The sequence below is a fragment of the Xanthomonas sp. NCPPB 3570 genome (genome assembly GCF_056725115.1).
Window position 1 is genome coordinate 3,242,435 of sequence record NZ_CM161513.1, and the last position, 57,109, is coordinate 3,299,543.

The window sequence follows — 57,109 nt, forward strand, 5'->3', positions numbered from 1 at the left end:
GAAGCGTCCGTCCTCCATCGACGGAAAGCAGACGCTGGACTGAAACACGACACCCGTGAACGAAGCCGAGCGTGCCGCCGCGACGTGGGGCCCTCAACCGCCCCGGGCGCCGACGCGCGCGCTTGCCGGACGGCTCAGCGCACCTCGGCGATCTCGACCCCGTCCAGGCCCTGCGCCAGGGTGCGCGCGTCGCCGCCCTGGGCCAGCTTGATGCGCAGGCGCACCTCGTTCTGCGAATCGGCGTGGCGCAGCGCATCCTCGTAGCTGATCTCGCCGGCCTGGTACAGCTCGAACAGGCTCTGGTCGAAGGTCTTCATGCCCAGGTTGGTGGACTCCTTCATCACGTCCTTGAGCTTGTGGATCTCGCCCTCGCGGATGTAGTCCTGCACCAGCGGCGTGCCGAGCATGATCTCCATGGCCACGCGGCGGCCCTTGCCGTCCGGGGTCGGGATCAGCTGCTGCGCGACCACGCCACGCAGGTTCAGCGACAGATCCATCAGCAGCTGGCTGCGGCGGTCTTCGGGGAAGAAGTTGATCACGCGGTCCATCGCCTGGTTGGCGTTGTTGGCGTGCAGGGTGCACAGCACCAGGTGACCGGTCTCGGCGAAGGAGATGGCGTGGTCCATGCCCTCGCGGGTGCGCACCTCGCCGATCATGATCACGTCCGGCGCCTGGCGCAGGGTGTTCTTCAGCGCGTTCTCCCAGCTGTCGGTGTCAATGCCGACCTCGCGCTGGGTGATGATGCAGCCCTCGTGCTTGTGCACGAATTCGATCGGGTCCTCGATGGTGATGATGTGCCCGGTGGAGTTCTGGTTGCGGTAGCCGATCATCGCCGCCAGCGAGGTCGACTTGCCGGTGCCGGTGGCGCCGACGAAGATGATGATGCCACGCTTGGTCATCGCCAGGGTCTTGATGACCGGCGGCAGGTTCAGTTCGTCCACGCTGGGAATGCGCGTCTCGATCCGGCGCAGCACCATGCCGACCTGGTTGCGCTGGTAGAAGCAACTGACGCGGAAGCGCCCGACCCCGGCCACGCCGATGGCGAAGTTGCACTCGTGGGTCTTCTCGAATTCCTCGCGCTGCGACGGCGTCATCACGTTCAGCACCAGGTCGCGGCTCTGCTGCGGCGTCAGCGGCGTCTGCGTGATCGGCGTGATCTTGCCATGCACCTTGATCGCCGGCGGCATGCCCGAGGTGATGAACAGGTCCGACGCCTTCTGGTGCGCCATCAGTTTCAGGAAGGAGGTGAAGTCGATGGTGCTCATGGTCGGCTCCTTCGGAGCTGAGAATCGGGAATGGAGAATCGGGAATCGCAACAGCGGGCATCCGGAAGCGGGAAGGATGGGACCGTTGCTCTTCCCATTCCCGATTCCCTATTCCCGATTCCCGGCCTCACTCGAACAACCGCTTGTCCTTGGCGTATTCGCGGGCCTGGTTGCGGGTGATCAGGCTGCGCTTGACCAGGTCCTGCAGGTGCTGGTCCAGGGTCTGCATGCCGTTCTGCTGGCCGGTCTGGATCGCCGAGTACATCTGCGCCACCTTGTCCTCGCGGATCAGGTTGCGGATGGCGGGGGTGCCGACCATGATCTCCCAGGCCGCGGTGCGGCCGCCGCCGACCTTCTTCAGCAGCGCCTGCGAAATCACCGCGCGCAGCGATTCGGACAGCATCGAGCGCACCATCGGCTTCTCGCCGGCGGGGAACACGTCGATGATGCGGTCGATGGTCTTGGCCGCCGAACTGGTGTGCAGGGTGCCGAACACCAGGTGGCCGGTCTCCGCGGCGGTCAGCGCCAGGCGGATGGTTTCCAGGTCGCGCAATTCGCCGACCAGGATGATGTCCGGGTCTTCGCGCAGCGCCGAGCGCAGCGCCTCGTTGAAGCCGTGGGTGTCGCGGTGCACCTCGCGCTGGTTGATCAGGCACTTCTGCGAGGTGTGCACGAATTCGATCGGATCCTCGACGGTGAGGATGTGGCCGTATTCGTTCTTGTTGATGTAGTCGATCATGCCGGCGAGCGTGGTCGACTTGCCCGAGCCGGTCGGCCCGGTGACCAGGATCAGGCCCTGCGGCTGGTCGATCAGCTGGCGGAAGATCGGCGGGCAGCCGAGGTCTTCCAGGGTCAGCACTTCCGAGGGAATGGTGCGGAACACCGCGCCGGCGCCGCGGTTCTGGTTGAACGCGTTGACGCGGAAGCGCGCCAGGCTGGGAATTTCGAAGGAGAAGTCGACCTCGAGGAATTCCTCGTAGTCGCGGCGCTGCTTGTCCGACATGATGTCGTAGACAAGCGCGTGCACCTGCTTGTGGTCCAGCGCCGGAATGTTGATGCGGCGGACGTCGCCATCGACCCGGATCATCGGCGGCAGGCCCGCGGACAGGTGCAGGTCGGACGCCTTGTTCTTGACCGAGAACGCCAATAGTTCAGCGATATCCATACGCTGCTTTTCCCCTTGGGCTGCGACTGGAAGGATGATTCCCCGGCCGGCAGTATAGCGCCCTTCCCTTTGCCGGAACGCCGCCTGTGCCCCTCTCGCCGCTGCAACAGATCCGCCTGGACATGGACCGCGCCGCCGACGCCGCAGGGCGCCCGCACGCGCACTTGCTGGCAGTGTCCAAGACCCAGCCGGCCGAGGCCGTGGCGGCACTGGCCGCACAGGGGCAGCGCGCGTTCGGCGAGAACTACGTGCAGGAAGCGGCGGCCAAGATCGCCGCGCTGGCCGAGGCCGGACTGGAGTGGCATCTGATCGGCCACCTGCAGTCGAACAAGGCCGAACAGGCGGCGACGCTGTTCGACTGGGTGCAGACGGTGGACCGGCCCAAGCTGATCGCCGCCCTGGCCAAGGGTCGTGCGGCTGCGCCGGCGCGCGCGCCGCTGAACGTGTTGATCCAGGTCAACATCGACGACGAGGCCAGCAAGCATGGCTGCCAGCCCGACGCCGTGGACACCCTGGCCGCGGCCATCGCCGCACAGCCGGCGCTGGCCTTGCGCGGGTTGATGGCCATTCCCGCGCCGTGGCCGGAGGCCGAGCGCCGCATCGACGCATTCGCGCGCATGCATGCGTTGTTCGTGCGACTGCGCGCCGCGCATCCGCAGGTCGACACCTTGTCCATGGGCATGAGCGGCGACTTCGCCGACGCCATCGCCGCCGGCGCCACCATGGTGCGGGTCGGCACGGCCCTGTTCGGCGCGCGCGGCCCGCGCGTTTCCGGCTGAACCGGCTGCTGCCGTGCCGCATTACCGCATCGCCCGTGACATCGTGATGATTTGTCTACGACACCTTCAAAAACGATTCACCAACATCGGAATTCTGTCGTAGCCGATCTACTTGAAAACCATAGATTTTCAGGATGAATGAAAGGTTCGCGCCGACAGCGCTTCCTGAACGATGCGACACGGTTGCGAACCGTTAATTCAGTCACGTTTCAGACGCAGGCGCTTCGCTTCACATGGCGGCCGACCGCGGGTCCTCCGCAGTCCATCGCCGAATGCGCTCGGCTCGAACGAGGTCACAGATGCAAGCATCCACCCGATTGCTGTTCGCTTCCTGCTTCATCGGTCTGCTGCACGTCCCCGCGGCCATGGCCGCGCCGACGGCGACGCCGGCCTGGACCAACGAAGAAGCGATGATGTCGCCGGCGGAAGTCCAGGCGCGCACCGCCTGGCGCGAAACCATGGCGCATCAACCGACGCCGGCGGAAGGCTGCTTCCATGCCAGCTACCCCGACACGCAGTGGCAAACGGACGTGTGCAAGACCCTGACCCGCCACCTGCATCCGGTGCCGCACAAGATCCGCTTCGGCGCCACCGAAACCACCGGCAACGGCTACGACTACGCGCTGCGCTCCAGCACCCTGATCAGCAAGGCCGTGGGCAGCTTCCCGCAGGTCACCGGCGTGACGTCGGAGAAAGGCGTCGGCGTGGCGGCCTTCGGCGGCGGCGGCATCCTCGGCCCGAACGAGTATTCGCTGCAGATCAACTCCAACTACGACGCCACCACCAGCGTCTGCGGCGGCCGCTCCGGCTGCACCGTGTGGCAGCAGTTCGTCTACGCCACCGACTACGAGACCCAGGGCCAGGCCGCGGTGTTCATGCAGTACTGGCTGATCGGCTACGGCAGCAGCTGCCCGAGCGGCTGGATGAGCGGCGGCGGCTCGGACTGCTACCGCAACAGCAACGCGGTCAGCGCGCCGGACGTGCCGGCCACGCAGTTGGCCAACCTCAAGCTGACCGGTTCGGCCACCGCCAACGGCAACGACACCATCACCTTCACCAACAACGGCACCGCCTACAGCGTCAGCGCCAAGGACAGCGTGGTCAAGCTGGCCACGGTGTGGAAGGACGCCGAGTTCAACGTGGTCGGCAACGCCGGCGGTTCCAGCGCCAACTTCAACTCCGGCTCGTCGATCACGGTGAAGGTGGCCGCCACCAACGGCTCCACCGCCGCCCCGACCTGCGCGGCCAACGCCGGCAGCACCGGCGAAACCAACAACCTCAACCTGGGCAGCTGCTCGACGGCCGGCGGCAGCACGCCGTCGATCACCTTCACCGAGTCCAACTGAGTCCGTCGCGCCGGTCCGCATGGCGGCCGGCGCGTTCTTCCGCAGCGTGATCCGGGCCGCGCCGCACCGCAGCAACGCGGCGCGGCGCAGCCGCTACCATGGCGCTCCCTCTTCGCGACGGTGCGCACATGGCTTCCGCTTCCCCCGATTCCCACGCGGCCGATATCGCCTTCATCGGCGGCGGCAACATGGCGCGCAGCCTGATCGCCGGGCTGGTTCGGCAAGGCACCGATCCGCACCGCATCCGCGTGGCCGAGCCGGTGGCGGCGCTGCGTGAGGCGCTGGTCGCCGAGTACGGCGTCCACGCGGTCGCCTCCGCGGCCGAGGCCGCCGACGGCGCGGCGCTGTGGATGTTCGCGGTCAAGCCGCAGGTGCTGCGCGGGGTCTGCAGCGAGCTGGCCGCGTTGGCGCAGGCGCAGCGGCCGCTGCTGGTGTCCATCGCCGCCGGCATCACTACCGCGCAACTGGACCGTTGGCTCGGTGGCGGCCACGCCCTGGTTCGCGCGATGCCCAACACCCCAGCCCTGCTCGGCGCCGGCGTCACCGGCCTGTTCGCCAGCGTCGGCGTCGATGCCGGCCAGCGCGCCCACGCCGAGCGCGTGCTGGCCGCCGCTGGCGTCACCGTGTGGGTCGAGGACGAGGCGCTGATCGATGCGGTCACCGCGGTCTCCGGCAGCGGCCCCGCCTACGTGTTCCTGCTCGCCGAGGCGATGGAAGCGGCGGGCATCGCCCAGGGCCTGCCCGCCGACACCGCGCGCACCCTGACCCTGCAGACTGTGCTCGGCGCGGCGCGCATGCTCACCGAGTCCGGCGAGGCGCCGAGCGAACTGCGCCGCCGCGTGACCTCGCCCAACGGCACCACCCAGGCCGCGATCGAGACCTTCCAGCACGGCGGCTTCGAGGCGCTGACCGCGGCCGCGATCGCCGCGGCGGCCGCCCGCGGCCGTGCCCTGTCCGCCGCCAACGACGACTGATCCGGAGAACGCCGATGCGTGTCCTGCCCGCTGCGCTGCTGTGCCTGGCCCTGGCCGCCTGCTCGGACCAGGACACCCCACGTCCAGCGACACTGCTCGCAGCCACACCGGCGCAGGCCGATTTCGGCGCGCTGCGCGTGCACTACAACGCCTTGCCCACATTGGCGATGAGCGAAGACGTCGCGCGCCGCTACGGCATCGCCCGCGAAGCCGACAGCGCCCTGGTGATGATCGCACTGCGCACCCTGCACGGTGGCGAGGAAGCGCCGGCGGTGGGCACGGTGGAGGCGGTGGCGACCGACCTCAGCGGCCAGCGCCAGCCGGTGGCGCTGCGCGCGGTCCGCACCGACGCCTACACCGACTACGTCGGCACCGTGCGCAGCAGCGCCCACGACCAGTTGCGCTTCGTGGTGCAGGTGCGCAGCGCCGACGGCAGCGGCACGGTGCGGTTCACCCGTAATTTCTAGCGCGTGCAGCGTTCTGCGCGCGCCGTCCCACGTGCGCCGTCCCATCTGTAGGAGCGGCTTCAGCCGCGACCGGGCATTACCGGGAAGGCCCGGTCGAGGCTGAAGCCGCTCCTAGGACACCCCGACATACGGACACCGAACAAGGTGATCATCGGATACGCATTGTGGGAGGGACTTCAGTCCCGACTGCATGCAGCGTCAGGTGCGTCATAATCTTCGCTCGTCGCCGCTGAAGGGCACGGTGAAGCGGCACGGCTCCAGTATTCTCGACAAGTTCGGTACCCGTGACCCACATTCGCGCCATGCTCAAGGCGATCACCCTCCCATCATCCGAACGCACACAAGCGGCAATGCCGCGACATCCACCGGCATCGCGTCGGGACTGAAGTCCCTCCCACAGCGTCTGGGTTCAAGTCGCGTGTCGTAGGGGCGGCTCTTGTCCCCTGTTTGGGATCAGCCGCGACGGGGCGTAACCGGTAACGCCCGTCGCGGCTGAAGCCGCTCCTACGGAGGCCAGACCAGGCCACCTAACCAACACCACACGCGGTGACTGCGTGCAGCCGTGCCGATCACTCCTCCGCCCAGCGCTGCGGGCCGTCGCCGTGCGCGGCCAGGGTGTCGGCCGGGTTGCTCAGCCGGCAGCGGCGCAGCGACAGGCAGCCGCAACCGATGCAGTCGGTGAGCTGGTGGCGCAGGCGGGTCAGCTGCAGGATGCGTGCGTCCAGTTCCTCGCGCCACACCGCCGACATCCGTGCCCACTCGGCGCGGGTCGGGGTGCGCGCGTCGGGCAACTGCGCGAAGGCGGCCTTGACGCTGTCCAGCGGCACGCCGACGCGTTGCGCCACGCGGATCACCGCCAGCCGCCGCAGCACGTCGCGCGTATAGCGGCGCTGGTTTCCGGCGGTGCGCATGCTGCGGATCAGGCCCTTGCTCTCGTAGAAATGCAGCGCCGACACGGCCACCCCGCTGCGCGCGGCCACCTGCCCCACGCTCAGTTCCTCCTGCATCGCTTGACCTCGAGTCCGGTTGAGGTTGCATGCTGCATGGCCTGCAGGCGCCCACGCAAGTCGCCACCGGCAGCCGTCCAACCGCTTTTCCAGGTATCCCGATGCAAGACCACGCCACCGCCGCCGCTGCCTCGCCCGCCCCTGTCGCTGCCGGCTCCGTGCTGGCGCCGGCCTATCGCGCCACCACCATCGGCATGGTCGCGCTGGTGTCGCTGATCGCCTTCGAGGCGCTGGCGGTGGCCGCGGCGATGCCGACCGTGGCGCGCGAACTGGACGGCCTGCGGCTGTACGCGCTGGCCTTCGGCGGCACTCTGGCCACCAGCGTGATCGGCATGACCGTGGCCGGGCGCTGGAGCGACCTGCACGGGCCGGCGGCGCCGCTGTGGGCCGGCCTGGCCTGCTTCGTGTGCGGCCTGCTGCTGGCCGGCTTCGCTCCGTCGATGGACGTCCTGCTGGCCGGCCGGCTGGTGCAGGGCCTGGGCGCCGGCGCGATCTCGGTGGTGCTGTACGTGCTGGTCGCGCGGCTGTATCCGCAGGCGATCCGCCCGCGCATGTTCGCCGCGTTCTCCGCCGGCTGGGTGGTGCCGTCGCTGATCGGCCCCAGCATCAGCGGGCTGATCGTCGAACACGTCGGCTGGCGCTGGGTGTTCCTGGCGGTGCCGCTGCTGGCGCTGCCGGCGGCGACGCTGCTGTGGCCGGCACTGCGGCGCCTGCCGCCCGCCGCCAGCGCGGACGGCGCCAGCGGCGCGGCGCGGCTGTGGTCGCTGGGCGCGGCGGCCGGCGTCTGCCTGCTGTACCTGGGCGGTCAGCAACGCGGGCTGTGGGCGGCACTGCTGTTGCCATCGGCATTGGCGCTGCTGGTGCTGTGCACCTGGCGGCTGCTGCCTGCGGGCACGCTACGCGCCGCGCGCGGCCTGCCCAGCGTGATCGCGCTGCGCGGCATCGCCGGGTCGGCGTTCTTCGGCTGCGAGGCGTTCCTGCCGCTGCTGCTGTCGCGCGAACGCGGGCTGTCGCCGGTGTGGGCGGGCGTGGCGCTGAGCGCCGGCGCGTTGGGCTGGTTCGCCGGCTCCTGGTATCAGGGCCACTACGGCCGCGACGCAACCCGGCTGCGGCGGCTGCGCCTGGGCTGCACGCTGATGGCGCTGGGCATCGCGACCACCACGCTGGCACTGCTGCCGGCGGTGCCCGCCGCGCTGGCGATCGGCGGCTGGACCGCCACCGGCCTGGGCATGGGACTGATCTATCCGACCCTGGCGGTGCTGACCCTGACCCTGTCGCCGCCAACGCGGCAAGGCCGCAACAGTTCGGCGCTGCAGTTGAGCGAGGCGATCGCGGTGGCGACCACGCTGGCGGTCGGCGGTTCGCTGTTCGCCACACTGCTGGCGTACTCGGCCGCGGCGGCCTATCTGTCGACCTTCGCCGTCGCCGCGCTCATGGCCCTGCTCGGCCTGGGCATCGCCGGCCGTACCCAGCCCACGCCTGGCTGACGGAATCGCCGCGTGCGGCGCCTGCCGCGGCGTGGCGGCGTGCGCACCAAGGAGGACCGCGGAAGCGGCGATCCGTCCATGGCCGCACGATGACGCGGCCATGGATGCGCGTTGCGCCCGTTCGGATGGTGGCCTGGCAGCCCCGCCCTAGCGCGCGCCCACGCCCCTGGCCCAGGCCTGGATGATGTCGGCGATGGCGCGCACGCCGTCGGTGAGCGCGGCCGGCCCCGGCTGCAGGATCAGCGGCGACTTGATCTCGAACAGTTGCCCGTCGCGCACCGCCGGAATCGCCGGCCAGCCCGGCCGCGCGGCGACACGCTCGGGGCGGAAGCGCTTGCCGCACCAGGAGCCGAGGATGATGTCCGGCGCGCGCCGCACCACCTCGTCGCCATTGGCCAGGATCCGCGCCTTGGCCAACGGCTGCACCGACAGTTCCGGGAACACGTCCTCGCCGCCGGCGATGCCCACCAGCTCGGCCACCCAGCGGATGCCGGTGATGATGGGCTCGTCCCATTCCTCCAGGTACACGCGCGGCCGCCGCGGCAAGGTGGCGGCCTGTGCGGCGATGGCGTCGAGGCCGCGCTGCAGCGCGTCGGCGTAGGCATTGGCGCGCGGCCCGGCGCCGACCAGCGCGCCGAGCCGGCGCACGTAGTCGAGAATGCCGTCGACGCTGCGATGGTTGGCGATCCACACCTCCACGCCGTGCCGCACCAATTCGGCGGCGATGTCGGCCTGGATGTCGGAGAAGCCGATCGCCAGGTCCGGCTGCAGCTTGAGGATCTCGCCGATCTTGGCGCTGGTGAAGGCGCTGACCTTGGGCTTGTCGCGGCGCGCCTGCGGCGGACGCACGGTGAAGCCGCTGATGCCGACGATGCGCTGCTGCTCGCCGAGCGCGTACAGCGTTTCGGTCGGCTCTTCGGTCAGGCAGACGATGCGCTGCGGGCCCATGCTCAGCGCGCCCCGTGCGGGCACGCGCTGACCGCGGCGGCGGCGCCGCGGCAGGCCGGGCCGGCCCCCCTCACGGGAACAGCATCCGCTTGCTCCAGTGACCGGCGGCGTCGGCTTCGTAGCGCCAGCGCTCGTGCAGGCGGTACTTGGCGCCGTACCAGAACTCGACACTGCGCGGCACCACGCGGAACCCGCCCCAGCCGTCCGGGCGCGGCACCTCGCGGCCCTCGAAGGTGGCCTCGGCCTTGGCCACGCGTTCCTCGAATTCCTCGCGCGAGGCCAGCGTACGCGACTGCGCCGAGGCCCAGGCGCCGATCTGGCTCATGCGCGGGCGCGAGGCGAAATAGGCGTCGGCCTCGGCCGCGGCGACCAGTTGCACCTCGCCATCGATGCGTACCTGCACCCCGTCCTCGCGCATGCGCCGCCACAGGAACAGCAGCGAGGCCTGTGGATTGGCCTGCAGCTCGCGGCCCTTCTGGCTGTCCAGGTGGGTGTAGAACACGAAACCGCGCGCATCGTAGGCCTTCAGCAGCACCACCCGCGACGACGGGCGCGCCTCCAGCGTGGCCGAGGACACGACCATGGCGTTGTATTCGGCCTCGTCGCTGGTGCGCGCCTCGGCGAACAGGTCGGCGAACGTGGACAGGGCTTCGGCGTAGAGATCGGGCATGGCGACAGGCACTCGGCGGACGATGCGCCATTGTCGCGCCATGCACCGCGCGACGCACGCTTCGCCGCGCGAGGCCCCGCGCACGCGCCTGCGCGGCGCGCGGGGCGGCGTCGGTGTCTGCTAGCATCGGCGGATGAATCCCGCCCCCAACCTGGTGCTGGTCGGCCCGATGGGCGCCGGCAAGAGCGTCATCGGTCGCCGCCTGGCCGAGCGCTTCGGCCTGGTCTTCGTCGACAGCGACCAGACCATCGTCGAGCGCACCGGCGCCAGCATCGCCTCGCTGTTCGAGCACGCCGGCGAAGCCGGTTTCCGCGAGCACGAGCGCGCGGTGCTGGAAAGCATCCTGAGCACGCCCGGCCACCTGATCTCCACCGGCGGCGGCGCCGTGCTCAATGCCGACAGCCGCCGCGAGATGCGCGAGCACGGCTTCGTGGTGTACCTGCGGGTCGGCGTGGCCGCGCAACTGCAGCGTCTGCACCGCGACCGCAGCCGCCCGCTGCTGCAGCGTGGCGACCGCGAGCAGGTGCTGCGCGACCTGCACGCGGTGCGCGAACCGCTGTACCGCGAGGTCGCCGACCTGATCCTGGACACCGACCACCTCACCCCGGCCGAGGCCACCGCGCAACTGGTCGTGCGCCTGGCCGCGTCGTGGAAACTTCCGGAACCCACTGCATGACCGCAACATCGCGCACGGTCGAGGTCGCTGGCGACCCGGCCTACACCATCCGCATCGGCCCCGGCCTGCTCGACGACGGCGCCGCCCTTGCCGCGCAGGTGCGCGGCCGCCACGTGCTGCTGCTCAGCGACAGCCAGGTGGCGCCGCTGTATGCCGCGCAGGTCCGCAGCGCGCTGCTGGCGGCGCGCCCCGAATTGCAGATCGGCGCGTTCGTGATTCCCGCCGGCGAGGCCTCCAAGACCCTGGACAACTTCGCCGCGGCGATCGCCGCGCTGGCCGCGCTCGGCGCCACCCGCGACGCCTGCGTGCTGGCGCTGGGCGGCGGCGTGGTCGGCGACCTGGCCGGGTTCGCCGCCGCCTGCTGGATGCGCGGCGTGGATTGCGTGCAACTGCCGACCACGCTGCTGGCGATGGTCGACTCCTCGGTCGGCGGCAAGACCGCGGTGGACATCCCGCAGGGCAAGAACCTGGTCGGCGCCTTCCATCCGCCGCGCGCGGTACTGGCCGACACCGCCACGCTGCGCAGCCTGCCGCCGCGCGAACTGCGCGCCGGGCTGGCCGAGGTGATCAAGTACGGCGCCATCCGCGACCCGCTGTTCTTCGAATGGCTGCACGCCGAACGCCGCGCGCTGCTGGCCGGCGAGGCGGCCGCGCTGGCGCAGGCGATCGCGCGCAGCTGCGAACACAAGGCCGAGATCGTCGCCCGCGACCCACTGGAGAAGGGCGAGCGCGCCCTGCTCAATCTCGGCCACACCTTCGGCCACGCCATCGAGACCGAACAGGGCTACGGCGCCCCGGACAACGCCAACCTCAACCACGGCGAAGCGGTGGCGGTGGGCATGGTGCTGGCCGCGGAACTGTCGGCCCGGCTGGGCATGGCCAGCGCGCAGGACACGGAGAAACTGCGCGCGCTGCTGCAGGACTTCGGCCTGCCCACCGCGCTGCCGGCCGGGCTGGCGCCGGAGGCGCTGCTGGCGCGTATGCGCCTGGACAAGAAGAACCTGGCCGGGCGTCTGCGGCTGGTGCTGTGGCGCGGCATCGGCCACGCCGAGATCGTGCCCGACGTGGACGAGGCCGAAGTGCTGGCGGTGCTGGCCGCCGGCTGAGCGAGCAGGCCGCCGGGCGCGTGTCCGCGCGCGCCCGGGTACCCGCGACTGCCCCCGCTCAGCGTGCCTGCCGCCACGCGCGCGGGCTCTGCCCGACCTGCGCCTTGAACACACGCGACACCGCGGCCTCGCTGCCGTAACCCACCTCGTCGGCAAGCTGCTTCAGCGGCCGTCCCTCGCGCAGGCCGCGCTGCACGAGGGCGATGCGCCAGTCCTGCAGGTACTGGCCCGGGGTGCAGCCGAGGGTTTCGCGAAAACTGCGCGCGAACGCGCTGCGCGACATGCCGGCACGCGCGGCCAGGCTCTCCAGCGTCCACGGCTGCGCCGGGGCGTCGTGGATGCCGGTCAGCGCCAGCCGCAGCCGCGCATCGGCCATGCCGGCGAGCATGCCGCCGTCGGTGAGCCCCTGCTCCATCAGTTCGCGGATCACGTGCACCAGCACCACCTCGAACAAGCGATTCAACACCGCCTGGCGCCCGCAATGCTGCGCGAACGCTTCCTCGAACAGCAGGTGCAGCAGCGTCTCACCCTGGCGCAGCGCGTCCAGCGGCAGGCAGATGCAGGGCGGCAAGGCGCGCACCAGCGGATTGGCCGCACCGCCGCCGAAGCGCAGGTGCGCGCAGGCGAAATCCGCGCCGCGTTGCGCATCGGTCTCGAAATGATGCGGCAGTGGCTGCGGATACAGCAGCAGGCTGGGCCGGTCGATCCGCAGCACGCTGCCATCGCCGTTGTACACGACCACGTGGCCCTGGCGCAGCAGGTGCAGTTGCCCGCGATCGCCGTCGTCGAGCCGGTGCAGCCCGCACAGCGTGCCGGCGTGGAAGACCTCGGCGCTGACCGAGAAGTGGGTCAGCAAGGCGGCCAGGCGGTCGGCCATTATGGACTCCGGGCAAAGTTTTCTGGACGATTCGCCACCTATCGTATCGCCTTGACGCGCAAAGTCACTCCTGTCGCCGGCACACCGCCCGGCATGCCCCAGGAGACCGCCATGAAGACCCTGCTTCCCTTGCTCGCCACCTCGCTGCTGGCCGGTGCGATCGGCACCGCCACCGCCGCGACGCCGGCCGACCAGCCCGCGCCGCTGCGCCCGGTCTCGACGTTCCTCGCCGCGCTCAACGGCAGCGGCGGCAAGCCGATCGAGCAGCTCACCCCGGCGCAGGCGCGGCAGGTACTGCGCGATGCCCAGGCCAATACGCCGTTGCCGCCGGCCGAGGTCAGCCGCACCACCATCCAGGCCGACGGCAAGCCGCTGAACCTGGTGATCGTGCGGCCGCCACACACGGCCGGCCAGGTGTTGCCGGCCTTCATGTTCTTCCACGGCGGCGGCTGGGTGCTGGGCGACTTCCCGACCCACGAACGCCTGATCCGCGACCTGGTCAACGCCTCCGGCGCGGTGGCCGTCTATGTGGACTACACGCCGTCGCCGGAAGCGCAGTATCCGGTCGCCATCCACCAGGCCTACGCCGCCACCCGCTGGGTCGCCGAGCACGGCGCGCAGATCGGCGTGGACGGCAAGCGCCTGGCGCTAGCGGGCAACAGCGTCGGCGGCAACATGGTCGCGGCGGTGGCGCTGCAGGCCAAGGCGGCCGGAACACCGGCGCTGCGCTACGACCTGATGCTGTGGCCGGTGACCGATGCCCGCTTCGACGATGGCTCGTACCAGCAGTTCCAGAGCGGCTACTTCCTCGCCCGCAACATGATGACCTGGTTCTGGGACAACTACACCACCGACCCCAAGGCCCGCGCCGAGATCACCGCCTCGCCGCTGCGCGCCACCCCGGCGCAGCTGGCCGGCCTGCCGCCGACGCTGATCCAGACCGCCGAACTGGACGTGCTGCGCGACGAGGGCGAAGCCTTCGGCCGCAAGCTGGACCAGGCCGGCGTGACGGTCACCGTGACCCGCTACAACGGGCTGATCCACGATTTCGGCCTGCTCAATGCCCTGCGCGACGTGCCCGCGGTGCGAACCGCCATCCAGCAGGCGGGCGACGGCCTGCGCGAGCACCTGAAGTAAGCGCACGTTGGGCTGCACGCCTGCAGCGCTCCCGGCTGCAGCGTGCCGCCCACTCGCACCCAACGCACTCAGGGCTGGGCGCGCTCCAGCGAGGCATCCCCGCCCAGGGTGCGATACAGCGTCACCCGATTGGTGGCCGCGGTCAGTTCCATCGCGACCAGACTGCGCTGCGCGGCGTAGTAGCTGCGCTGCGCATCCAGGTTGGACAGCGCGCTCTCCACGCCCTCGCGGTAGCGCTGCGCGCTGGCGTCGTAGGTGTTGGCGGCATCGGCGAGGAGCGCGCGCTGCGCCTGCACCTGCGCATCGATGGTGCCGCGCCGGGCCAGGGCATCGGCCACTTCGCCGAAGGCGGTCTGCACGGTCTTTTCGTAGCCGGCCACCGCGGCATCGCGCTGCGCCTCGGTGTAGCGCACATTGGCGCGCGCCGCGCCGCCATCGAACACCGTGTAGGCGACGCCGGCGCCCACCGACGCGGTGCGCGCATCGTGGGTGAACAGCTGCGACAGCGCGGTGCTGGTCAGGCCCAGCAGGCCGCTCAGGCTGATGCTGGGAAACAACGCGGCGCGCGCCGCACCGATCTGGGCGTTGACCGCGCGCAATTCGTATTCGGCCTGCACCACGTCGGGCCGCCGCAACAGCACGCTGGTGTCCAGGCCGGCCGGCGGATCGCCGATGCTGGCCGCGACCTCCTCGATCGAACCCGGTAACAGCGCCGGATCGACCGGAGCGCCCACCAGCAGTTGCAAGGCATTGGCGTCCTGCGCCAGCGCCGTGGTCTGCGCGGCCAGGTCGGCCTGTGCGGCATGCAGCACCTGGTTGGCTTGGTCCAGGTCCGAATGCGGCACGATGCCGCCGTCCACCCGCTGTGCGGTCAGCGCCACGCTGGTGCCGGCGCTGCGCGCGGTGTCCTGCGCGAGCGTCAGCAGGCTGCGGTCGCTGGCGTAGGTCAGCCAGGTCGTGGCGATGTCGCCGACCAGGGTCAGGCGCGTGGCCCGTGCCGCGGCTTCCTGTTCCAGGTAGCGCTGCTGCGCGGCCGTGCTCAGCGCATGCAGACGGCCGAACAGATCGAGTTCGAAGGCGGTGACGCCCATAACCAGGTCGTAGTTACTGGCATAACCGGCAGCCGGCGCGGCCGCTGCGTTGCCGCCCTGGGTCGCGTCGTTGGCCGGCGCCGCACCCTTGCCGCGATAGGAGCGCGTATAGGTCGCGCTGGTCCCCACCTCCGGCAGCAGGGCCGCGCGTTGGATCCGGTACTGCGCCCGCGCCTGGGCGATGTCGGCGAGGGCGATCCGCAGGTCGCGGTTGTGGTCCAGCGCCTGCGCGACGAGCGCCTGCAGCCGCGGGTCGGCGAACACCTGCCGGTAGCTCAGCGACGGCAGCGTGGCCTCGTGCTGCGCCAGGTAGGCATCGCCCACCGGCCACGACGGTGGGATCGGTGCGGTGGGACGCACGTAGGCCGGCGTCAGGCTGCACGCCGACAGCAGGCACGCGGCGCCAAGCGCGAGCGCGCGCATCAGGCCGGCTCCGGCAGCGTCGGCGCCGACGGCGGCGCGGCGCCGTTGCGACGTGCGCGGCGGCGCGCCAGCCACTCGGCCATCGCGATGTGGAAGGCCGGCGTCAGGTACAGGGTCAGCGCCTGCGAGAACAGCAGGCCGCCGACCACGGCGATGCCGAGCGGGCGCCGCGCCTCGGCGCCGGCGCCGAACCCCAGCGCGATCGGCAACGATCCCAGCACCGCTGCGAGGGTGGTCATCATGATCGGGCGGAAGCGCACCGTGGCCGCTTCCAGCATCGCCGCACGCGGCTGCTGCCAGCGTTCCTCGCCCGAGCGCTCCAGGTCCAGCGCGTAGTCCACCATCATGATGCCGTTCTTCTTGACCAGCCCGACCAGCAGGATCAGGCCGACGAAGCTGAAGAGATTGAGCTCCTGGCGGAACAGCACCAGCATGAGGATGGCGCCGAACCCGGCCAGCGGCAGCGAGGTCAGGATGGTGATCGGGTGCAGCGCGTTCTCGTACAGAATCGCCAGCACGCCATAGATCAGCAACACGGTGATCAGCAGCAGCATCGGCAGCGTCTTCATCGAATTCTCGAAGGCCTGCGCCGAGCCGGCGAACTGGCCGCTGATGGCGCGGGCGTCGTCCTTGCCCAGGGTCTGCGCCATCAGGTTGCCGATGCCGGCGGCGGCCTCGCCCAGCGACACGCCTGGCGCCAGGTTCATCGACAGCGTCACCGCCGGCAGGCCGGCGTAATGGTTGATCGCCACCGGCCCCACGCCCATGCGCACGTCGGCCACTGCGCGCAGCGGCACCATCGGGCCGCCGGCGGCGGTCAGCACCGCACTGGTGCCGGAACTGCTGTTGGAGGTCTGCGTTCCGATCGCGGTGATGCCTGGGTTCTGGTTGCCGTTGAACGACAACGCATCCAGGCCGTTGAGGTCGGCCTGCGCCGCGGGATCGACCTGCAGCAGCACCTCGTACTGGTCTGTGTCGCCGTAGATGGTGCTGATCTTGCGGCCGCCGTAGGCGCTGGCCAGCGTGTCCTGCAGGCCGGCGGCGGTGACGCCCAGCGCGGCGGCCTGCTCGCGGTGCAGCACCACCTCGATCTCCGGGTTCTTGAGCTGCAGGTCGCTCTGCGGATCCTGCACGTCGCGCAGTTGCCGGATGCGTTGCAGGATGGTGTCGGACTGGGCGTACAGCGCCTTCTGGTCGGTGGACTGCAGCACGTACTGCAGCGACCCGTTCGAGGCCGTCGGCCCCATGTCGATCGCCGGCGGATTGCGCATGTTGAGGGTGATGCCCTGGATCGCGGCGACCTGCTTGCGCACGTCCTGGATCACCTCCTCGGCGCTGCCGCTGCGCTCGGACAGCGGCTTGAGCCCGATCAGCAGGCGCCCGCTGTTGCTGAGCGAATTGTCCGAACCGATCACCGATTCGACATTGGCCACGTTGGGATTGCGCTGGATGATCTTCACCACCGCCGCCTGCTTGGCGACGAAGTCGGCGAAGGCGGTGCCCTCCGGCACGCGGGTGTCGCCGTCGATCTTTCCCGAATCCACCTGCGGGATGAAGCCCTTCTCGACCACGGCGTAGACGCCGGCGGTGCCGACCAGGGTGGTCACGCCGATGACGCACATCAGGCCGATGCGCTCGGTCGCCCAGGCCAGCGAGCGCGCGTAGCCGCGTTCGCTGGCGTCGACCAGCCGGTCGAAGCGCTCGAATACCCAGCCCGTGCTCTTCTTCGGGTCCAGCCAGCGGCTGGCGAGCATCGGCGTGAGGGTCAGCGAGACGATGCCGGACAGGATCACCGCGATCGCGATCACCATGCCGAACTCGGAGAACAGCCGCCCGACCAATCCGCCCATGAACACGATCGGCAGGAACACCGCCGACAGCGACACCGTCATCGACAGCACGGTGAAGCCGATCTCGCGCGAGGCGGCGATGGCCGCATCCATCCGGCTGGCGCCCTGCTCGGCGTGGCGGACGATGTTCTCGATGACCACGATGGCATCGTCGACGACGAAGCCGACCGACAGGGTCAGCGCCAGCATCGAGATGTTGTCCAGACTGAAGTGCAGCAGGCGCATCACCGCGAAGGTGCCGATCAGCGAGGTCGGCAGCACCAGCGCCACGATCAGGGTCGCCATCCAGCTGCGCAGGAACAGCAGGATCACCACGATCACCAGTACCAGCGAGCCGACCAGGGTCCACTCCACGTCCTCCACCGAGGCGCCGATGTAGTCGCCGCGGTCGTAGAGCACGTCGAGCTGGGCGTCGCCGGGCAACTGCGCGCGGATCCCCGGCAGCGCCGCCTGGATGCCCTGGGTCACCGACAGCGTGTTGGCGCCGGGCTGGCGGTGGATGTTGATCTCGATCGCGCGCTGGCCGTTCAGCGAGGCGGCGGTCTGCAGGTTCTCGACGCTGTCCTCGGCGTGGCCGACGTCGCGCAGGCGCACCGGCGCACCGTCCGCATAGCTCAGCACCATGGCGTCGAAATCGGCCGCGCGCTTGAGCTGCCCGTCGGCGCGCACGGTGTAGGACCGCGCACGCCCCATCAGCGTGCCGGCCGGCGCGTTGCTGTTGCCCGCCTGCACCGCCGACACCACCTGGTCGAAGCCCAGGTGGCGGGCGGCGAGCAGGTGCGGGTTGACGAACAGGCGCACCGCGTACTTCTGCGCGCCGTTGACGTCGATCTGGCCGGCGCCCGGCACCGAGGCCAGGCGCAGCGCCACGCGGTCCTTGGCGAACTGGTTGAGCAGCGGCAGCGCGATGGTCCTGGAGCGCAAGATCAGGTGCATGATCGGCGCGGCGCTGGGGTCCTCCTTCTGGATCTGCGCCGGGTTGATCTCGCGCGGCAGCAGCCCGGCCGCCTGCGACACCGCGTTCTGTACGTCCTGCGCGGCGGCATCGACATTGCGGCTCAACGCGAATTGCAACACGATGCGGGTGCTGCCGACGCTGCTGGTCGAGCTCATCGTGTCCAGCCCGGGCAGACCGCTGAACTGGCGCTCCAGCGGCGTCGCCACCGCCGCGGCCATGGTCTCGGGATTGGCGCCGGGCAGCGACATGTTGACGGTGATGGTCGGGAAGCTGACATCGGGCAGCTCGCTCACCGGCAGCGCGAAGTAGGCCATGCCGCCGGCCAACACCAGCCCGATCATCAGCACCGAGGTCATCACCGCGCGGCGGATGAACAGCGCCGACAGGTTCACGCAGGCCGTCCGGTCGCCGCCGCGTTTGGCGTGGCGTGCGGGTTGCCGGATTGCACGGCGCTGCCGTCGCGCAGTTCGTTGGGCACGGTGAGGATGACGCGGTCGCCCGCGCGCAGGCCCTTGGCGATCACCGCCTGCCCGTCGATCATCCGCGCCACGCTCAGCGGCCGCGCCACGGCGCGACCACCGACCACGCAGTACACGTACGGCCCCTGCTGTCCCTGCTGCAGGGCGCTCTCGGGCACCGACAGCGCCTGCGGGTCCTCCGCCAGAATCACCCGCACGGTCACGAACTGCCCCGGCCACAGCGTGGCGCCGGCGTTGGCGAAGCGCGCGCGCAGTTCCAGGGTGCCGCTGCTGGTGTCGAAGGCGTTGTCGAGAAACGCCACCTCGCCGCGATCGAGCAGCGTGCCGCTCACCGCATCCAGCGCCAGCACCGGCAGCCCCAGGCCCTGCTGCCCCAGCGGCGCGGCGCGCACGGCATCGACCTGCACATGCGCCAGCGCGAAACGCACCTCGATCGGGGTGCTGACGTTGAGCGTGACCAGCGCGGTGCTGGAACCGCTGGACACCAGATTGCCCGGCTTGACCGCGATGGCGCCGGCGCGGCCGTCGATGGGCGCGCGAACCTGGGTGTAGGCCAGCGACAGCTGCGTCTGCTCGACCTGCGCCTGGTCGGCGGCGACGGTGCCGCGCAGCGAGCGCAGCGTGTCGGCCGCCGTGGTGTAGGTCTTGGGATCGACCGCGCCGGTCCTGGACAGCTTGGCGTAGCGCGCCTCGGTATCGGCCGCATCCGCCGCCAGCGCCTGGTCGCGGGCCAGGGTGGCGCGTGCCTGCGCCAACGCCGCGCGCAGCGGGCGCGGGTCGATGGTGAACAGCAGTTGCCCGGCGTGGACCTGCTCGCCGTCATGGATCAGCACCGACTGCAGCACCCCGTCGGCCTGCGCGCGCACCTCCACGGTCTGCGGCGACAGCAGCGTGCCGGAGGTCTCGATGATGTCCGGCACCCGGTGCGGCGCGACGGTCATGGTCTGCACGCGCAAGGGTTCGGGCGCCGGCGCGGGTTGCTGGCGATGTGCGCGCCAAATCCACACGCCGAGGATCAGCAGGCTGACTGCGACGAGTCCGGCCAGCAGTGCGACCCGGCCCAGGCCGCGCGCAGCGTATGCCGTCACATATCCCGGCGCACGCCGGCGTGTTGTGCGCGGCGCCGCACTGTCATCGTGGATGGCAAGGTGGCGCGCGGGGTGATCGCGTCCCGCGCCGACATTTGGGTGCTGCCCAGGGAACCGCCCATCGCTCTGGCTTCGCATGCCGGCCGCGTCCGCACTCATGGTGAATGGCGATGCCGTGACACCAGGATCTCTGTGCGCACGCAGCGGCATAGCCTGTCCCAATGACGCCAGATCGACAGTGATGGCTCCGTGATAGAACGCACATGATTAGGTGCGGTTTGTGCCGCGCCGTGCACACTTCATCGACGGACCCATGTCTCTGCCCACCGCGTGGGCGAGGACCGTGGCGCAGGCCGGCCAGGGGTGTGCCCGAACGCTCACGGACTGCCGTCGCGCTCAACCACCAGTACCCGCGCTGCGCCCTGCGGGTGCGCCACGTGCTCGGTGCCCTCCGGCGCATGGAACACGTCGCCGGCCTGCAGCAGCGCCGCCTGATCGACGCCGTGCACGCGCCAGCGCATCCGCACCTGCCCGTCCAGCACCACGAATACCTCAGCCCCGTCGTTGACGTGCCAAACGTACGGTTGGTCGGTCCAGTGGATGCGCACGCCGATCCCGTCCAGCAGCGCCACCGGCAGCGCCTCCCAGGCGCGGCTGCCGGTGAACTCGCGCGCACGCAGCACCCGCGGCACGCCGCTCATGCCAGGCCCCGCGCGCGGCGGTTGGACTGCAGCACGCTGTCGCGCGGCAGCGACTGCCCCGCCTGCACCGCGGCGATCCATTGCGCGGTGTCGGCGACCGCGGCGAAGTTGCTGTGGAACACCACCCCGAACACCCGGTGGATCTCCTCGGCGCTGGCCTGGCCGGCGGCGTTGGCGTACGGCAGCGCGCCGCTGGCGTCGCCCAGCACTTCCACCGCCAGCCCGCGGTGGAAGGCCTCGTACACGGTGGAGGCGTTGCAGTTGTGGGTCATGTAGCCGGCCACGGTCAGCGTGTCGATCGCGTGCTGCTGCAGCCAGTCGGCCAGCTCGGTATCGGCGAACACGCTCGGCCGGCTCTTGCGCAGCAGCCGCGCATGCGGCCGCGCGGCGACCTGCGGGTGCAGCGCCCAACCGGCGCTGCCATCGGCGAACACCGGTGACTGCGCCGGCGCGGTGTGCTGCACCACCAGCACCGGCACGCCGTGCGCCTGTGCGGCATCCATCGCCTGCAGGATGTTGGGCAGCGACTGCGCCACCGGCGGATGGGCGATGGGCAGCGCGCCATCGAAATACTCGTTCTGGACATCGATGACCAGCAGGGCGCGGCGGGGAGAAGACATGCGGTGGCTCCGAGGCGAAGGGGCAGCCAGTGTCGGCGGCCGCCCCCGCGCCGACGAGTGGCCCGAAACACCGTTTTCGCTAAAATCGGGCCATGTCGCCGCATCGCATCGCCGTGGTCGCCTTCGACCGCATCAGCCCCTTCCACCTGGCGGTGCCCTGCCAGGTGTTCGAGGCGCGGCCGGACACCGACCTGCCGGCGTTCGAGCTGCGGGTCTGTGCGGCCGACCCGGGTCCGCTGCGCACCGACGCCGGCTTCGCCATCCAGGTGCAGCACGGCCTGGAGGCGCTGGACGACGCCGACACGGTGATCGTGCCGTCCTGGCGCGATGCCGCCGAGCCGGCGCCGGCGGCGCTGTGCCAGGCGTTGCGCCGCGCCCACGCCGCCGGCGCGCAGGTTGTCGGGCTGTGCCTGGGCACCTTCGTACTGGCCGATGCCGGCCTGCTCGACGGCCGCCCCGCCACCACCCACTGGGCGGCGCTGGCGCGCTTCGCGCAGCGCCATCCGCAGGTGCGGCTGCAGCCGGACGTACTGTACGTGGACGACGGCGACGTGCTGACCTCGGCCGGCACCGTGGCCGGCATCGATTGCTGCCTGCACCTGGTGCGGCGCCGCCACGGCGCCGACGTCGCCAACCGCATCGCCCGGCGCCTGGTGGTGGCGCCGCACCGCCAGGGCGGGCAGGCGCAGTACATCGAACAACCGCTGCCGGCCAGCCGCCGCGACGCCCAGCTGGGCCCGACCCTGGACTGGATGCTGCAGCGCCTGGACCAGCCGCAACGGCTGGATGCGCTGGCCGCGCACGCGCGGATGAGCCGGCGCAGCTTCACCCGACAGTTCCGCCAGGTGACCGGGACCACCGTAGTGCAGTGGCTGGCGCACCAGCGGCTGGTGCGCGCCCAGCAGTTGCTCGAGCGCACCGACCTGCCGCTGGAGCGCATCGCGGCCGACTGCGGCTTCGGCAGCGCCGGCGCGCTGCGCCTGCAGTTCACGCGCGACCTGGGGTTGCCGCCGTCGGCGTATCGCCGCGGCTTCCGTGCCGGCTGAGCGGCCGCAGCGTTCCGCCGACCGGGCCACGTCGCCTGCACCGGCACCCGCTACAATCGGCGCATGCGCGTCTTCCTCCAGCAACGCCCCGACGGCAACGAGCCGCCACGCTACCTGCAGCTGACCCTGCAGCCGGACCTGCTCGGCGGCTGGGAACTGTTGCGCGAGAGCGGCCAGATCGGCGGCCGTGCGCAGCTGCGGCGCGAGCTCTACCTGCAGCAGGAAGACGCCAACGCCGCCTTCGAGAAAGCCCGCGACGCCCAGCTCAAGCGCGGCTTCCAGGTCATGTTCACCCGTGGCGCCGACGCGCCGCGCTAAGGAATCCCCATGCTCAAGAACGACCGCCTGCTGCGCGCGCTGCGCCGCGAGCCCGTGGACCAGACCCCCGTGTGGCTGATGCGCCAGGCCGGGCGCTACCTGCCCGAGTACCGCGCCACCCGCGCCCGCGCCGGCAGCTTCCTGGCCATGGCCAAGACCCCGGAACTGGCCTGCGAGGTGACCCTGCAGCCGCTGGCGCGGTTCCCGCTGGACGCGGCGATCCTGTTTTCGGACATCCTCACCATTCCCGATGCGATGGGCCTGGAGCTGTACTTCGTCGAAGGCGAAGGCCCCAAGTTCCGCCACCCCGTGCGCGATGCCGCGGCGATCGCCAGGCTCGGCGTGCCGGACATGGAGACCGAGCTGCGCTACGTGATGGACGCGGTGCGGGTGATCCGCCGCGAACTCGACGACAGCGTGCCGCTGATCGGCTTCTCCGGCAGCCCCTGGACCCTGGCCTGCTACATGGTCGAGGGCGGCGGCAGCGACAACTACGCGCGGATCAAGGCGCTGGCGCTGAACGACCCCGCGGCGCTGCACGCACTGCTGTCGGTCAACACCGACGCGGTGATTGCCTACCTGGCGGCGCAGCGCGCGGCCGGCGCGCAGGCGCTGCAGGTGTTCGACACCTGGGGCGGCGTGCTGAGCCCGGCCATGTACCGCGAATTCTCCCTGCCCTACCTGCAGCGCATCGCCCGCGAACTGGCGCGCGGCGATGGCGCCGAACGCACCCCGCTGATCCTGTTCGGCAAGGGCAACGCGCCCTACCTGGAGGAGCTGGCCGGCTCCGGTGCCGAAGGCGTGGGCGTGGACTGGACCATCGACCTGGCCGACGCCGCGCGCCGCACCGGCGGCCGCGTCGCCCTGCAGGGCAACCTGGACCCGGCGATGCTGTACGGCGCGCCGCAGGCGATCGACCGCGAAGTGCAGCGCGTGCTGCGCAGCTACGCCGACGGCAACGGCGGTTCGCTGGACGGTCATGTGTTCAACCTGGGTCACGGCCTGTCGCCGGACATGCAGCCGGAGCATGTCGGTGCGTTGGTGGAGGCGGTGCAGCGGCATAGTCGGCGTGGTTAAACGCCGGGATTCGGGATTCGGGATTCGGGATTCGGGATTGCAGTCTCGCGCACGGTCGGCGATCTGACCGTGCGCTCGATCTTTTGCGCTTCGTAGGAGCGGCTTCAGCCGCGACAGAATGTTGCGGCAATGCCCGTCGCGGCTGAAGCCGCTCCTACAAAAACACGCGCATGCCGCCGTCTGCGGAGGCCTGCACGGCGCCTCTCGCTGAGCGTGGGCTGCATCGCCCACACGCACTGCACACGACTGCACGACACGGCGACGCGATCTGCGCGATGCTATTGCTCCCCCCGCGTCACCCTGCGTGCCGATGTCCGCGCCCTCCTCCGATCCGATCGCCGTTCCCAACGCGCGCAGTTTCCGTCCGCTGCTGTGGCTGGTCTCGCTGGCCATCTTCATGCAGATGCTCGATGCCACCATCGTCAACACCGCGTTGCCGGCGATGGCGCGCAGCCTGGGCGAGAGCCCGCTGCAGATGCAGTCGGTGGTCTTCAGCTACGCGCTGGCGGTGGCGATGTTCATTCCCGCCTCCGGCTGGATCGCCGACCGCTACGGCACGCGCCGCACCTTCCTGACCGCGATCGTGCTGTTCACCCTCGGCTCACTGCTGTGCGCGGCGGCGCCGCGGCTGCCGTATCTGGTGGCCGCGCGCGTGCTGCAGGGCATCGGCGGCGCGATGCTGCTGCCGGTGGGCCGGCTGGCGGTGATGCGCTCGGTGTCGCGCGCGCAGTTCCTCAGCGCGATGAGCTTCATCGCCATCCCCGCGCTGATCGGGCCGCTGGTCGGGCCGACCCTGGGCGGCTGGCTGGTGCAGGTGGCGTCCTGGCACTGGGTGTTCCTGATCAACCTGCCGATCGGCGCGATCGGCTTCGCCGCCGCGCTGAAGATCATGCCGGACTTCTACGGCGAGCAGCGCACCCGCTTCGACCTGGTCGGCTACGCGATGCTTGCTTTCGGCATGGTCGCGCTGTCGCTGGCGCTGGACGGCATCTCCGAGCTGGGCCTGCGCCACGCCTTCGTGATGCTACTGGCGATCGCCGGGCTGGCGGCGCTGATCGGCTACTGGCTGCACGCGGCCAACGCGGCGGCGCCGCTGTTCCCGCTGCATCTGTTCAAGGTCACCAGCTTTCGCATCGGCATCCTCGGCAACCTGTTCTCGCGCGTGGGCAGCGGCAGCATGCCGTTCCTGATCCCGCTGCTGCTGCAGGTGGGCCTGGGCATGAGTCCGATGAACGCCGGGCTGATGATGATCCCGGTGGCGCTGGCCGGCATGGCCTCCAAGCGCGCGGCGGTGAAACTGGTGGAGCGCTTCGGCTACCGCCGCGTGCTGATGACCAACACCGTACTGGTCGGCACCGCGATGGCCAGCTTCCTGCTGTTCGACGCCGGCCAGCCGCTGGGCTGGCGGCTGCTGCAGCTGGCGCTGTTCGGCGCGGTCAACTCGCTGCAGTTCACCGTCATGAACACCGTGACCCTGCGCGACCTGGACCGCGACCAGGCCAGTGCGGGCAACAGCCTGCTGTCGATGGTGATGATGCTGGCCACCGGCTTCGGCGCCGCGGCCGCCGGCAGCCTGCTGGCCGCGTTCAACACTCATCTGGGCGACACCCACGGCGCCACCGCGGCGCTGCATGCGACCTTCGTCTGCGTCGGCGCGATCACCCTGACCTCGACCCTGATCTTCTGGCAGTTGCCGGACACCCGGCCGTCGCCGAAGCAGGTGGAGGAAGTGGCGGAGTAGCCGAAAAGCAGGGATTGGGGAGTCGGGATTGGAGATTCGCAACGGCGGCGGTATCGCGGTCTGCCGGATCCGTTGAAGCCGCTCCTACGACGGCGGCGGCGGCGCGGCGAACGCGCTAAGGGCGATCGTCGCTGCCGTGCTTCCCCGGTTGCGGTGTTTCTTCCGGGCCCGGCTCACCCTCCACCGCCTTCGCCAACATCTCGCCCGTCACCGGCTTGCGCAGGAACCCGCTGAAACCGGCGGCACGCGCCTGCGGTTCGGCGTCGGCGTCGGCGCGGGCGGTGACCGCGATCAGCGGCATGACGTAGCCGAAGGCGCGCAACTGCCGCGCCAGCGCCAGGCCGTCCAGGCCGGGCAGATCCAGGTCCAGCAGGGCGATGTCGAAGGGGCTGGCCGCCGCTTCGGTCAGCGCGGCCAGCGCGTGCGCGGCGTGGGTGACGTGGTGGCCGCGCGCGCGCAGCAGGCCGCCGACCACTTCGGCCACGGTCGGGTCGTCCTCGACCAGCAGGATCCGCCGTGGCGCTGCGGCGCCGGCGGACGCGTGGGCGTCGCGCGGTGCCTGCGACAGCGGCACCGGCGCCCACGGCAACGGCAGGTCGACGACGAAGCGCGTGCCGGCACCGAGCCGGCTGCTCAGGTCGATGCGCCCGCCCATCGCCACCGCCAGTTCCTGGCTGATCGCCAGGCCCAGGCCGCTGCCGCCGTAGCGGGCGGCGGTGCGCGGCCCGTCGGCCTGCTCGAAGCGCTGGAACAGCCGCGCCTGCTGTTCGGCATTGATGCCCGGCCCGGTGTCGGCGACCTCGAAACGCACGCCCTGCTGCGGCTGCAACGGCGCCACCCGCAACTGCACGCTGCCGTGCTCGGTGAACTTGATGGCGTTGTTGAGCAGGTTCAGCAGGATCTGCCGCACCCGCGTGGCGTCGCCGTGCGCGGTGACCTGCGGCGGCATGGCGTTGTCCAGGGCGAAGACCAGCCCGCGGCTGCGCGCCATCGGCCCCATCATCGCCTCCAGTTCGGCGATCAGCCGGCCCAGGTCGAACGGCTGCTGCTCCAGTTCCAGGCGCCCGGCCTCGATCCGCGCCAGGTCCAGCGCATCGTTGACCAGGCGCAGCAGGTGCGAGCCGGCGTCGTGGATCGACTCGGTGTAGCGGCGCTGCTTGGCATCCAGCGACGTGGCCAGCAGCAGTTCGCTCATGCCCAACACGCCGGTCATCGGCGTGCGCACCTCGTGGCCGAGCGTAGCCAGGAAGCGGGTCTTGGCCAGCGAGGCCTGCTCGGCCACCTCCTGCTTGTGCACGGCCAGTTGCCAGGCGGCGCGCCGGCGCAGGCGCCGCCGGTACAGGTAGGCGAGCAGCCACAGCGCCAGGGCGGCCAGCGCCACCAGTCCGGCCACGCCCCAGGGGCTGCGCCACCACGGCGGCAGCACGCGGAAGCGCAGCGTGACCACCTTCGACCACACCTTGTCGGCAGTACGCGCCTGCATCTCCAGGGTGTAGTGGCCCGACGGCAGCCGCGAGAACAGGCGCTCGCCGCTGGCGCCCACGTCGACCCAGTCCGGGTCGTAGCCGCTGAGGCGGAAGCGGTAGGTATTGGCGTCGGTGTCGGAGAACGACAGCAGGCGCGCGACCACGTGCAGATCGCGGTCGCCTTCCTGCAGCACGATGCGGTCGGCGTGCAACAGATCCAGCCCACGCTCGCCGCGGCGCACGCCGATGTGCTCGATCACCAGCGGTGGCTGCCGCTGCGACGGCACCACCTGCGACGGCTCGAACAGCACCACCCCGTCCGGGGTGCCGCCGAGGATCTGCCCGCTGCGCGCCTGCACCAGGCTGCGGATCTGGAACTCCTGGTTGGGCAGGCCGTCGTGCACGCCATAGGAGCGGATCGCCTTGCTCGCCGGATCGACCCGGATCAGGCCGCGCATGCTGCTCAGCCAGGCCACGCCGCTGGCATCGACCACCAGGCCGTTCGGCGCCAGCGCCGGGAACTCCTGCTCGGCATCGATGCGGTCGAGCAGGCTCAGCCGACTGCCATCCCACAGATAACGCTCCAGGCAGCCGACGCTGGCCAGCCAGACCACGTTGCCGTCGCTGATCGCCAGCGCGCTCAGCGGGCGCTGCGGTGCGCCGGGCACCGCTTCGAATCGCGCGCGCTCGGGGCTCCAGGCGAGCAGCCCGTGCTGCCCCAGCAACCAGGGCTGGCCCTGCGGCCCGAGGCTGGCCTCCTGCACGGTCAGATCCGCAGGCAGGCCGGCGTTTCCCGGCGCCATGGTGCGCAGCACGTGGCCATCGAGGTCGCGCACCTGCACGCCGCTGATGTCGCTGAAGATCCAGAGGTGGCGGTCGCTGCTGAAGACGATCCGATCCACCTGCTCCATCATCGGCGCATCGGCACCGGCGTCCTTGTCCCAACGCCGGACCTCTCCGCTGGCCGGGTCGTAGCGCAACACGCCTCCGGCGGCCGCCGCCCACAGCCGGCCCTGCGGGTCCTCGGCGATCGCCCGCGTCCAGTCCAGACCGAACAGCGCGCGCATGTGCCGACGCACGGCACCGGTGGCCGGGTCGAGCTTGTCCAGCACCCCTCGCGTGCCCGCCAGCCACACGCCGCCGTCGCGGGAAGCGGCAGTCGCCAGCACGTAGGGATTGCCCATCGACTCCGGGTCGTCCACCCGGTAGGACAGCACCGAGAACTGCTGCCAGTTGGCCGGCAGGTGCCACAGGCCGGCATTGCCGCTGGCGAACCACAGGCCGCCCTCGCGGTCCTCGAAGGCCAGCGACCAGTTCGGCTTGACCAGTCCGTGCGCGGAGTTGCTGTACAGCGGTACGTTGCGGATCACCCCTGACTCGCTTTCGCGGCCCAGCCCGTCCATGGTGTCGAACCAGCGCGTGCCGTGGCGGTCGTGGACCAGCATGCCCAGCACGCTGTCGCCGGGCATGTTGCGCCAGTACGGCTCCACCACGCTGGCGTCGGCGCGCACCAGGCGCGCCCCGCCGGTGGTGGCGACCCACACCGTGCCATCGCGTTCGGGGGTCAGCCCCTGCACCTCCGGCCGCGGCAGCGCGGCGGCGTCGAGTCGCTGGAAATCGTGCCCGGTCCAGCGTGCCAGGCCACCGCGGGTGCCCACCCACAGGGTGCCGTCCGGCGTGGTCGCCAGATGGGTGACGCTGGCCGAAGGCAGGCTGTGCGCGTCGCCGGGGATCGGCATGAAGCGGCGCAGGCGGCCGTCCGGCTGCAACTGGTGCAGGCCACCAGCGGAGGTCCCGAACCAGACGCTGCCGTCCGGCGTGGACGCGATGGCCCACACGGTGGTGGAGCCGATCTGCGGATAGGTGCTGCGATCGTAGTAGCGGAACTGCCGGCGATCGGCGGAGAGCATGCCCAGGCCGGCACCGTCGGTACCGAACCAGACCCGGTTCTGCGCATCCACGTGCACCGACCAGATCTTGTTGGCGTGCAGGCCGTCCTCGATCCGCCAGATGCGGTAGCCGCGTCCGTCGAAGCGCGCCAGGCCGTCACCGCTGGCCAGCCACAGGTAGCCGAGCTTGTCCTCGGCGAAGCCATTGATGCTGTTGGACGGCAGGCCGTCGGCCACGGTCAGCTGGCGCGGCTGCGGCGTCGGCGGCACCGCCGCGCCGGCGACCGCGGACCACGCCAGCAGCAGCCATCCCAAGATCCGTCTCGACCGCATCGCCTCTGTCTCCCCCCGACGGGCATCCGTCCCGCGTCACCGGCGCCATCGTCGGCGATAAACGCCGGCGCTGGCAACCGCGGCCTGCATCCGCTCAGACCGGCGGCGGCGCGCCGTCCAGCACCGCGTCGATGGCCGCTTCCAGCATCTGCCCGGTGACCGGCTTGCGCACGAATCCGGCGAATCCGGCAGCGCGCGCGGCGGCCTCGGCCTCACCGTCGGAGCGCGCGGTCACCGCCACCAGCGGGAAGCCATGGCCCAGCGCACGCAACTGCCGCGCCAGCGCCAGGCCGTCGAGCGCCGGCAGGTCCAGGTCGAGCAGGCCGATGTCAAAGCTGCCCTGGCTGGCTTCGGTGAGCGCTTCCAGGCCGTGCGCGGCCCAGGCCACCTGGTGGCCGCGGCCCCGCAGCAACTCGATCATCACCTGCGCCACGGTCGGTTCGTCCTCGACCAGCAGGATGCGCAGCGCGGTGCGCGCGCGCGGCGCCACCGCCGGCGCCGCCGGCTCCTGCGCCAGGCGCCAGCGCAGCGGCAGGCCCACGCGGAAACGCGCGCCATGCCCGAGCCGGCTCTCGACCTGGATGCGTCCGCCCATCGCCATCGCCAGTTCCTGGCTGATCGCCAGGCCCAGGCCGCTGCCGCCTTGGCGCACCGCGGTGCGCGGCCCGTCGCCCTGCTCGAAGCGCTGGAACAGCCGCGCCTGTTGTTCGACGCCGATGCCCGGGCCGGTGTCTGCGACCTCGATGCACAGCCCGTGGCCGTCCTGCGTCGGCGCGACCGTCAGCGCCACCGAGCCGCTGCTGGTGAACTTGATCGCGTTGCCGAGCAGGTTCAGCAGGATCTGCCGCACCCGCAGCGCATCGCCCTCCACCGTGGTCGGGCCGGGCATGGCGTCGTGCAGATCGAAGCGCAGCCCGCGCGCCTGCGCCAGCGGCGCCATCAGGTTGACCACTTCGGCGATCAACGCCTGCAATGCGAATGGCTGCGACTCCAGGCGCAGGCGCCCGGCCTCGATCCGCGCCAGGTCCAGCGCGTCGTTGACCAGGTGCAGCAGGTGCGTGCCGGCGCGGCGGATCGACTCGGTATAGCCGCGCTGCTTGGGGTCCAGCGGCGTGGCCAGCAGCAGTTCGCTCATGCCCAGCACCCCGGTCAGCGGCGTGCGCACCTCGTGGCCCAGCGTGGCCAGGAAGCGGGTCTTGGCCAGCGAGGCCTGTTCGGCCAGTTCCTGCTTGTGCAGGGCCAGTTCCCAGGCGTGCTGGCGGCCCAGGCGGCGCCGGTAGGCGCGCAGCGACACCAGCAGCAGCAGGCCGGCCGCCGCGAGCAGCCCGACGATGCCCCAGACGCTGCGCCACCACGGCGGCTGCACCTGGAACGGCAGGCGCAGCGTCGGTGACCACGCGCCATTGCGGGTGCGCGCCTGGATCTCCAGCACCTGCGCGCCGTCGGGCAGTTGCGGCAGGGTGCGTTCGCCGCTGGCGCCGGTGCTGACCCAGTCGCGGTCGTAGCCCGGCAGGCGGAACCGGTAGACGATGTGTTCGGGATCGATGTACGACAGCAACCGCACCGCCACGCGCAGGTCGCGATCGTCCGAGCGCAAGGTGAAGTCGCCGCGCGTCGGCAGACTCAGCAGGCGCGGGCCGCGCCGCACCTGCACGCTCTCCATGCTCAGCGCCAGCGGCACCGGCACCGGATCCGCCTGCTGGGTGTCCAGCAGCGCCACGCTGCCGTCGGCGGCCGCGGCCACCAGTACCCCGTCGGCGGTCATCAGCAGACCGCGCCGGACCAGCTCCTGGCTGCCGAGCCCGTCGCGGGTGCCGAACGCGCGCACCGCCGGGGTGCGCCGCGGATCGACCCGGAACAGGCCGCGGCGCATGCCCAGCCACGCGCGCCCCTGCGGATCGGCGACCAGTGCGCTGGACTCGGTGGCCGGCAGCCCGTCGGCCACCGCGTAGCGCCGGCTGCGCTGCCACCTGCTGCCGGTGCGCTGCCACAGCTCCAGCCCGGACAGCCGGTGCACCCACAGCGTGCGCGCGTCGGCGAAGGCGAACGACTGCACTTTCTCACCGGCCAGTTCCGGCGGCGTGCGGAACTGGCCGGCCGCGTCGTCCCACTGCTGGAACTGTTCGGCGGCCAGCCACGGCGTGCCGTCCGGCGCCATCGCCAACGCCGCGATGTCGGTGCCGGCCAGGCCGTGCTGGCCGCCGGGAATGTTCTGCAGCACGCGGCCGTCGCCATCGCGCACCTGCACGCCGTAGCCCGGCGCGCCGATCCACAGCCGCTGGCGCGCGTCCAGTTGCAGCCAGGCGAGCGTGCCGTCCGGGATCGCATCGGCCTCGCCGGCAGTGCGGGCCCAGCGCTGCAGCGGGCCGCCGTCCAGCGGGCCACGCAACAGCACGCTGCTGCCGCCGATCCACAACGCGCCGCGCGGGTCGTCCAGCACCGACAGCGTGCGTCCGCTGGGCGCGCCGTTGGACCAGTGCGGCGCGCTCAGCGCACCGCTGGTGGTATCGAGGCGGAACACGCTGGCGCCGGCGCCAAGCAGCCACACCCCGCCCGCGCGCGCCGGCGCCAGGCCGACGTACTGGTCGGCAGGCAGCCCCTGCGCGGTGCCCAGCACCGCCAGCCGGCGCCAGTCCGGACGCAGGTAGCCCAGGCCGCGGGTCGGCAGCGGCACCCACAGGCCGCCCTCGCGGTCGCGCAGCAGGGTCTCCACCACGCTGGCGCCGGACACCGCCGCGCCGCCGGTGTCCACCCGCCGCGCCGGCCCGTCGGCCGGCTTGTGCCACAGGCCTTCGCCGTTGCCGAGCCAGTAGCCGCCGGCGCCGTCCTCGGCAATCGCGTTGGCGGCGCGGTGCAGCGCGCCGATCCAGTCCGCGCGCAACCAGCGCCCGGCACGGTCGCGCCGGAACAGCCCGGTGTTGCCGCTGAACCACAGGCCATCGCTGAGCCGGGTGATCGACATGATCACCTGCTCCTCCTGCGGCATGCCGTCGTCGATGCGGTAGGCGCTGGCGTGGCGGCCGTCGTAGCGCACCAGGCCCTTGAAGGTGCCCACCCACAACACCCCGGCGTCGTCGAAGGCCAGGGTCAGCACCGCGCTGTCGAGCAGCGCGTCCACCTTCGGGTCGCCGGCGCGGATGCGCTGCACCCGGCCATCGTCGCCCAGCCGGTACAGGCCACCGCGGTAGGTGCCGAAGAACACGGCATCGCCGCGGCTGGCGATGGCGAACACCTCGTCGCTGCGCATCGCCGGCTGCGTGGCCATGTTGAAGTGACGGAAACCGCGCCGGTCCGCGCCGAGCATGCTGAGGCCACCGCCCTCGCAGGCCACCCAGATGCGGTCGCGCGCGTCGATGTGCAGGTCCTGCACGTAATTGCAGCGCAGCGACGCCGGATCGGCCGGGTCGTGGCGCCAGACCCGGAACTCGCGCCCGTCGTAGCGGGCCAGGCCATCGCCGCTGGCGATCCACAGATACCCGTCGCGGTCCAGCTGCAGCCCGGAGATGTCGCTGGACGGCAGCCCCTGCTCGCTGGAGAACACCCGAAAGCGCGGCAGTTGCGGCACCCCGGCCCAGGCGTCGGCGCAGACGCCGGCCAACGCCAACAGGCAGGCCAGCCCCCAGCAGCGCCACCGGCGTGGGGGATGCGGGATGGGCATGGACATCGGCTCCGGCAAAGGACGTCGGCGGATGAACACCGGCGCACTGCCGGGGCCGGACGCGCGGGGCGGCCGCTCCGTATGCCGCTCGCCGCGGCAGCGTTCTTATACCGCGCGGCCGCGGAAAAATCACACCTGTCGCGGCGTGCAACGAACCGTTACGTGGCGCAAGTACGCAGCCGGGCCGGACTGTGACTAGAATCCGGCGACCCTCCCAGCGCGGCCCGCTTCATGCTCAAACCCTCTCTCGTGGCGCTTCTGCTGGCCTTGCCGGGCGCCGCCCTGGCCGCGCCGGCGCAGTACGCGCTGGACCCGGTACACACGCGGGTGCTGTTCGCGATCGAGCACGCCGGCTTCTCCAAGGCGCTGGGCACCGTGTCCGGCAGCACCGGTACCCTGGTGTTCGACCCGGACGACTGGCGCAGCGCGCGGCTGCAGGCGCGGGTGCCGTTGCAGCGGCTGGATCTGGGCGATGCCAAGTGGAACCGCGCCGCGCTGGCGCACAACCTGCTCGACGGCGACCGCTACCCCGAGGCGCAGTTCGTCTCCACCCGCGTCGAACCCATCGACGCACAGCACGCCAAGGTGATCGGGCAGTTGACCCTGCACGGCGTCACCCGCGAGGTGACCCTGGACGTGACCCTGAACGCGGTCAAGCGCCATCCGCTGCCGCCATTCCGCCGCACTGCCGGCTTCTCGGCCACCACCACTCTGCAGCGCGCCGACTTCGGCATCAGTGCCTGGCCCTCGGTGATCGGCGGCACGGTGGAGCTGCGCATCGAGGCCGAGGCCACCCGCGAAGGCGGCGCCAAGGCCGAGCCGGATCCGGCACCCGGCACCCCGCCCGCTACTCCCACCGACACCACCACCGCGCCGAATGCGCAGGACGGCACGCCATGAGCGCCCGCAACACCCCCGACCGCTGGGGCAGCGTCAGCCAGACCCTGCACTGGCTGATCGCCGCCCTGATCCTGCTGCTCGGCGTGGTCGGCCTGACCATGGGCGAGTTGCCGAAGACGCCCAAGTATTTCTGGGTCTACACCGCGCACAAGTCGCTGGGCCTGACCGTGCTGGCGCTGGTGATCGTGCGGCTGGGCTGGCGCCTGTACGCCGGCGCGCCCAAGCCGGTGCCGGGCACGCCCGGCTGGCAGGAGCGCATCGCCGACGCCACCCACGCCTTGCTGTACGTGATGATCTTCGCCATCCCGCTGTCCGGTTGGCTGTACGACTCGGCCAGCGGCCTCCGCCCGTTCCGCTGGTTCGGCCTGGTCGCCGTGCCCAAGCTCAGCGCCCCGAACGAGCATCTGCGCGACCTGTCGCACACAGTGCACGAATGGGGCTTCTGGCTGCTGATCGCGGTGGTCCTGGCGCATGCCGGCGCCGCCTTCTACCACCACCTGTTCCAACGCGATGCCACCCTGGCGCGGATGTTGCCGCGCGGCTGGCTCACCCCCAAGTCCTGAGGAGCTGTTTCGATGTCCACCCGTTTCGCGTCCCCCGCCGCCGTTGCCGCCAGCCTGGTGGCCCTGCTCGCCGCCGCCCCCGCGGTGCGGGCCGCCGACTATGTGCAGGCCCCCGGCTCCACCCTGGTGTTCGCCAGCAAGTACGACGGCGAAGTGTTCACCGGCCAGTTCCCCGGCTTCGACACCAAGCTCAGCTTCGACCCGGCCAATCTGGCCGGCGCCAAGCTCGACGTCACCATCCCCCTGGCCGGCGCCAAGAGCGGCAACAGCGACCGCGATTCCACCCTGCAGAGCGCCGACTTCTTCGACGTGGCCAAGTTCGCCACCGCGCACTACCGCGCCGACAAGTTCCGCGCGCTGGGCAACAACCAGTTCGCTGCCGACGGCACCCTGGAACTGCGCGGCGTGTCCAAGCCGGTGACCCTGACCTTCACCTGGACCCCGGGCGCGCAGCCGATGCTGGCCGGCAAGGCCACGGTCAAGCGCCTGGACTTCGGCGTGGGCGGCGGCGACTGGGCCGACACCAAGACCATTCCCAACGAAACCGCGATCAGCACCAAGGTGGTGTTCAAGGCGAAGTGATTCGCCACAGGCCGCGGGCGCGCGGCCGCTGAGCGGCGGATTTCCTCGTCGGGTCCGCCGCTTTTTTTATGCGCTTCTTACACGCGTTCGGCCGCGTCCGCCAACCAGGCACGCACGCCGTCCGCATCGAACGGCCAGTCCAGTTCGCGCCCGTCGGCGGCGCGCAGCACCGGCACGCGCACGCCATAGCGCGCCTCCAGCGCCGCGTCGTCGTCGATGAAAACGCTTTCCAGGTCGGCCATGCGCGCCTGCGCCAGCACCTGCAGGGCCTGGTCGCACAGATGGCAGTCGTCGCGCTGGTACAGGGTCAGGGACATGCTCGCGTCCTATGCTGCGCTGCGGACCTGTGCCGCGCGCCGGAAGCATAGAATAGACGGTCTTTCGCCCCCCCCCCTCGGCACGCGCATGGCTGTCAGTACCTTCGACCTGTTCAAGATCGGCATCGGGCCGAGTTCCTCGCACACCGTGGGGCCGATGCGCGCCGCCGAACGCTTCGTGCACCGCTGGCTGTTCGACCAGGGCCGCCTGCAGGACGTGGTGCGGGTGCGTGCCGAAGTATTCGGCTCGCTGGCCCTGACCGGGCGCGGCCACGGCACCGACAAGGCGGTGCTGCTGGGCCTGGAAGGCCAGCGCCCGAACCTGATCGATCCGGACATCATCCCCGGCGCGCTGGAGCGCATCCGCGGCAGCAAGCGCATCAACCTGCTCGGCCGGCACGAGATCGCCTTCGACGAGAAGCGCGACCTGGCGATGAACAAGCGGCAGAAGCTGCCGTACCACACCAACGGCATGCGCTTCACCGCCTACGCGGCCAACGACGAAGTCGTCGCCACGCGCGACTACTACTCGGTCGGCGGCGGCTTCGTGGTCAACCAGGACGACGCCGCCGACGACCGCATCGTCGCCGACGAGACGCCGCTGCCCTACCCGTTCAAGAGCGGCGATGAGCTGCTGGCGCAGGCCGCGCGCAGCGGCCTGAGCATCGCCGCGCTGATGTTCGAGAACGAGAAGTGCTGGCGCAGCGAGGACGAGATCCGCGCCGGCCTGCGCGAGATCTGGGGCGCGATGCAGGCCTGCGTGACACGCGGCATCCGCGAGGAAGGCACGCTGCCCGGCGGCCTGCACGTGTCGCGGCGCGCACCGGCGCTGTACCGCGAGCTGTCGTCCAAGCCGGAAGCGGCGATGCGCGATCCGCTGACCACACTGGACTGGGTCAACCTGTACGCGCTGGCGGTCAACGAAGAGAACGCCGCCGGCGGCCGCGTGGTCACCGCGCCCACCAACGGCGCGGCGGGCATCATTCCGGCGGTGCTGCACTACTTCGACCGCTTCTGCCCCGGCGCAGACGAACAGCGCGTATTCGACTTCCTGCTCACCGCCGCGGCGATCGGCATCCTGTACAAGGAAAACGCCTCCATCTCCGGCGCCGAGGTCGGCTGCCAGGGCGAGGTCGGCGTGGCCTGCTCGATGGCGGCCGGCGGCCTGGTCGCCGCGCTCGGCGGCAAGCCAGGGCAGATCGAGAACGCGGCCGAGATCGGCATGGAGCACAACCTCGGCCTGACCTGCGACCCGATCGGCGGCCTGGTGCAGATCCCATGCATCGAGCGCAATGCGATGGGTGCAGTCAAGGCGATCAACGCCAGCCGCATGGCGATGCGCGGCGACGGCAAGCACAAGGTGTCCCTGGACAAGGTGATCCGCACCATGCGCGACACCGGCCGCGACATGCAGGACAAGTACAAGGAAACCAGCCGCGGCGGGCTGGCGGTGAACGTCATCGAGTGCTGAGCCACCCCGATGGACGCTGGCCCACCCGATCACCAGCGTCCTGACTGCCGCGCGCATCAAGATCCGCGCGGCGTTGCCGCTAACCACAGAGACGTCGGCCGATCCGGCATTGGCATGCTCCTGCGGTTCCCATACGCCTCCTGGCGCCTGCTGGCGCTACAGCTGGCCATGCTCTCGACAGCGTGGAGCGCGTGTGTGCCGCAGGCGCGGGCATTGCAGCCGGACAAGCAGTTCAACCACTACGAGCGCGAAGGCTGGGGGCTAGACCAGGGCCTGCCGCAGCTGAGCGTGCAGGCGTTCGCGCAGGACCGCCAGGGCTATCTGTGGATCGGCACGATGGGCGGGCTGACCCGCTTCGACGGCGTGCGCATGACCTCGTTCAACGAGGGCGCGCCGGCGCACCTGCCCGGCAACCTGATCAAGGCGCTGCACGTCGACCCCGCCGGCACGCTGTGGATCGGCACCTACCGCGGCCTGTCGCGCTACCGCGACGGGCGCTTCACCACGCTGCTGCCACAGGATCCGCAGGCGCCACTGCTCAACATCGAGGCGATCGCGACCGATGCGCACGGCACCGTGCTGATCGCGGCGCAGGATGGCGTGTATGCGGTGCAGGGCGATCGCCTGCAACTGCGCCACCGCATCGCCAGCGGCGCCTCTGCGCTGTTGCCGCGCGCCGACGCGCTGTGGGTGGGCACGCGCGGCGAAGTGCTGCGCTTCGTCGCCGGCCAGGACGCGCCGGTGTCGCTGCCGTTGCCGCAGGAGGCCGCCGCGGTGCCGGTGCAACATCTGCTGGAGGCGCAAGGCACGCTGTGGGCCGGCACCCGCGACGGCCTGCTGCAGCGCCGCGACGGGCGCTGGCAATGGCTGCCCGATGCAGACGCGACCAGCCGGCGCGCCGTGCTGGCCCTGTTCGAGGACAGCGACCGCAACCTGTGGGTGGGACAGCCCGGCGCGCTGCTGCGCGTGCGCGATGGCGCCATCGTCGAACGCACCCCGGAAAACAAGCCGAACGTCGGCGTCAACGCGATCTTCGAGGATCGCGAGCGCAACCTGTGGCTGGGCAGCAGCTGGAACGGCGCCACGCGGCTGTGGAACGGCTGGACGCGTCGCTACAGTACGCACGAGGGGCTGGACGATGCGCTGGTGTGGACCCTGGCGCGCGATCCGGACGGATCGCTGTGGGCCGGCACCGACAGCGGCCTGTCGCAACTGCGCGATGGCCGCTACCAGCCGGTGCTGACCCTGGCGCAATTGCACAACGAAGCGCCCTACACATTGCTGGCCGAGCCGGGACAGCTGTGGATCGGCACCCGCCACGGCGCCGCCCTGTACCGCGACGGCCGGCTCGGCCAGCCGGCCTGGCTGGCGCCGCTGCGCGACCTGCAGATCAGCGGCATCGTCCGCGATCGCGCGCAGCGGCTGTGGTTCGCCAGCACCGACGGCCTGTTCCGCGCCGACGGCACGCGGCTGCGCCGCTACGGCACGGCCGAGGGCCTGCGCGATCCGCGCGTGCGGCTGATCCACCAGACCCGCGACGGGCGCCTGTTGATCGGCGCGCAGTCGGGCCTGTACGCACTTCGCGGCGAGCGCCTGGTGGCACTGGCGCCGCCGGGTTCGGCGCTGGCCAGCGCCGACATCACCGCGATCCACGAACTGCCCGGCGGGCAATGGCTGGTCGGCACCCTCAACGAGCAGTTGTGGCTGTTCGACGGCACGCACTGGTACGCGTTCGGCGAGCAGGACGGGCTACCGGTGAACGCCGCGTTCTTCATCGCCGACGACGGCCGCGGCGCGATCTGGGTGGCCGGCCTGCGCGGGGTCTACCGCGTGCGCCTGGCCGACCTGCAGCGCCACGCGGCGTCGCCGCAGGCGCCGCTGAATGCCGAACTGATGCTCACCGAGCGCGCGCAGCGCCACGGCGGCGTGCAGGGCATGTGCTGCAACGGCGCCGGCAACGGCAAGGGCTTCATTGAGCACGGCACGCTGTGGCTGCCCAGCCGCGATGGGGTGGTCGCGCTGGACACCGCCGGCATCGTCAAGAATCCGGTGGCGCCGCAGCCGGTGGTGGAGCGGGTACGTGCGCTGGGCCTGTGGCTGACGCCGCAGGCGCTGCCCACCCCGCTGCCGGAAGCCGCGCGCGACCTCGACTTCGAGTTCACCGCCGCCTCCTTCCAGGCGCCGCAGAACGTCGAACTGCGCTACCGCCTGCGCGGCTACGACCGCGGCTGGCGCACCCTCGACGACATCCGCCAGCGCTCGGTCAGCTACACCAACCTGCCCGGCGGCGACTACGTGTTCGAAGTCACCGGCAGCAACAACGCCGGCGTGTGGGCTGCAGCGCCGGCGCAGTTGCCGCTGCGGATCGCGCTGCGCTTCCAGGAAACGCCGTACTACAGGCTGCTGCTGACGCTGGGCGCGTTCGCCCTGCTGCTGTGCGCGGTGGCGCTGGCGCGGCTGCACAACCGGCGCCAGCGCGACATTCTCGAACGCCAGGTGCGCGAGCGCACCCAGGCATTGCAGGCGGCCAACCAGCGCCTGCAGGAGGCCAGCTTCACCGACGAACTGACCCAGTTGCGCAACCGCCGCTACCTGTCGCTGCACATCCCCAGCGACATCGCGCTGTACCGGCGCATGGCCGCCAACGACGAGGACATGCTGTCCTCGGGCATGCTGTTCGCGCTGATCGACATCGACCATTTCAAGTCGATCAACGACAGCGGCGGGCACCACACCGGCGACGCGGTGCTGCAGCAGATGGCGCAGTTGCTGGTGCGGCTGACCCGCGAGAGCGACTACGTGGTGCGCTGGGGCGGCGAGGAATTCCTGCTGGTGCTGCGCTCGGCGCCGCGCGAGAACCTCACCATGGCCGCCGAACGGCTGTGCCGCTCGGTCGCCGCGCACCCGTTCGTGTTCGACCACGGGCGCCAGGGCCGGGTCACCTGCTCGATCGGGCTGGCCGAATTCCCGTTCGTGCACGACCCCGACAATCTGCTCGGCTGGGAGCAGTTGCTGGTGCTGGCCGACCGCGCGCTGTACCAGGCCAAGGCCAAGGGCCGCAACGGCTGGGCCGCGTACCGGCCGGTGCTGGGCGCGCAGGCCGAACAGGTGCTGGCGGCGCTGCAGGAGCCGCTGGCGCAGATGCAGCGGCACGCCTGCCTGACCCTGGTGCACAACGGCGGCAGCCTGCCGCCACCCGCGTGACGCGTTGACGCCTGGCAAGCGCGCGCCGGGCTAAGGTCGTGGTCCATCACGTCTGCCGTCCCGCTCCCATGCGCCACTGCCTGCTGCTCGCCGCCCTCGCCCTGTCGCCGCTCGCCTCCGCCACGGCCACCGACGCACCGCCACGCTATGGCGTGCAACTGGAAGGCTTCGCCTATCCCTACCCGGTGCACTGGTACCGCTTCGACTCGCAGCGCCAGCCGCTGCAGATGGCGTACATGGACGTGGCCCCGACCGGCACGCCGAACGGCCGCACCGTGGTGCTGCTGCACGGCAAGAACTTCTGCGCCGCGACCTGGGAATCGACCATCGCCGCGCTGGTGGCACAGGGCTACCGGGTGCTGGCGCCGGACCAGATCGGCTTCTGCAAGTCGAGCAAGCCGCAGGCCTACCAGTTCACCTTCGCGCAACTGGCGGCCAATACCCATGCCTTGCTGCAGCAGGCCGGCGTGCGCCGCGCCGCGATCGTCGGCCATTCGATGGGCGGCATGCTCGCCGCGCACTACGCGCTGCAGTACCCGCAGGACGTGAGCCAGCTGGTCCTGGTGAACCCGATCGGGCTGGAGGACTGGAAGGCCGCCGGCGTGCCGTGGCGCAGCGTCGACGACTGGTATGCCAAGGAGCGCAAGACCGATGCGGCCTCGATCAAGCAGTACCAGTTGAACGCCTACTACGGCGGACAGTGGAAGCCCGAGTACGACCGCTGGGTGAGCATGCAGGCCGGCCTGTACGCCGGCCCGGGCGGCGATCGCGTGGCCTGGAACCAGGCGCTGACCTCGGACATGGTGTTCAACCAGCCAGTGGTGCAGCGCTTCCCGCAACTGCGCGTGCCGACCACGCTGTTCATCGGCCAGCGCGACCGGACCGCGATCGGCAAGGATCTGGCGCCGCCGGCACTGGCGGCGACCCTGGGCGACTACCCGGCCCTGGGCAAGCGCGCGGCCGCGGCGATTCCCGGCGCGCATCTGGTCGCCTTCGACGACCTCGGCCATTCACCGCAGGTGGAAGCGCCGCAGCGCTTCAACGCCGCGCTGCTCGAGGCGCTGGACAAGACGCCCTGATCCCAGGCGCCACACCAGTCGTGCCTGCACGGCGGCACGAACGCGTCTTGTCGCGCAGCCTGGGTGATCGGGGCAGCGTGCCGGTAGCGACAGCACGTCGCCTGGGCGTTGCACGAACCTGGCCGCCATGCGCCGTGCCAGCCCCGCCGCAAACGCGGATGCACCCGACGCTGCAGCCATTGCGCTGCAGCATCGGCCGTCCATGAAAACGTTGTCATCGCAGTGATTCTGGATGCATCTCGCATTCGCCCGAATTGTCTGTTGACAACGTTGTCTTCTGGCCAGAACCCTGCGCCTGCCCGGTCCGCGCACGAACGCCACACGCCGTCGGCGCCAAACGCTCCCGGGTGATCGGATCCAAGGAACCAGACAGCGGCGAACCGCCGCTCCTCAGTCGCGTTACCTACCGCATCGGAGGCGTCACCATGAACACGAAATCCGCTGGATCGTGGTTGCTGTTCTGTTGTCTCGTCCTCGCCGGCCTCGCGCCCGGCCAGGCCTCGGCCGCCGCGTGCAGCGGCGTCACCGCCTGGAACCCGGCCACCATCTACGCCGCCGGCGACACCATGACCTACGCCGGCCACCTGTACCGCGCCAATGGTCCGATCTGGAACACCGCGCCGACCTACTGCACCAGTTGCGGCTGGTACCAGGACCTGGGCACCTGCGACGGCAGCACCAGCAATCAGCCGCCGAGCGTGGCGCTGACCGCGCCCACCAGCGGCACCCGCTTCGTGGTCGGCACCACCATCAGCTTACAGGCGTCGGCCAGCGATCCCGACGGCAGCGTGGCGCGGGTCGAATTCTTCCGCGGCAGCACCTCGCTCGGCAGCGTCAGCGGCGCGCCGTACACGCTGTCCTGGAGCGGCGCGGCGGCCGGCGACTATAGCCTTACCGCCGTGGCCACCGACAACGCCGGCGCCCGCACCACCTCGGCCGCCGTTACGATCAGTATCGCGGCGGCGTCGACCGATACCACCGCGCCGAGCGTGCCGACCGGCCTGGCCGCGGCCACGCGCGCCAGCAACGCCATCACCCTGAGCTGGAACGCTGCCTCCGACAACGCCGGCGGCAGCGGCTTGGCCGGCTACGACATCCTTCGCGACGGCAATCGCGTGGGCACGTCCACCACCACCGCTTACACCGATTCGGCGCTGAGCGCCGACACCGCGTACGCCTACGCGGTGCGCGCCCGCGACAACGCCGGCAACGTCTCGGCCAGCAGCGCCACGCTGAACGTGCGCACCCTCCCCGCCAGCGCCGGCGGTGGCAAGCGCGTGATCGGCTACTTCACCCAGTGGGGCATCTACGGCCGCAACTACCAGGTCCGCGACATCCAGACCAGCGGCGCCGCCGGCTACCTGACCCACATCAACTACGCCTTCGGCAACGTCCGCAACAACCGCTGCGAAGTCGGCGTCACCCAGCCCTCCGACAGCAGCACCGGCGCCGGCGGCGACGCCTTCGCCGACTACACCAAGGCGTTCTCCGCCGCGCAGAGCGTGGACGGCGTGGGCGATACCTGGGACCAGCCGCTGCGCGGCAACTGGAACCAGTTGAAGAAGCTCAAGGCCGCGCATCCGGGGCTGAAGGTGCTGATCTCGCTGGGCGGCTGGACCTGGTCGCGCGGCTTCTCCAGCGCCGCGCGCGCCGAGAACCGCCAGGCCTTCGTCGCCTCGTGCATCGACGCCTACATCCGCGGCAACCTGCCGGTCACCGACGGCGCCGGCGGCAGCGCGGCCGCGGCCGGCGTGTTCGACGGCATCGACATCGACTGGGAATACCCGGTGGCGTGCGGCATCGCCTGCGGCAGCGCCGAGGACCGGCAGAACTTCACCGCGCTGCTGGCCGAATTCCGCCGTCAGCTCGACCAGGTGCGGCCGGGGCTGCTGCTGACCGTGGCGGTCGGCGCCGGCATCGACAAGATCCGGGTCACCGACCCGAACCTGTACGCGCAATACCTGGACTACCTCAACGTGATGACCTACGACTTCCACGGCGCCTGGGATCCGCAGACCAACCACCACTCCGCCCTGTTCGAGTCGTCGGCCGATCCGTCCAGCGGCGACCAGCGCTACTACAACAGCAACGACGCCATCCAGGCCTTCCTCGACCGTGGCGTGCCGGCCGCCAAGCTCAACCTCGGCATCGGCTTCTACGGGCGTGGCTGGACCAACGTGCCCAACGTCAACCATGGCCTGTACCAGAGCGGCAGCGCCGCGGCGGGCACCTACGAGGCCGGCATCGAGGACTACAAGGTGTTGCGCGGCCGCGCCGGCACCAGCTACGTCGACGCCCAGGCGCACGCGCACTGGAAGTACGACGGCAGCACCTTCTGGAGCTACGACAACCCGGCGCTGGTCACCGAGAAGATGAACTACGTCAAGACCCAGGGTCTGGGCGGCGCGTTCTTCTGGGAATTCAGCGGCGACTACCAGGGCGAGTTGCTGAAGACCATGGGCCAGGGTCTGCAATGAGCTGAGGTGCCGGCCGTCGCGCAACGCGCGACGGCCGCGCCGCGTGACCCGCACGCATCGGCATGCAGGCAACGTCGTCCACACGCCGACTGCCCGTCGGTATCGCCCCATTCCGAAACGCGACGCCCGCACGTGATGGCGGGCGTCGTTTGCTTCGCTCAGCGCACTGCGATCCGCAGCACGTCGTCGAGCAAGGCCGCCGCGGTGACATCGGCGCCCGCACCCGGCCCCTGGATCAGCAGCGGCTGCTGCAGGTAGCGGTCGCTGTGGATGGCGACGCGGTTGTCGGTGCCGGCGCCGCTGGCCAGCGGATGCGTCAGCGGCAGCGCGCGCAGGCCCACCGACGCGCCATTTGCATCGAAGCGACCGACGAAGCGCAGGCAGGCACCGGCGGCCTGTGCCTGCGCCAGGCGCGCCGCCAGCGGCGCGTCCAATTGTTCGAGTGCGGCATCCAGTTGCGCCAGCGGCACCGTGGCCAGCGCGGCCGGCACCAGCGACTCCACCTGCACCTGCTCGGCGCGCAACGGCAGGCCGGCGGCACGGGCCAGGATCAGCAGCTTGCGCCGCACGTCCTCGCCGGACAGGTCCTCGCGCGGATCGGGCTCGGTGTAGCCGGCGGCCGCGGCCTCGCGCACGCACGCGGAGAAGGCACGACGGCCGTCGTAGCGATGCAGCAGCCAGGCCAGGGAGCCGGACAGCACGCCTTCCACCGCGTGGATATGGTCGCCGCCGGCAACCAGCGCGCGCAGGCTGCTCAGCAACGGCAGCCCGGCGCCGACCGTGGCGCTGTCGCCGTAGTGGGTGCTGGCGGCATGGCGGGCGGCCTGGATCTGTTCGGCCCGCGCCAGCGCGGCGCCCTGGCCGAGCTTGTTGGCGGTGACCACGTGCACGCCGCGCCGCAGCCATTCGGCATGGCGCTGCGCCACCGCCTCGCTGGCGGTGGCGTCGACCACGATGTCGCCCCGGCCCAGGTCCTCCGGCAGCGTCACCGCCTGCGCCGTGCGCGCGGCGGCATTGGCCGCGGCCAGCGCCTGCGCGGGCGTTACCGCGCAGTCGGCAACGGTGCGCGAATTGGCCAGCCAGGCGAAGGTCGGCAGGCCGGGGCGGCGCTGCTGCAACGCCTGGTAGCGCGCGACGAAGGCGCGGCCGACGGTGCCGGTGCCGAGCAGGCCCAGCCGCGCGGTGGCCGCGACGGGCGCAGCACGCAGCGGCGCCGATGGCGCATCGGCCAGGCCGCTGCTCACGCGTCCACCCGTTTGCGTGCCAGCGCCTCGCCGGCGCGCTGCGCGCGCTGCAGGCCCGCCTGCAGGTCGGCGACCAGATCCGCACTGGATTCGATGCCCACCGACAGACGCAACAGGCCGTCGGAAATCCCGGCCTTGGCGCGCGCCTCGGCGGTCATGGCCGCATGGGTCATGGTCGCCGGATGCGCGACCAGGCTCTCCACGCCGCCCAGCGATTCGGCCAGGGTGAAGTAGCGCAGGCCGTCGACGAAGGCGCGCACCTCGGCCTCGCCACCGGCCAGTTCGAAACTGATCATCGCGCCGAAGCCGCGCTGCTGCCGCGCCGCCACCGCGTGACCAGGGTGCGAGGCCAGGCCGGGGTAGTACACCTGGCGCACCGCGGCGTGCGTGGTCAGCAGCTCCACCACCGCCTGCGCGTTTTCCTGGTGCGCGCGCAGGCGCGCGTCCAGCGTGCGCAGGCCGCGCAGGGTCAGGAACGCATCGAACGGCGAGCCGGTCAGGCCCAGCGCATTGGCCCACCACACCAGTTGCTGGTGCAGCTCGGGATCGGCAGCGATCACCGCGCCGCCGACCACGTCGCTGTGGCCGTTGACGTACTTGGTGGTGGAGTGGATCACCAGGTCGGCGCCGAAGGCGATCGGAGTCTGCAGCGCCGGCGACAGGAAGGTGTTGTCGACCACCGCCAGCGCGCCGGCCTTGTGCGTGGCGTCGATGACGAAACGCAGGTCGGTGATGCGCAGCAGCGGGTTGGACGGGGTCTCGATCAGCACCAGTTTCGGCGCCTGCGCCAGCGCATCGGCCAGCGAGCGCGGATCGGTCAGGTCGGCGGTGATCAGCTCGAAGTGGCCCTTCTTGGCCAGCGCGTTGAACAGCCGCCAGCTGCCGCCGTACGCGTCGTGCGGCACCACCAGCTTGTCGCCGGGCTGCAGCAGCGCGTTGAGCACCAGGTTGATCGCGCCCATGCCGGTAGCGGTGATCACGCCGCCGGCGCCGCCTTCCAGTTCCGCCAGCGCTTCGCCGAGCAGGTCGCGGGTGGGATTGCCGCTGCGGGTGTAGTCGTACTGGCGCTTGTTGCCGAAGCCGTCGAAGCTGAAGTTCGACGACAGCACGATCGGCGGGGTCACCGCGCCGTAGGCGGTGTCGCGGTCGATGCCGGCGCGGACCGCGGCGGTGGCGGCACTACAGGGCAGATCGGTGTCGTGGGCAGTGCTCATGCGGCAACTCCGGTGGGGCGAAGGGCGGTGGCGAGAATCGCGTCGATGCGATCGGTTTCTTTCAGGAAGGCGTCGTGGCCGTAGGGCGAACGCAGCACGCGCAGGCTGCCGCGCGGGCCGAGGCCTTCGACCAGGGTGACCAGGTCCGACAGCGGCACTAGGCGGTCGCCTTCGACCGCCACCACCACCGTGGGCACGGCGACGGCGGCCGGATCGATGCGGTGCAGGTCGATGGATTCGGACAGGCGCAGGTAGGCGTTGACCTGGGTGCGCGCCACGTACTGCGCGCCGGCGGCGTCCAGGTAGTCTTCGGCGGCGACGCGGACGCGGCCGTTGATCACTTCCGGCGCGGCGTCGAAGCGTTCGCCGAATTCCTCGGGCGTGCGGTAGCTGAGCATCGCGAACTGCCGCGCCAGCGACAGCCCGTGACTCTCCGCGCACTGCAGTTGGCCCAGCGCCACGGCGCGACGCTGCAGCGCGCGCCAGGCCGCGGCATACGGATGCGCGCGGTGTGCGCCGCTGACCGCGATCAACTTCTGCACGCGGTGCGGATGCCGCACCGCCAGTTGCAGGCCGACCAGCGCACCGTATGAGTAGCCGACGAACCCCTGCAGTTGCGCGATGTCCAGCGCGTCCAGCAGCGCGGCGATGGCATCGGCCTGGTCGGCGCTGTCGATCGGCGCATCCAGGCTGCCGTCGGCGCCGACGAAATCGAACGCCAGCAGCCGCCGCTGGGTGGGGTCCAGCGCCCGCCCCGGCCCGACCAGGCCTTCGGCCCAGCCCTTCTCGGGGAAGCTGGCGTTGGCGGCGAGATGGCGGTGCGCGGAGATGCCGCCGGCGACGAACACCACCGGCGCGGCAGCGGGGCCGCTCAGTTCGTAGCGCAGGCGCAGCAGTTGCACGCCGGCGTGGCGCAGCGGCAAGGCGACGGCGATCTCGCCACGCATCGCGTGCACGCCGTCGGCCGGCGCGGCAACGCGGTCGTGGGACGGAATGGCGGAGGTGGGGCGATCAGGCGAGTTCACGAGGCGCATGGCGGTATCCAGGGAGGAACGGCCATCGAGCTTCGCGGAGCTCGCGTTCGCCATGCAGAAGGCATGGATCGAACCATCTTTCGGCGGACGCGTGGGTCCCCGCAGGATTTGGCACCTACACGAACGCTTGCGCGTCCGCTGGCTGCCCCGGCATCAAAGGGCCTGTCCCTCCGCCGGTCTCGATGGTGAAGCCACGATGCCAGCGATTTTCCGCAATGTCAATCTCTTTATTCGGATGAAGCGATATGATTTTTCGATCCCTGGCGTCGGCCATACTCCGCTTCCCCCATCGCTGCCCCTGTCCGTGCGCCGACGCCGCCCCCGCCGCTGGCTTGCCGTGGTCCTGTCGCTGGCGGCAGCGACCGGCGCGCCCGCGCAGCCGCTGCTGCGCTGGAATGCCCCGCGGCCCGAACCAAAGCCACCGCCGGCGTGGCTGCAGGTGACCGCACGCGACAGCGGGCTGCGCGAGATCGCATTGGGCAATCCACTCGGCGGCCCGGTGCAGATCCGCCTGCTGGGCGACCGCGCCGGCTTCACTGCCGTGCCCGCGCTGCCGCTGACCGTGGAGCTCGCCGCCGGCGAGCGCCGCGTGGTTGCGCGTCTGTATCCGTCCGGCGACCTGGCCGAGACCGACGCTGGCGACGCCCGGCTGCGCATCGAGGCGGTGCCCGGCTCGCCGCGCGCCCATGCCGACCCGGCGCTGTACGCCCTGCCCTTCGCCGACCGCCCGGTGCGCATCGACCAAGGCTTCGGCGGCGCGTTCAGCCATCGCGATCCCGCCAATGCCTATGCGCTGGATTTCGCCCTGCCCGAAGGCACGCCGGTACTGGCCGCACGCGAGGGCGTGGTGATGGAGGTGCGCGACGACTTCCGCGAGTCCGGGACCGACCCGCGCCTGGGCCAGGCCGCCAACCTGGTGCGGGTACTGCACGCCGACGGCAGCATGGCGATCTACGCCCACCTGGCCGCCGGCGGCGTGCAGGTGCGGGTCGGCCAGGCGGTGCGGCGCGGCGAGCGCCTCGGCCTGTCCGGCAACACCGGCCTGAGCAGCGGCCCGCACCTGCATTTCGCCGTCCAGCTCAATCGCGGCCTGCACCTGGAAGCGGTGCCTTTCCGGATGGCCGGCCCGCTGGGCGAACTGCGCTTCGCCCATCCCACTCCACCCTGAGCGCACCGCCTACCGTTCGTCGGCAAACGCATTGACATTCGCCAAGTGTATTGATGTATTAATACACATGGATGCAACCCACCTCCACGTCCAACCCAGCGCCCCCGAGCCGATCTACCGGCAGATCGCCGAACAGATCCGCCGCCTGGTCGCCGCCGGGCAATTGCGCCCAGGCGACGGCCTGCCCTCGGTACGCGAGGTCGCCGCCACCCACGCGGTCAACCCGATGACGGTATCGCGCGCCTACAGCCAGCTCGAGGCCGAGGGCGTGCTGGAACGCCTGCGCGGCCGCGGCATGGCGGTGGCCGCGACCGCTGCAGCGCCGCAACGGCAAGGGCAGCGCCTGGAGTTGATCGAACCGCGCCTGCAGGAACTGGTCCGGCATTGCCGGGAACTGGGCCTGCCGTCGCCTCCCGTGATCGAACGTCTTGAACAGTTGTTTGGAGAACCTGGCGATGAGTAGCGTGGTAATGCAGACGGCAATCCAGACCGACCTGGACATGGACCTGCCGCTGGCGGCGCACGACCTGCACCTGGCCTTCGGTACCAGCAAGGTGCTGCAGGGTATTGACCTGCAGGTGGCGCGCGGCGAGGTAGTTGGCCTGATCGGCCGCAACGGCGCCGGCAAGAGCACCCTGCTGGCCTGCCTGCTCGGCCTGCTGCAGCCGCAACGTGGCCGGGCGCGGGTGTTCGGCGGCCCGGCGCTGCATCTGGACGACACGCGCAAGGCGCAGTTGGGGTTCGTGCCGCAGCAGCCTCAGGCCTTCGGCTGGATGCGCGTGGAGGAACTGCTCGCCTTCGCCGCGCAGCTCTATCCGCACTGGGACGTGCAGCGCGCGGACACGCTGCTGCGCCGCTGGGAGTTGGATCGGACCCAGAGCATCGGCAAGCTCTCGCCCGGCCAGGCCCAGCGTCTGGCCCTGGTCCGGGCGCTGGCCGCGCGGCCGGCGCTGCTGGTGCTGGACGAACCGGCCTCGGCGCTGGACCCGGTCGCGCGTCGCGACCTGATGCGCGAGATCGTCACCGAAACCTGCGACGCCGGCACCACCGTGCTGTTCTCCAGCCACATCGTCAGCGACCTGGAACGCGTGGCCTCGCGCGTGGCCTTCCTCAACCAGGGCCGGCTGTTGCTGGACCAGCCGCTGGACGAACTCAAGGACCGGGTCCTGCGCATCGGCATCCCGGCGCCGGCAGCGGCGACGCTGGACGCGCCGTTGCGCGGCGAACTGGCGCGCCGCCACGCCACCGACGGCGGTGTCGTGGTGGTGCTGCATGCCGACGAGCTGCCGTCCGCGCTCTTGACCGTCCCCGGCATCCGCATCGACCGACTGGGCCTGGAAGACCTGTTCATCGAGGTGGTCGGATGAACCGTCTTCCTGCAGATCTGCGCCTGCTCTGCCGCGCATCGGGCGTGACCGGATGGCTGTATCCGCCCACCCTCGCCGCCGCCTTCGCCTGCACCTGGCTGCCTGAAAAAGCCGCCAACCTGCTGCCGCTGGTCCTCACCGCGATCCTGGCGATGTTCGTGTGGATGTTGCTCGGCGCTCGCCTGCTGGGTCTGCTGGAACAGGGACGCCAACTGCGTCTGCCGTCCATGGCAGCGCGCTTCGTCAACCTGTTCGGCGCCGCACTGGCCTTGACGGTGCTGCTGCCGACGCTGCTGTTCGCCGTGCGCGGCGTCGGGCCTGGCCTGTCCCTGTCGGTCCTGCTGCTCAGCGCAAGCTTCGGCATGTTGGTCGCCACCCTGCCGGCCTGGTGTGCGCCCTTGATCGGCATCTTGCCGGGGACATTCGGCGGCTTTTTGCCCAAGGCCAGTTTCGTGCCGCTGATCCTGCATCCACGCGCCAGCCTGCTGCTCGCTGCGCTCGCCTGCGCGCTGATCAGCCTGTGGTCGTACCGATACTTGCGTGGTCGCCCGGCCGATGCGCTGTCGGCATGGTCGCGCCCGATGTGGATCGGCCTGCAGCAGCGCCAGCCCGGCGACGGCACCACCAAGCAGGCCGTCGAATCGCAGAGCGGGCGTCTGGGCTGGATCCAGGGCATCGCGCGTCCTGCCTTTCCCACCGATCTGCGTCACCAACCGGAACGCGCCATGCGCTATGCCCTCGGCCCGGGCTTCGCCCCCGGCAACGCCGCCGGCACCTTCCTGGCCGCATTGGTCACGCCGGCGCTGCTCTTGCTGCTGTGGACGCCCCTGTTGCTGCGCGCGCAATCGCCGACGCTGCCATTGGTCATGGCCAACGTCATGGCCAATCTGTCCAGCGTGAAGTTCCTGCAACGGCTGTGGCTATGGCGCAAGCACGGCAACCTGGGAATGATGGAAAGCGCGCTGCTGCCGGGCCTGGGCGCCCCCGGGCAGGCGGGCAAGCTGTTCAACCAGGTGATCCTGAAGCGCGCGCTCGCGGCGATGCTGCCCTGGCTGGGCCTGTCCTGGCTGCTAGGCGCGCTCAAGCATGCGCCGGCGGCCTATTACTCGCTGACCGTGTCGATCACCCTGACCGCGACGCTCGCCGCCAGCAGTCTGCTGTTGGCCTGCATGCGCTGGCCGCGCGGCGCGCTGTTGCTGACCGTGACCCAGTTCGTCCTGGCCATGCTCGGCGGGATCAGCATCGGCCAGGTCGGCCTGCCCGGCGCGGTGGCGCCGCACTGGCTGGCGCCGGCCTGGAGCCTGCTGCTGCTCGGCATGGTCGTCGCCTACAACCTGGTGGCCCGCCAATCCAGCAGGCGCCCGCATCCCTGGCTGCTGAACTGAACGGGCCTTGCGGGAAGCCCGCTATAATCGGCGGCTTCCTCCGTTGCCGATGACGCCCCTTGCGGGCGTGCCGCCCATGTCCGAAGTCGCCACCGAAGCTGCGCGCCGCCGCACCTTCGCCATCATTTCCCATCCCGACGCCGGCAAGACCACGCTGACCGAAAAGCTGCTGCTGTTCGGCGGGGCGATCCAGATGGCCGGCTCGGTGAAGGGCCGCAAGGCCGCGCGCCACGCCACCTCGGACTGGATGGCGCTGGAAAAGGAGCGCGGCATCTCGGTGACCTCGTCGGTGATGCAGTTCCCGTACGAAGGCAAGATCATCAACCTGCTCGACACCCCTGGCCACGCCGACTTCGGCGAGGACACCTACCGCGTGCTCACCGCGGTGGACTCGGCGCTGATGGTGATCGACGTGGCCAAGGGCGTGGAAGAGCGCACCATCAAGCTGATGGAGGTGTGCCGGCTGCGCGACACGCCGATCATGACCTTCATCAACAAGCTCGACCGCGAGGGCAAGGATCCGATCGACCTGCTCGACGAGGTGGAGACGGTGCTGGGCATCGAATGCGCGCCGGTGACCTGGCCGATCGGCATGGGCCAGCGCCTCAAGGGCGTGGTGCACCTGGTGACCGGCGAAGTGCACCTGTACGAGCCCGGCCGCAACTTCACCCGCCAGGACTCGACCATCTTCCCGTCGCTGGACGCGCCAGGCCTGGCCGAGAAGATCGGCGAACAGATGCTGGCCGAACTGCGCGAGGAACTGGAACTGGTGCAGGGCGCCAGCCACGCCTTCGACCTGGACGCCTACCGCGCCGGCAAGCAGACCCCGGTGTTCTTCGGCTCCGGCGTCAACAACTTCGGCGTGCAGCCGCTGCTGGACTTCTTCGCCGAGCACGCGCCGCCGCCGCAGCCGCGCGCCACCACAGGCCGCCAGGTGCAGGCCGGCGAGGACAAGCTCACCGGCTTCGTGTTCAAGATCCAGGCCAACATGGATCCGCAGCACCGCGACCGCGTCGCCTTCATGCGCATCTGCTCCGGCCGCTTCGCCGCGGGCATGAAGACCCTGCACGTGCGCACCGGCAAGGAGGTCAAGCTGGCCAACGCGCTGACCTTCATGGCCAGCGATCGCGAGATCGCCGCCGAGGCCTACCCCGGCGACGTCATCGGCATCCACAACCACGGCACCATCTCCATCGGCGACACCTTCACCGAGGGCGAATCGCTGTCGTTCACCGGCATCCCCAACTTCGCTCCGGAACTGTTCCGCCGCGCACGCCTGCGCGACCCGCTCAAGCTCAAGCAGTTGCAGAAGGGCCTGGCGCAGCTGTCCGAGGAAGGCGCCACCCAGTTCTTCCGCCCGCTGATGAGCAACGACCTGATCCTCGGTGCGGTCGGCACGCTGCAGTTCGACGTGGTCGCCTACCGGCTGAAGGACGAGTACGGGGTGGACGCCAGCTTCGAACCGGTGGGCGTGGTCACCGCGCGCTGGGTGCACTGCGACAACCCCAAGAAGCTGGAAGAGTTCCGCGAGAAGAACGCGATGAACCTGGGCATCGACGCCGCCGGCGAACTGGTCTACCTGGCGCCGACCCGGGTCAACCTGCAACTGGCGCAGGAACGCGCGCCGGACGTGCGCTTCGCCGCCACGCGCGAACACGCGCACAGCGTGGCGGTGGAATGACCGTCATGTGACCGCGGGCGTGCGCCGGCTGAGCGCACGCCCAACCGGCGTCGCAGTGCGGCACCGCAGCGGATGCGAACCGCTCGCAATTGCGCTACCGTGCGGACCCATGGATGCAGACCGGTCGCCCGCCTACTCGAACGCCGACGCGCAGCCTTCCACGGACTGGCGCGACGAACTGGCCAGCGCCCTGACCCACGGCCTCGGCGCCATCGCCGCGCTGGCCGGCGGCTCGGTGCTGATCACCCTCGCCGCGATCTACGGCGACGGCTGGCAGCTCGCCACCGCGATCGTGTTCAGCGTCACCTTGCTGCTGCTGTACGTGGCCTCGACGCTGTACCACGCCATCCCGCATCCCGGGGCCAAGGCGCGCCTGCAGATCTTCGACCACTGCGCGATCTACCTGCTGATCGCCGGCACCTACACCCCGTTCACCCTGATCGGCCTGCGCGGCCCGTGGGGCTGGGGCCTGTTCGCGGCGATCTGGACCATTGCCGTGGCGGGCGTGATTTTCAAGCTGTTCTTCACCGGCCGCTTCCGCCTGTTGTCGACCATCCTGTACATCGCGATGGGCTGGCTGATCGTGGTGGCGATCGAACCGCTGCTGCGCTCCATCGACGCATGGACCCTGGGCTGGCTGCTGGCCGGCGGCCTGTTCTACACCCTGGGCACATACTTCTACCAGCGCGACACCGTGCGCTACTTCCACGCCATCTGGCATCTGTTCGTCCTCGCCGGCAGCGTCTGCCACTTCGTGGCGGTGACCGGCCAGGTGCTCTGAGGCGGCCGATCGCTTTCGCACCCCGTGCACAGCAGCGGCCTAGGATGGCCGCATGGCTCGCGACCCCGTTTCCGCATCCCGCGCACGCCGCCGTTCCTGGCCCTGGCGGCGCAACGACGGCCGCCTGCGGCGTTGGCCGTTCGTGCTCGGCGCGCTGGTGCTGCTCCTGCTCGTCATCATCCTGATCTTCGACTGGAACTGGTTCAAGGCGCCGGTGGAACGCGCGGTGCAGGCTCGCACCGGGCGCGCCTTCCACATCGATGGCAACCTCGACGTGGACCTGAGCCGCATCATCACCGTGCGCGGCGATCGCCTGCGCTTCGCCAACGCCGACTGGTCGAAGCAGCCGCAGATGGCCAGCGCCGACCGCGCCGAACTGGATATCGCGCTGTGGCCGCTGCTGCGCGGCCGCGTGCGCATCCCCGAGATCCGCCTGACCAAGCCTGACCTGCTGCTGGAGACCGGCCCGGCCGGGCAACCCGGCAACTGGGCATTCGGCCAGTCCGACGACAGCGGCAGGCCGGTGGTCCTGGGCGCCTTGCTGGTGCAGCAGGGACACCTGCGTTTCCAGGATCCGGTTGGGCGCACCGAGATCGATATCGCCGTCGACAGCCAGGTCGGGCAACGCCGCCGTGGCGATGCCGCACCCCCGATCGCGGTCAGCGGCGATGGCCGCTGGCGCGGCAATCCCTTCACCCTCAAGGGCAATACCGCCTCGCCGCTGGAACTGAGCGAGAGCGACCACCCATTCCGCGTCGACCTGCGCGGCAGCGCCGGCAGCACCCGCGCGCACATGCGCGGCACCCTGACCAACCCGTTCCAGTTGCGCGTGTTCGACCTGCAACTGCAACTGGCCGGCACCGACATGGCCCACCTGTATCCGCTGCTGGGCATCGCCATTCCCTCCACCCCGCCCTACCAACTGGATGGGCGCCTGCAACGCGACGGCGAGCGCTGGCGCTACCAGGACTTCCGCGGCCGTGCCGGCGACAGCGACCTCGCTGGCACGGTGCAGATCGATACCGCCGGACAACGCCCGTTCCTGCGCGCGGACCTGCGTTCGCAGCGACTGGATTTCGACGACCTGGCCGGCTTCGTCGGCGCGCCGCCGCGCACCGGCGCCGGCGAGACCGCCAACGCCGAGCAGAAGGCGCAGGCGGCCAAGCTGGCCGCCACCGACAAGGTGCTGCCGTCCACACCCTACGACCTCGGCAAGCTGCGCGCGATGGACGCCGACGTGCGCTGGAAGGCGCAACGCATCAACGCGCCGTCGCTGCCGCTGGACGACATGGACGCGCACCTGAAGCTCGACGACGGCGTGCTGCTGCTGCAACCGCTGAACTTCGGCGTGGCCGGCGGCGACCTGCGCTCGGACATCCGCATGGACGCGCGCAAGCCCACGCTGTTCACCCGCGCGCAGGTGTCGATCCGCGGCGTGCAGTTGGGCAAGCTGTTCCCCGACGGCAAACTGGCCAAGGAAGCGGCGGGCGCGATCGGCGGCGAGATCGCGCTGGCCGGCAGCGGCAACTCGATCGCACAGATGCTCGGCAGTGCCGACGGCAGCGTCGCCGTCGGCATGGGCAAGGGCCGCATCAGCAACCTGGTGATGGAGCTGGCCGGCCTGGATATCGCCGAATCGCTGAAGTACCTGGTGACCAAGGACCGCGAGATCCCGGTGCGCTGTGCGTTCGGCGACTTCGGTGTCCAGCACGGGGTGATGACCTCGCGCGGCCTGGCCTTCGACAGCACCGACACCCTGCTGGTCGGCAGCGGCACCATCGACTTGAGCCAGGAACGCCTGGACCTGCTGCTGAAGGCGCAGCCCAAGGACCACAGCATCCTCGCCCTGCGCTCGCCGCTGCGCGTCGGCGGCACCTTCAAGGACCCCAGCTTCCGCCCCGACCTCAAGGCCCTGGGCCTGCGCGGCGCCATCGCCGTCGCCCTGGGCAGCATCGCCCCGCCGGCCGCCTTGCTGGCGACCATCGAGACCGGGCCGGGCAAGGATATTCAGTGCGGCCGTTGAAGCCGGGAGTGGGGAATCGGGAATAGGGAATCGCAAGATCAAAAGCGAATTCCGCGCATCCATCGTGTCGGGCCACCGATGTCTCAAGGTGGATTAAGGAGATCGGCGCTTTTGATTTCCTATTCCCAATTCCCCATTCCCGACTCCCAGCCCCTCAACTCCTGATGTACTCCTGCAACTGATCCAGCTCCTCGCGCTGCTCTTCGATCACCGCCTTGACCAGGTCGCCGATCGAGATCACGCCGATCACGCGGCCGGCGTCCACCACCGGCAGGTGGCGGATGCGCTGCCCGGTCATCAGTTCCATGCACTGCTGCACGCTCTGCGCCGGGTCCACGGTGTGCACCTTGCTGCTCATGATGTCGCGCACCGGCGTGGTCGCCGAGGAGCGGTCCTGCAGGACCACCTTGCGTGCGTAGTCGCGCTCGGACAGGATCCCGGACAGCTGTCCGTCCTGCATCACCAGCACCGCGCCGATGCCCTTGGCGGCCATCAGCCGCAGCGCCTCGATCACCGCCGTGTCCGGCGCGACCGTGTGGATCTCATTGCCCTTTTCGTTCAAGACCTGCCGTACCGTGCGCATCGCTGCCTCCCGGTTCGCTGGATCGCACGGCCGAGCATACTCCTTCGCCGGGTGCACGCCAGGTCTCCACCAGGTACAGCGGTCGCTGCTTGGATTCCTCGTACAGCCGGCCCAGGTATTCGCCGATCAGGCCCAGCGCGATCAGTTGCACGCCGCCCAGGAACAGGATGACCGCCATCATCGTCGGCCATCCCGCCACCGGATCGCCCCACAGCGCCGCCTTGACCACCACCCAGATCGCGAACAGGAAGGCGCCGACCGCGGTCGCCAGCCCGAGATAGGTGGCCACCCGCAACGGCGCGGTGGAAAACCCGGTGATGCCGTCCAGGGCGAAGTTCCACAGCCGCCACAAGCTGAACTTGCTGCGCCCGGCCAGGCGCGGCGCACGGTTGTACGGCACCGCCAGGCGGCGGAAGCCGATCCAGCCGAACAAGCCCTTCATGAAGCGATGGCGCTCGCGCAACTGCCGCAGCGCGGCCAGCGCGCGCGGCGACAGCAGGCGGAAATCGCCGGTGTCGGCCGGGATCGGCGTCTTCGACAGGCGCCCGATCACCCGGTAGAACAGCGCCGCGGTGCCGCGCTTGAGCCAGCCCTCGCCTTCGCGCACCAGGCGCGTGCCGTAGATGTCGTCGTAGCCGGCGCGCCAGTGCGCGACGAACTGTCCGATCAATTCCGGCGGATCCTGTCCATCGGCGTCCAGCAGCATCGCCGCGCCGCGATCGACGCAGTCCAGCCCGGCGGTCAGCGCCAGTTCTTTGCCGAAATTGCGCGACAGGCGCAGCGCACCGACCCGCGGATCGGACGCGGCCAGCGCCTGGATCGTCTCCCAGGTGGCATCGCGGCTGCCGTCGTCCACGTACAGCACCCGCCCCTCCAGTCCCGGCACGGCGTCGAGCGCGGCGAGGATGCGCGGGTGCAGCAGCGGCAGGGTCTGCGCTTCGTTGAACGCAGTGACGACGACGGTGAGGCGTTCGGATTCCATCGGCGGATGGTACGGAGCGACCTGCGCGTTCACCAGCGGCGCGCGCGGCGTCTGACGAACTCCTCCCTTCTCCCATTGGGAGAAGGTGCCCCGAAGGGGCGGATGAGGGTGCGCCTGCCGCAGAACCCCAATGGGCACGTGCGGTCGTACCCTCACCCCAACCCCTCTCCCGGGGGGAGAGGGGCTTCAAGCCTACGGCGCCTGCAGGTAGGCCGGCCCGCCCAGTTGCCGGGTCTGGCGTTGGATCCAGTTGGCGCGTCCCTGCACGTACGGGCCAGGACGCGTGGCGTTGTAGCGCTGCGGCGCCGGCAGCACCGCCGCCAGCAGCGCGCTCTGCGCCGGCGTCAGCTGCGCCGCGTCCTTGTTCCAGAAGCTGCGCGCCGCCGCCTGGGCGCCGTACACGCCGTCGCCG

General features: G+C 70.7%; 46 protein-coding genes, 1 pseudogene and 1 riboswitch (1 of these 48 only partly in view). Of the genes and pseudogenes, 27 read left to right on the forward strand and 20 right to left on the reverse strand.

Going from position 1 to position 57,109, the window contains the following annotated elements:
* Positions 1–134: 134 nt before the first annotated feature.
* A complete protein-coding gene (locus tag AC1PLR_RS14160; protein WP_209029708.1) occupies positions 135–1,265 on the reverse strand; it encodes a PilT/PilU family type 4a pilus ATPase in 1,131 nt (376 codons plus the stop codon).
* A gap of 127 nt (positions 1,266–1,392) precedes the next feature.
* Positions 1,393–2,430 carry a type IV pilus twitching motility protein PilT gene (locus AC1PLR_RS14165; RefSeq protein ID WP_010344138.1) on the reverse strand — a complete coding sequence of 346 codons (1,038 nt, stop codon included), beginning with the start codon at positions 2,428–2,430 and terminating at the stop codon, positions 1,393–1,395.
* Between the two features lie 122 nt (positions 2,431–2,552).
* Between AC1PLR_RS14165 and AC1PLR_RS14170 the strand changes: the two genes are divergently transcribed.
* The 4 genes from AC1PLR_RS14170 to AC1PLR_RS14185 all read left to right on the forward strand — a co-directional run bounded on the left by AC1PLR_RS14170 (position 2,553) and on the right by AC1PLR_RS14185 (position 5,996).
* Positions 2,553–3,209, forward strand: coding sequence for a YggS family pyridoxal phosphate-dependent enzyme (locus AC1PLR_RS14170; protein WP_481103601.1), 657 nt, complete (start codon positions 2,553–2,555; stop codon positions 3,207–3,209).
* Positions 3,210–3,526: 317 nt separating this feature from the next.
* On the forward strand, positions 3,527–4,555 hold the full coding sequence (locus AC1PLR_RS14175; protein ID WP_010344140.1) for a hypothetical protein: 1,029 nt from the start codon (positions 3,527–3,529) through the stop codon (positions 4,553–4,555).
* A gap of 128 nt (positions 4,556–4,683) precedes the next feature.
* Positions 4,684–5,529, forward strand: a complete 846-nt coding sequence (proC, locus tag AC1PLR_RS14180; protein WP_481101394.1) for a pyrroline-5-carboxylate reductase — start codon at positions 4,684–4,686, stop codon at positions 5,527–5,529.
* A gap of 14 nt (positions 5,530–5,543) precedes the next feature.
* The gene (locus AC1PLR_RS14185) at positions 5,544–5,996 is read left to right on the forward strand and encodes a DUF4426 domain-containing protein (protein WP_420009367.1); all 453 of its coding nucleotides are present in this window, start codon (positions 5,544–5,546) and stop codon (positions 5,994–5,996) included.
* Positions 5,997–6,565: 569 nt separating this feature from the next.
* On the opposite strand, the gene soxR is transcribed toward AC1PLR_RS14185, so the two are convergent.
* Positions 6,566–7,003, reverse strand: coding sequence for a redox-sensitive transcriptional activator SoxR (gene soxR / locus AC1PLR_RS14190; protein WP_010344143.1), 438 nt, complete (start codon positions 7,001–7,003; stop codon positions 6,566–6,568).
* Between the two features lie 95 nt (positions 7,004–7,098).
* Here soxR and AC1PLR_RS14195 point away from each other — a divergent pair, with 95 nt between their 5' ends.
* A complete protein-coding gene (locus AC1PLR_RS14195; RefSeq protein WP_481103602.1) occupies positions 7,099–8,490 on the forward strand; it encodes an MFS transporter in 1,392 nt (463 codons plus the stop codon).
* Positions 8,491–8,637: 147 nt separating this feature from the next.
* Here the strand turns inward: AC1PLR_RS14195 and AC1PLR_RS14200 are convergent, their stop codons facing one another.
* Both AC1PLR_RS14200 and pdxH read right to left on the reverse strand, forming a co-directional pair.
* The gene (locus AC1PLR_RS14200; protein ID WP_481103603.1) at positions 8,638–9,438 is read right to left on the reverse strand and encodes a cobalamin-binding protein; all 801 of its coding nucleotides are present in this window, start codon (positions 9,436–9,438) and stop codon (positions 8,638–8,640) included.
* Positions 9,439–9,508: 70 nt separating this feature from the next.
* Positions 9,509–10,108: a pyridoxamine 5'-phosphate oxidase gene (gene pdxH, locus AC1PLR_RS14205; protein ID WP_160946412.1), complete on the reverse strand. Its 600-nt coding sequence runs from the start codon at positions 10,106–10,108 to the stop codon at positions 9,509–9,511.
* A gap of 133 nt (positions 10,109–10,241) precedes the next feature.
* Here pdxH and AC1PLR_RS14210 point away from each other — a divergent pair, with 133 nt between their 5' ends.
* Entirely contained in the window at positions 10,242–10,784 is a 543-nt protein-coding gene (locus AC1PLR_RS14210) for a shikimate kinase (RefSeq protein WP_010344147.1), read from the forward strand.
* Positions 10,781–11,890 carry a 3-dehydroquinate synthase gene (aroB, locus tag AC1PLR_RS14215; protein ID WP_481101395.1) on the forward strand — a complete coding sequence of 370 codons (1,110 nt, stop codon included), beginning with the start codon at positions 10,781–10,783 and terminating at the stop codon, positions 11,888–11,890. The genes AC1PLR_RS14210 and aroB overlap by 4 nt, the downstream gene beginning before the upstream one ends.
* A 58-nt stretch (positions 11,891–11,948) precedes the next feature.
* Here the strand turns inward: aroB and AC1PLR_RS14220 are convergent, their stop codons facing one another.
* The gene (locus AC1PLR_RS14220) at positions 11,949–12,767 is read right to left on the reverse strand and encodes an AraC family transcriptional regulator (protein ID WP_481101396.1); all 819 of its coding nucleotides are present in this window, start codon (positions 12,765–12,767) and stop codon (positions 11,949–11,951) included.
* Positions 12,768–12,878: 111 nt separating this feature from the next.
* On the opposite strand from AC1PLR_RS14220, the gene AC1PLR_RS14225 reads away from it, so the two are divergent.
* Positions 12,879–13,904, forward strand: coding sequence for an alpha/beta hydrolase (locus tag AC1PLR_RS14225; RefSeq protein ID WP_481101397.1), 1,026 nt, complete (start codon positions 12,879–12,881; stop codon positions 13,902–13,904).
* A gap of 68 nt (positions 13,905–13,972) precedes the next feature.
* Here the strand turns inward: AC1PLR_RS14225 and AC1PLR_RS14230 are convergent, their stop codons facing one another.
* The 5 genes from AC1PLR_RS14230 to AC1PLR_RS14250 all read right to left on the reverse strand — a co-directional run bounded on the left by AC1PLR_RS14230 (position 13,973) and on the right by AC1PLR_RS14250 (position 21,114).
* Positions 13,973–15,418 carry an efflux transporter outer membrane subunit gene (locus AC1PLR_RS14230; RefSeq protein ID WP_481101398.1) on the reverse strand — a complete coding sequence of 482 codons (1,446 nt, stop codon included), beginning with the start codon at positions 15,416–15,418 and terminating at the stop codon, positions 13,973–13,975.
* Positions 15,418–18,618 (reverse strand): efflux RND transporter permease subunit, encoded by a 3,201-nt coding sequence (locus AC1PLR_RS14235; RefSeq protein WP_481101399.1) that lies wholly within the window; start codon positions 18,616–18,618, stop codon positions 15,418–15,420. Before AC1PLR_RS14235 ends, AC1PLR_RS14230 begins: the two co-directional genes overlap by 1 nt.
* A complete protein-coding gene (locus AC1PLR_RS14240) occupies positions 18,615–19,793 on the reverse strand; it encodes an efflux RND transporter periplasmic adaptor subunit (protein ID WP_481101400.1) in 1,179 nt (392 codons plus the stop codon). Before AC1PLR_RS14240 ends, AC1PLR_RS14235 begins: the two co-directional genes overlap by 4 nt.
* Before the next feature lie 377 nt (positions 19,794–20,170).
* Positions 20,171–20,494, reverse strand: coding sequence for a cupin domain-containing protein (locus AC1PLR_RS14245; protein ID WP_481101401.1), 324 nt, complete (start codon positions 20,492–20,494; stop codon positions 20,171–20,173).
* Positions 20,491–21,114: a cysteine hydrolase family protein gene (locus tag AC1PLR_RS14250; protein ID WP_481101402.1), complete on the reverse strand. Its 624-nt coding sequence runs from the start codon at positions 21,112–21,114 to the stop codon at positions 20,491–20,493. The genes AC1PLR_RS14245 and AC1PLR_RS14250 overlap by 4 nt, the downstream gene beginning before the upstream one ends.
* A gap of 92 nt (positions 21,115–21,206) precedes the next feature.
* Between AC1PLR_RS14250 and AC1PLR_RS14255 the strand changes: the two genes are divergently transcribed.
* The 4 genes from AC1PLR_RS14255 (at position 21,207) to mdtD (ending at position 25,296) form a co-directional block, all read left to right on the forward strand.
* The gene (locus AC1PLR_RS14255) at positions 21,207–22,160 is read left to right on the forward strand and encodes a GlxA family transcriptional regulator (protein WP_481101403.1); all 954 of its coding nucleotides are present in this window, start codon (positions 21,207–21,209) and stop codon (positions 22,158–22,160) included.
* Positions 22,161–22,223: 63 nt separating this feature from the next.
* Positions 22,224–22,478, forward strand: coding sequence for a WGR domain-containing protein (locus tag AC1PLR_RS14260; protein ID WP_010344159.1), 255 nt, complete (start codon positions 22,224–22,226; stop codon positions 22,476–22,478).
* 9 nt (positions 22,479–22,487) lie between these two features.
* Positions 22,488–23,555 (forward strand): uroporphyrinogen decarboxylase, encoded by a 1,068-nt coding sequence (hemE, locus tag AC1PLR_RS14265; protein WP_481101404.1) that lies wholly within the window; start codon positions 22,488–22,490, stop codon positions 23,553–23,555.
* A gap of 310 nt (positions 23,556–23,865) precedes the next feature.
* Positions 23,866–25,296 (forward strand): multidrug transporter subunit MdtD, encoded by a 1,431-nt coding sequence (gene mdtD, locus AC1PLR_RS14270; protein ID WP_420009355.1) that lies wholly within the window; start codon positions 23,866–23,868, stop codon positions 25,294–25,296.
* A 115-nt stretch (positions 25,297–25,411) separates the two neighbouring features.
* On the opposite strand, the gene AC1PLR_RS14275 is transcribed toward mdtD, so the two are convergent.
* Entirely contained in the window at positions 25,412–28,966 is a 3,555-nt protein-coding gene (locus AC1PLR_RS14275; protein ID WP_481101405.1) for a hybrid sensor histidine kinase/response regulator, read from the reverse strand.
* Positions 28,967–29,078: 112 nt separating this feature from the next.
* Complete coding sequence (locus tag AC1PLR_RS14280; RefSeq protein ID WP_481101406.1) at positions 29,079–32,642, reverse strand: hybrid sensor histidine kinase/response regulator; 3,564 nt, start codon at positions 32,640–32,642, stop codon at positions 29,079–29,081.
* 231 nt (positions 32,643–32,873) lie between these two features.
* On the opposite strand from AC1PLR_RS14280, the gene AC1PLR_RS14285 reads away from it, so the two are divergent.
* Genes AC1PLR_RS14285 through AC1PLR_RS14295 form a run of 3 tightly spaced genes read left to right on the forward strand, consistent with a single transcriptional unit; the run spans position 32,874 to position 34,687 of the window.
* Positions 32,874–33,542 (forward strand): YceI family protein, encoded by a 669-nt coding sequence (locus AC1PLR_RS14285; RefSeq protein WP_481101407.1) that lies wholly within the window; start codon positions 32,874–32,876, stop codon positions 33,540–33,542.
* Positions 33,539–34,105 carry a cytochrome b gene (locus AC1PLR_RS14290; protein ID WP_017907780.1) on the forward strand — a complete coding sequence of 189 codons (567 nt, stop codon included), beginning with the start codon at positions 33,539–33,541 and terminating at the stop codon, positions 34,103–34,105. The genes AC1PLR_RS14285 and AC1PLR_RS14290 overlap by 4 nt, the downstream gene beginning before the upstream one ends.
* 12 nt (positions 34,106–34,117) lie before the next feature.
* On the forward strand, positions 34,118–34,687 hold the full coding sequence (locus AC1PLR_RS14295) for a YceI family protein (protein WP_481101408.1): 570 nt from the start codon (positions 34,118–34,120) through the stop codon (positions 34,685–34,687).
* A 77-nt stretch (positions 34,688–34,764) separates the two neighbouring features.
* On the opposite strand, the gene AC1PLR_RS14300 is transcribed toward AC1PLR_RS14295, so the two are convergent.
* Positions 34,765–35,004 carry a glutaredoxin family protein gene (locus AC1PLR_RS14300; protein WP_481101409.1) on the reverse strand — a complete coding sequence of 80 codons (240 nt, stop codon included), beginning with the start codon at positions 35,002–35,004 and terminating at the stop codon, positions 34,765–34,767.
* 88 nt (positions 35,005–35,092) lie between these two features.
* On the opposite strand from AC1PLR_RS14300, the gene AC1PLR_RS14305 reads away from it, so the two are divergent.
* The 5 genes and pseudogenes from AC1PLR_RS14305 (at position 35,093) to AC1PLR_RS14325 (ending at position 43,235) form a co-directional block, all read left to right on the forward strand.
* Positions 35,093–36,475 (forward strand): L-serine ammonia-lyase, encoded by a 1,383-nt coding sequence (locus AC1PLR_RS14305; protein WP_420009349.1) that lies wholly within the window; start codon positions 35,093–35,095, stop codon positions 36,473–36,475.
* 114 nt (positions 36,476–36,589) lie between these two features.
* A complete protein-coding gene (locus AC1PLR_RS14310) occupies positions 36,590–39,679 on the forward strand; it encodes a ligand-binding sensor domain-containing protein (RefSeq protein WP_481101410.1) in 3,090 nt (1,029 codons plus the stop codon).
* 68 nt (positions 39,680–39,747) lie between these two features.
* Entirely contained in the window at positions 39,748–40,758 is a 1,011-nt protein-coding gene (locus AC1PLR_RS14315) for an alpha/beta fold hydrolase (protein WP_481101411.1), read from the forward strand.
* A 566-nt stretch (positions 40,759–41,324) separates the two neighbouring features.
* Positions 41,325–41,597: pseudogene (locus AC1PLR_RS14320) on the forward strand (Ig-like domain-containing protein); the annotation flags it as partial.
* A 393-nt stretch (positions 41,598–41,990) separates the two neighbouring features.
* On the forward strand, positions 41,991–43,235 hold the full coding sequence (locus AC1PLR_RS14325) for a glycoside hydrolase family 18 protein (protein WP_371182843.1): 1,245 nt from the start codon (positions 41,991–41,993) through the stop codon (positions 43,233–43,235).
* A gap of 158 nt (positions 43,236–43,393) precedes the next feature.
* On the opposite strand, the gene AC1PLR_RS14330 is transcribed toward AC1PLR_RS14325, so the two are convergent.
* Genes AC1PLR_RS14330 through metX form a run of 3 tightly spaced genes read right to left on the reverse strand, consistent with a single transcriptional unit; the run spans position 43,394 to position 46,727 of the window.
* A complete protein-coding gene (locus AC1PLR_RS14330) occupies positions 43,394–44,443 on the reverse strand; it encodes a homoserine dehydrogenase family protein (protein WP_481103604.1) in 1,050 nt (349 codons plus the stop codon).
* 32 nt (positions 44,444–44,475) lie between these two features.
* Positions 44,476–45,693 carry an O-succinylhomoserine (thiol)-lyase gene (locus AC1PLR_RS14335; RefSeq protein WP_371181467.1) on the reverse strand — a complete coding sequence of 406 codons (1,218 nt, stop codon included), beginning with the start codon at positions 45,691–45,693 and terminating at the stop codon, positions 44,476–44,478.
* A complete protein-coding gene (metX, locus tag AC1PLR_RS14340; RefSeq protein WP_481101412.1) occupies positions 45,690–46,727 on the reverse strand; it encodes a homoserine O-succinyltransferase MetX in 1,038 nt (345 codons plus the stop codon). The genes AC1PLR_RS14335 and metX overlap by 4 nt, the downstream gene beginning before the upstream one ends.
* Before the next feature lie 70 nt (positions 46,728–46,797).
* Positions 46,798–46,916, reverse strand: a riboswitch (SAM riboswitch).
* 103 nt (positions 46,917–47,019) lie between these two features.
* On the opposite strand from metX, the gene AC1PLR_RS14345 reads away from it, so the two are divergent.
* The 7 genes from AC1PLR_RS14345 (at position 47,020) to AC1PLR_RS14375 (ending at position 55,132) form a co-directional block, all read left to right on the forward strand.
* Positions 47,020–47,895, forward strand: a complete 876-nt coding sequence (locus AC1PLR_RS14345) for a M23 family metallopeptidase (protein ID WP_420010185.1) — start codon at positions 47,020–47,022, stop codon at positions 47,893–47,895.
* A gap of 67 nt (positions 47,896–47,962) precedes the next feature.
* Complete coding sequence (locus tag AC1PLR_RS14350) at positions 47,963–48,358, forward strand: GntR family transcriptional regulator (protein ID WP_420009345.1); 396 nt, start codon at positions 47,963–47,965, stop codon at positions 48,356–48,358.
* Positions 48,351–49,262: an ABC transporter ATP-binding protein gene (locus tag AC1PLR_RS14355; RefSeq protein ID WP_481101413.1), complete on the forward strand. Its 912-nt coding sequence runs from the start codon at positions 48,351–48,353 to the stop codon at positions 49,260–49,262. The genes AC1PLR_RS14350 and AC1PLR_RS14355 overlap by 8 nt, the downstream gene beginning before the upstream one ends.
* The gene (locus tag AC1PLR_RS14360) at positions 49,259–50,647 is read left to right on the forward strand and encodes a hypothetical protein (RefSeq protein ID WP_420009344.1); all 1,389 of its coding nucleotides are present in this window, start codon (positions 49,259–49,261) and stop codon (positions 50,645–50,647) included. Before AC1PLR_RS14355 ends, AC1PLR_RS14360 begins: the two co-directional genes overlap by 4 nt.
* Positions 50,648–50,723: 76 nt before the next feature.
* Positions 50,724–52,328, forward strand: coding sequence for a peptide chain release factor 3 (locus AC1PLR_RS14365; protein ID WP_017910485.1), 1,605 nt, complete (start codon positions 50,724–50,726; stop codon positions 52,326–52,328).
* Between the two features lie 109 nt (positions 52,329–52,437).
* Positions 52,438–53,109, forward strand: coding sequence for a PAQR family membrane homeostasis protein TrhA (gene trhA / locus AC1PLR_RS14370; protein ID WP_010344180.1), 672 nt, complete (start codon positions 52,438–52,440; stop codon positions 53,107–53,109).
* A 52-nt stretch (positions 53,110–53,161) separates the two neighbouring features.
* Positions 53,162–55,132, forward strand: coding sequence for an AsmA family protein (locus AC1PLR_RS14375; RefSeq protein WP_481101414.1), 1,971 nt, complete (start codon positions 53,162–53,164; stop codon positions 55,130–55,132).
* 154 nt (positions 55,133–55,286) lie between these two features.
* On the opposite strand, the gene AC1PLR_RS14380 is transcribed toward AC1PLR_RS14375, so the two are convergent.
* The 3 genes from AC1PLR_RS14380 to mtgA form a co-directional block, all read right to left on the reverse strand.
* Entirely contained in the window at positions 55,287–55,715 is a 429-nt protein-coding gene (locus AC1PLR_RS14380; protein ID WP_481101415.1) for a CBS domain-containing protein, read from the reverse strand.
* Positions 55,675–56,697, reverse strand: coding sequence for a glycosyltransferase family 2 protein (locus AC1PLR_RS14385; protein WP_481101416.1), 1,023 nt, complete (start codon positions 56,695–56,697; stop codon positions 55,675–55,677). The genes AC1PLR_RS14380 and AC1PLR_RS14385 overlap by 41 nt, the downstream gene beginning before the upstream one ends.
* A 192-nt stretch (positions 56,698–56,889) precedes the next feature.
* Positions 56,890–57,109, reverse strand: the end of a protein-coding gene (mtgA, locus tag AC1PLR_RS14390; protein ID WP_481101417.1) for a monofunctional biosynthetic peptidoglycan transglycosylase. 524 nt of this gene lie beyond the right edge of the window; only the last 220 of its 744 coding nucleotides appear in the window; the start codon falls outside the window, past its right edge; it ends in the stop codon at positions 56,890–56,892.

Excerpts from the sequence above, each read along its gene's own strand:
- AC1PLR_RS14335 (WP_371181467.1), bottom strand. The coding sequence starts at position 45,693 with ATGAGCACTGCCCACGACACCGATCTGCCCTGTAGTGCCGCCACCGCC.
- AC1PLR_RS14280 (WP_481101406.1), bottom strand. The coding sequence starts at position 32,642 with ATGCCCATCCCGCATCCCCCACGCCGGTGGCGCTGCTGGGGGCTGGCC.
- AC1PLR_RS14360 (WP_420009344.1), top strand. The coding sequence starts at position 49,259 with ATGAACCGTCTTCCTGCAGATCTGCGCCTGCTCTGCCGCGCATCGGGC.
- metX (WP_481101412.1), bottom strand. The coding sequence starts at position 46,727 with ATGCGCCTCGTGAACTCGCCTGATCGCCCCACCTCCGCCATTCCGTCC.
- proC (WP_481101394.1), top strand. The coding sequence starts at position 4,684 with ATGGCTTCCGCTTCCCCCGATTCCCACGCGGCCGATATCGCCTTCATC.
- AC1PLR_RS14260 (WP_010344159.1), top strand. The coding sequence starts at position 22,224 with ATGCGCGTCTTCCTCCAGCAACGCCCCGACGGCAACGAGCCGCCACGC.
- AC1PLR_RS14385 (WP_481101416.1), bottom strand. The coding sequence starts at position 56,697 with ATGGAATCCGAACGCCTCACCGTCGTCGTCACTGCGTTCAACGAAGCG.
- AC1PLR_RS14365 (WP_017910485.1), top strand. The coding sequence starts at position 50,724 with ATGTCCGAAGTCGCCACCGAAGCTGCGCGCCGCCGCACCTTCGCCATC.
- AC1PLR_RS14160 (WP_209029708.1), bottom strand. The coding sequence starts at position 1,265 with ATGAGCACCATCGACTTCACCTCCTTCCTGAAACTGATGGCGCACCAG.
- AC1PLR_RS14185 (WP_420009367.1), top strand. The coding sequence starts at position 5,544 with ATGCGTGTCCTGCCCGCTGCGCTGCTGTGCCTGGCCCTGGCCGCCTGC.
- AC1PLR_RS14255 (WP_481101403.1), top strand. The coding sequence starts at position 21,207 with ATGTCGCCGCATCGCATCGCCGTGGTCGCCTTCGACCGCATCAGCCCC.
- AC1PLR_RS14375 (WP_481101414.1), top strand. The coding sequence starts at position 53,162 with ATGGCTCGCGACCCCGTTTCCGCATCCCGCGCACGCCGCCGTTCCTGG.
- soxR (WP_010344143.1), bottom strand. The coding sequence starts at position 7,003 with ATGCAGGAGGAACTGAGCGTGGGGCAGGTGGCCGCGCGCAGCGGGGTG.
- AC1PLR_RS14315 (WP_481101411.1), top strand. The coding sequence starts at position 39,748 with ATGCGCCACTGCCTGCTGCTCGCCGCCCTCGCCCTGTCGCCGCTCGCC.
- mdtD (WP_420009355.1), top strand. The coding sequence starts at position 23,866 with ATGTCCGCGCCCTCCTCCGATCCGATCGCCGTTCCCAACGCGCGCAGT.
- trhA (WP_010344180.1), top strand. The coding sequence starts at position 52,438 with ATGGATGCAGACCGGTCGCCCGCCTACTCGAACGCCGACGCGCAGCCT.
- AC1PLR_RS14165 (WP_010344138.1), bottom strand. The coding sequence starts at position 2,430 with ATGGATATCGCTGAACTATTGGCGTTCTCGGTCAAGAACAAGGCGTCC.
- AC1PLR_RS14225 (WP_481101397.1), top strand. The coding sequence starts at position 12,879 with ATGAAGACCCTGCTTCCCTTGCTCGCCACCTCGCTGCTGGCCGGTGCG.
- AC1PLR_RS14220 (WP_481101396.1), bottom strand. The coding sequence starts at position 12,767 with ATGGCCGACCGCCTGGCCGCCTTGCTGACCCACTTCTCGGTCAGCGCC.
- AC1PLR_RS14210 (WP_010344147.1), top strand. The coding sequence starts at position 10,242 with ATGAATCCCGCCCCCAACCTGGTGCTGGTCGGCCCGATGGGCGCCGGC.
- AC1PLR_RS14245 (WP_481101401.1), bottom strand. The coding sequence starts at position 20,494 with ATGAGCGGCGTGCCGCGGGTGCTGCGTGCGCGCGAGTTCACCGGCAGC.
- aroB (WP_481101395.1), top strand. The coding sequence starts at position 10,781 with ATGACCGCAACATCGCGCACGGTCGAGGTCGCTGGCGACCCGGCCTAC.
- pdxH (WP_160946412.1), bottom strand. The coding sequence starts at position 10,108 with ATGCCCGATCTCTACGCCGAAGCCCTGTCCACGTTCGCCGACCTGTTC.
- hemE (WP_481101404.1), top strand. The coding sequence starts at position 22,488 with ATGCTCAAGAACGACCGCCTGCTGCGCGCGCTGCGCCGCGAGCCCGTG.
- AC1PLR_RS14300 (WP_481101409.1), bottom strand. The coding sequence starts at position 35,004 with ATGTCCCTGACCCTGTACCAGCGCGACGACTGCCATCTGTGCGACCAG.
- AC1PLR_RS14230 (WP_481101398.1), bottom strand. The coding sequence starts at position 15,418 with ATGCGCGCGCTCGCGCTTGGCGCCGCGTGCCTGCTGTCGGCGTGCAGC.
- AC1PLR_RS14305 (WP_420009349.1), top strand. The coding sequence starts at position 35,093 with ATGGCTGTCAGTACCTTCGACCTGTTCAAGATCGGCATCGGGCCGAGT.
- AC1PLR_RS14170 (WP_481103601.1), top strand. The coding sequence starts at position 2,553 with ATGGACCGCGCCGCCGACGCCGCAGGGCGCCCGCACGCGCACTTGCTG.
- AC1PLR_RS14355 (WP_481101413.1), top strand. The coding sequence starts at position 48,351 with ATGAGTAGCGTGGTAATGCAGACGGCAATCCAGACCGACCTGGACATG.
- AC1PLR_RS14350 (WP_420009345.1), top strand. The coding sequence starts at position 47,963 with ATGGATGCAACCCACCTCCACGTCCAACCCAGCGCCCCCGAGCCGATC.
- AC1PLR_RS14310 (WP_481101410.1), top strand. The coding sequence starts at position 36,590 with ATGCTCCTGCGGTTCCCATACGCCTCCTGGCGCCTGCTGGCGCTACAG.
- AC1PLR_RS14285 (WP_481101407.1), top strand. The coding sequence starts at position 32,874 with ATGCTCAAACCCTCTCTCGTGGCGCTTCTGCTGGCCTTGCCGGGCGCC.
- AC1PLR_RS14380 (WP_481101415.1), bottom strand. The coding sequence starts at position 55,715 with ATGCGCACGGTACGGCAGGTCTTGAACGAAAAGGGCAATGAGATCCAC.
- AC1PLR_RS14295 (WP_481101408.1), top strand. The coding sequence starts at position 34,118 with ATGTCCACCCGTTTCGCGTCCCCCGCCGCCGTTGCCGCCAGCCTGGTG.
- AC1PLR_RS14250 (WP_481101402.1), bottom strand. The coding sequence starts at position 21,114 with ATGTCTTCTCCCCGCCGCGCCCTGCTGGTCATCGATGTCCAGAACGAG.
- AC1PLR_RS14200 (WP_481103603.1), bottom strand. The coding sequence starts at position 9,438 with ATGGGCCCGCAGCGCATCGTCTGCCTGACCGAAGAGCCGACCGAAACG.
- AC1PLR_RS14290 (WP_017907780.1), top strand. The coding sequence starts at position 33,539 with ATGAGCGCCCGCAACACCCCCGACCGCTGGGGCAGCGTCAGCCAGACC.